Genomic DNA, 53,255 nt, shown 5'->3' with positions numbered 1-53,255 from the left:
GACCTTCCCCTCAGCCGCGGCATCTCCTCCTCGGCACGCTAGGGCCCTTGCCCGACCAGCCACACGGATATGCCCATGATCACCGCGACCCGCATTCACCTCACCATCGCCATGCTGATGGGGCTTTCAGGCGTGACGCTGCTTGCGGCAGGCACGCATTCCGGCGCCTCCGACAATGTCCAGATCGCCGGGCAGATGCTGCTCTTCCACGCGCCTGCGGTGATCGCAGCCTGCGCCGCGCGCCGCGCCGAATTGCTCGCCGACTGGCCGGCGCGACTCGCGATCTCGCTGCTGATCCTCGGCGTCGCGCTGTTTTCGGCCGACCTCGCCATGCGCGGCTTCCATGGTGAGCGGCTCTTCCTCGGCGCGGCGCCCGCCGGCGGCTTCATGATGCTCGGCGGCTGGCTCGGCCTGGTCATCGCCGCCTTGTTCTCCAAGCGCGCCTGACCGGCATCGGCACGCTTTCGCAGCCCATCGTCTTCAGTTAGAACGCGGCGCGGCGCGGCTGCCTCCCTGCGCCTTCGCGGAGCCTGCCGATGAACGCCCCTCACAATCTCACGCCCTCGCAAGCCGCCGAACTGCTCGTCCAGGCGCTGCCGCATATGCAGCGCTACGACCAGGAGGTGATCGTCATCAAGTATGGCGGCAACGCCATGGGCGACGCTGCCACCGCCGAGGATTTCGCCGAGGACGTGGTGCTGCTCGAGCAATCTGGCCTGAAGCCGGTGGTCTGCCATGGTGGCGGCCCGCAGATCGCCCGCATGCTCGAAAAGCTCGGCATCAAGTCCGAGTTCAAGCAAGGCCTGCGCGTCACCGATGCGGCAACCGTCGACGTCGTCGAGATGGTCCTGGCCGGCTCGGTCAACAAGGAGATCGTCGGCTACATCTCACGCGAAGGCGGCAAGGCGATCGGTCTCTGCGGCAAGGACGGCAACATGGTGCTCGCCAGGAAGGCGACCCGCACCATCGTCGATCCCGATTCGAAGATCGAGCAGGTGCTCGACCTCGGCTTCGTCGGCGAACCCGAGACGGTCGACACCACCGTGCTCAAGGCGATCCTCAAGGAAGAGCTGATCCCGGTGCTGGCGCCGGTCTGCGCCGCGGCCGACGGCCAGACCTACAATGTCAACGCCGACACCTTCGCCGGCGCGATCGCCGGTGCGCTGGGTGCCAAGCGCCTGCTGCTTCTCACCGACGTCCCGGGCGTGCTCGACAAGGACAAGAATCTGATCCCGGAGCTCACCATCGAGCAGTGCCGGCGCCTGATCGCCGACGGCACCATCTCCGGCGGCATGATCCCGAAGATCGAGACCTGCATCTACGCGCTGGAAAAGGGCGTCGAGGCCGTCGTCATCCTCGACGGCAAGGTCCCGCATGCGGCCCTGATCGAACTCTTCACCGATACGGGTTCGGGCACGATCATCCGGAAGTAAGCGGCGATACCCCCGTCTTTCCGGTACTTCACGCAGCGCCCCGGAAAGACGGAGTACTTCCCCGTCGCAAGGACTTTGCAAGCATCTTGCATGTCATGATGGTCAGCCCCACATGACATGACCCAATGAACCAGAACGCTTCAATCACCGCCGCCGTCCCGCTCCTGCCGGAGCAGGCGGCGTTCGGCCATGTCGACCACTGGATCTTCGACCTCGACAACACGCTCTATTCGCATGAGGCGCAGGTCTGGCCCCAGGTCAATGAGCGGATCACGCTGTACCTCCTCGAGCTCTTCGGTCTCGACGGCCTCTCCTCGCACGAGCTGCGCCGCTATTATTACGAGCGCTATGGCACGACCCTGAACGGGCTGATGTCGGAGCATGGTGTCGATCCCGACGATTTCCTCGCCTTTGCCCACGACATCGACCTGTCGCTGCTCGATCCCGATCCCGATCTCGGCGCGGCGATCGCCGCCCTGCCCGGCCGCAAGCTGATCCTGACCAATGGTTCGCGCGGCCATGCCGAGAACGTCGCCGGCAAGCTTGGGATCCTCCACCATTTCGAGGACATCTTCGATATCGTCGAGGCCGGTTTCCTGCCCAAGCCCGAGCGCGCCACCTACGAGAATTTCCTCGCCAAGCATGCGGTCGATCCAGCCCGCGCGGCGATGTTCGAGGACATCGACAAGAACCTGATCGTGCCGAACGACCTCGGCATGAAGACGGTGCTGATCGTGCCGCGCACGACCGATCCCTTCCGCGACGCCTCGGAGCAGGCCGTAGTCGAAGCCGCCCACGTCCATTTCGTCACGGATGACCTGACTGGGTTCCTGAAGCCGCTGGTCAGATCAGAAGTCGCCCCTCTGCCTATCTCCAAATAGGCAAAGCCATCCCGAGCGATATCGCCGTCGTTCCGGGGCTTCGCGCAGCGAAGAGCCCGGAACCCATGAACACTGGCGATGACGAAAAGAACTCGCCATCGCAGCTCCTTTTCTAGCCGCTTCCGTGTTCATGGATTCCGGGCTCGCTGCTCCGCAGCGCCCCGGAAAGACGGCAGCGGATGTCTCAGAAGGTTCAGGCGTAACGCTCCGCCGCAAGCCCATGCGCCCGGCGCAGACTCGTGAGATCGAGCCCTGGGATCTCGCCATCAATCACCCGCCAGCGCCCGCCGACCATGACGCGATCGGCCCGGTTCGCACCGCACAGCACCAGCGCCGCGATCGGGTCATGCGCGCCCGAGAAACGCAGCTCGTCGAGCCGATAGAAAGCAAGATCGGCCTGCATGCCGGGTGCGATCCGGCCGATATCGGAACGCCCCAGGCAGCGCGCCGAGCCTTCCGTCGCCCAGCGGATCGTATCGCGTGCCGTCACCGCGCTGGCGCTCTTGTAGTGTAGCCGGTTGACCAGCAGCGCGTGGCGCAACTCCTCCATCAGGTTCGAGCCGTCATTGCTGGCTGAGCCGTCGACGCCGAGGCCGACCGGAGCACCCGCTGCCTCCAGCTCGCGCGTCTTGCAGAAGCCCGAGGCGAGCACGCCGTTCGAGGTCGGGCAATGGCAGACGCCGACGCCGGCCTTGCCCAATCGCTCGCATTCCTCGCAGGAGAAGTGGATGCCGTGCGCCAGCCAGGTCTTCGGCCGCAGCCAGCCCGCTTCCTCCAGCAGGTCGAGCGGGCGCTTGCCGTAGATCTCCAGGCAATAGGCGTCCTCGTCCTGCGTCTCGGCGAGATGGGTATGCAGCGGCGCATCGAAGCGCGTCGCAAGCTCGGCCGAAGCCGCCATCAGCGAGGTCGTCACCGAGAAGGGCGAGCACGGCGCGAGCGCGATCTGCACCATACTGCCCGGCTTGGGATCATGGAACAGGCCGAGCACCCGTTCGCAGTCGGCGAGGATGGTGTCCTCGTCCTGCACGACCTCATCGGGCGGCAGGCCGCCATCCTTCTGCGACAGGTTCATCGAGCCACGCGAGATGGTAACGCGGATGCCGAGCACCCGCGCCTCCTCGACGGCGATGTCGACGGCGTTCTCCAACCCGGCCGGATAGAGATAGTGGTGGTCGGCGGCCGTGGTGCAGCCTGACAGCATCAGCTCGACCAGCGCGGCACGCACCGCGAGGCGCAGATCTTCCGGCCGTAAGCGCGCCCAGAGCGGATAGAGCGCCTTCAGCCAGGGGAAGAGCTCGCGATCGATCGCGGCGGGATGGGCGCGCGTAAGCGTCTGGTAGAAATGGTGGTGGGTGTTGATCAGCCCGGGCAATACGACATGGCCGGAGGCATCGAAGCTCTCGGTCACCGGCAGCGCCGGATAGGCGCCGCTCGCGACGAGCTCGACGATCGCCCCGCCCTCGACCACGACCCCGCCTCCGGCATTCTCGGCGAGGATGGCGAGCGGGTTCCTGATCCAGATGCGCATGGCGGGTCCGGCGCTTAATGATTCTCTTGGAATATCATAGGCTTGCCCGGTGACCAAGGCCAGTCCGGCCGGCTGGGTCTTCCGGATGAGGTTTTGCGTGCCCTGGCGCAAAAACACACGCCCAGGGTGAGCCCCGACGGCTGTTCGCGCCCGCCATCTTTCAATAAGCTGTTGGCAAGGCGGCCGGCGGAATTTTCACCGCGAGGCTTCCGGTCCAACAGGGGAAAACGTTCGCCTCGCGAGGCGAAGCGTGGCTCAAGGAGAGATCCCATGAAGAAATTGTTGCTGGCGACGCTGTCGGCCTCGGCGCTGATGGCGGCGCAGCCGCTGGCAGCCAAGACGCTGGTCTATTGCTCGGAAGGCAGCCCGGAGAATTTCGCGCCGAGCGTCAACACCACCGGCACGTCCTTCGACGCCAACACCCAGATCTACGACACCATCGTCCAGTTCGAGCGCGGCGGCGTCAAGGTTCAGCCGGCCCTGGCGGAGAAATGGGACGTCTCGCCGGACGGCCTGACCTACACGCTCCACCTGCGCAAGAACGTGAAGTGGCATTCGAACAAGAACTTCAAGCCGACGCGCGACTTCAATGCCGACGACGTGATGTTCATGTTCGAGCGGCAATGGAAGGAAGCGCACCCCTATTACAAGGTGACCAGCTCGAACCACTCCTACTTCAACGACATGGGCATGCCCAAGCTCCTGAAGTCGGTCGAGAAGGTCGACGACTACACCGTCAAGATCACGCTGAACCAGCCTGAGGCGCCCTTCCTCGCCGACCTTGCCATGCAATATGCCGGCGTGCAGTCGAAGGAATATGCCGATGCGATGCTGAAGGCTGGCACACCCGAGAAGCTCGACCAGGAGCCGGTCGGCACCGGCGCGTTCTATCTGGTGCAGTACCAGAAGGACGCGATCATCCGCTACAAGGCGTTCCCCGAGTACTGGGCCGGCAAGGCCAAGATCGACGACCTCATCTTCGCGATCACGCCTGATGCTTCGGTCCGCTGGGCCAAGCTGCAGAAGGGCGAATGCCATGTCATGCCCTATCCGAACCCGGCCGATCTCGACGCCATCAAGAAGGACGCCAACGTCCAGATCCTGGAGCAGCCGGGCCTGAACATCGGCTACCTCGCCTACAACACCACCAAGAAGCCCTTCGACGACGTCAAGGTCCGCCGCGCCGTCAACAAGGCGATCAACAAGAAGGCGATCATCGACGCCGTCTATCTCTCCAGCGGCGTCGCGGCGACCAACCCGATCCCGCCGACGATGTGGTCCTACAACGAGACCATCAAGGACGACCCCTTCGATCCGGAGGCGGCCAAGAAGGAGCTGGCCGATGCCGGCCATCCGAACGGCCTCGAGATCGACCTCTGGGCGATGCCGGTGCAGCGGCCCTACAACCCCAACGCCAAGCGCATCGCCGAATTGATGCAGGCCGATCTCGCCAAGGTCGGCGTCAAGGCCGAAATCAAGACCTTCGAATGGGGCGAATACCGCAAGCGCCTGCAGGCGGGGGAGCACCAGACCGGCATGTTCGGCTGGACCGGCGACAATGGCGATCCGGACAACTTCCTGCACACGCTGCTCGGCTGCGACGCCTCCAAGAACAATGGCGGCAACGTCGCCAAGTTCTGCTACCAGCCCTTCGACGAGCTGGTGACGAAGGCCAAGACGATCACCGACCAGGCCGAGCGCGAGAAGCTCTATCGGCAGGCGCAGGTGATCTTCAAGGAGCAGGCTCCCTGGTTCACCATCGCCCATGCGGTCCAGCTCAAGCCGGTCCGCAAGGAAGTCATCGACTTCAAGCTCTCGCCGTTCAGCCGTCACGTCTTCTACGGCGTCGACATCAAGTAAGCTCGGCAAACGAGCCTACCCGTCATCCGCGCCGGCCACCGGCACGGATGATGCTTGCCAACCGGCGCGGCCTGCACGGGCCGCGCCCCTCCCGGGCCGGAAGACGACGGGGCATGAGGCTTCGCGCCCGATCCGGCCGCTGCCTGCCCCTGAGAGATCGCCATGACCCGATCCGCCCGTCCTCTCGCTCTGGCCCTCGGCCTCGGCGCCCTGCTGCTGCCCGCCATCGCCAGCGCCCAGGCGCTCGTCGTCTGCTCGGAAGCCAGTCCCGACTTCCTCAACCCGCAGTTCAGCAGCCAGAACACCGCCTATGACGTGGCGGCGCAGATCTATGAGCGCCTGACGGCGACTGAGCGCGGCGGCTCGCAGATCATCCCGAGCCTGGCCGAGTCCTGGACGATCTCGCAGGACGCGCTGAGCTACACCTTCAAGCTGCGCAAGGGCGTGAAATGGCACGCCAGCAAGAGTTTCACGCCGACGCGCGAGTTCAACGCCGATGACGTGCTGTTCTCGTTCAACCGCATGCTCGATCCCAGCCACCCCTACGCCAAGGTCGGCAGCGGCAATTACCAGTTCTTCGGCGAGATCGTGAAGCCGAGCCTGAAGGCGGTCGAGAAGGTCGACGACTACACCGTCCGGATCGTCCTGACCAAGCCGAACGCGCCGCTGCTCTCGGCACTCTCGGTCGAGCCCATGTCGATCCTCTCGGCCGAATACGCGGCAGCGATGAGCAAGGCCAGCACGCCCGAGCAGATCGACTTCGCTCCGATCGGCACCGGCCCGTTCTCGCTGCTCTCCTATCAGAAGGACGCGGTGATCCGCTTCAAGGCGGTGCCGGACCACTGGACCAAGGCCGCCGGCGACCGCGACCGCATGGCGCTGGTCAACGACCTGATCTTCGTGATCACCCCCGATGCCGCCGTCCGCTTCGCCAAGGTCCGCTCCGGCGAATGCCAGATCGCGCGCTATCCCAATCCCGGCGACCTGGCCGCGATGAAAACCGAACCGACCATCAACGTGCTGCAGGGCAGCATCGCCGATCAGAGCTTCCTCGCCTTCAACCAGCAGAAGAAGCCCTTCGGCGACAAGCGCGTGCGCGAGGCATTGGCCTATGCTGTCAACATCCCGGCGATCATCGACGCCGTCTACCAGGGCACCGGCAAGCCGACCGCCTCAGCGGTTCCACCCTCGCTCTGGTCGCATGACGCCGACCTCAAGCCGCGGCCCTATGATCCTGAGAAGGCCAAGGCTCTGCTCAAGGAGGCCGGCTATCCCGACGGCTTCGAGACGACGCTCTGGGCCATCCCCGTCGTGCGCGCCTACATGCCGAACGGCCGCCGCGCCGCAGAATTGATCCAGGCCGACTGGGCCAGGATCGGCGTCAAGGCGACGATCCTGACCTTCGAATGGGGCGAATACCTCAAGCGCGGCCGCGCCGGCGAGCACGAGGTCGGCATGTTCGGCTACACCTGGGACTATCCCGATCCGAGCCAGATCCTGCTCACCGGCTGGACCTGCGAAGGCGTGGCGACCGGCGCCAACCGGGCGCGCTGGTGCAACAAGGAGGCTTCGGACGCTCTCGCCAAGGCCAGCACCATCACCGACCAGGCCGAGCGCGGCAAACTCTACAAGCGCTTCCAGGAAATCTTCCATGAAGATGTCGCTGGCCTGCTCTTCGCCAACGCCCAGGCTTTCACGCCGGTGCGTAAGGAGGTGAAGGACTACAAGATCCATTTCTTCGGTGGGCAGCCATTCGTCGGCGTCTCGATCGGCAAATAAATCTCTGCGCCGAATAATCCTGGCGCCGGCATGGCAATCATTGCTTTGCCGGCGCCAGGTCTGTCCCTAATATTGCGCTGTATGACGCGAGTGTTTTTCGAGTCTTGCGTCGAGCGCAGGCGCCAATCTGTTTCCTGACCCCAGCGATCCACCGATTTTGTGGCCGCGTTCTTGATCTTTGCGGCGTTCTGGTGTTTGCGCTGCGCCTGAATTCGAACTTGAATAAGATCACAAGATGGGCCGCCGCGCGACGAGACGCCCGGCCAATAAGACTGGCGCAACCATGCTTCGCTTCATCCTGACCAGGGTCAGCCTCGTCATCCCGACCTTCATCGGCATCACGCTGCTGGCCTTCTTCCTGGTCCGCCTCGTGCCGGGCGATCCGATTGAGACCATGGCCGGCGAGCGCGGCATCGACCCCGCCCGCCATGCGCAATTGCTGAAGGAGTACGGCCTCGACCAGCCGCTCTTCGTCCAGTATGGCCGCTATATCGAGCGTGTCGTGCAGGGCGATCTCGGCAAGTCGATCGTGACGCGCGACAGCGTCCTCTCCGAGTTCGGCCAGCTCTTCCCTGCCACCATCGAGCTTGCGCTCTGCGCCATCCTGCTCGCGCTGCTCATCGGCCTGCCGGCCGGCATCATCGCCGCGGTGAAACGAAATTCGATCTTCGACCATGGCGTGATGGGCATCTCGCTCACCGGCTATTCGATGCCGATCTTCTGGTGGGGCCTGCTGCTGATCCTGCTGTTCTCGGTCCAGCTCGGCATCACCCCGGTCTCCGGGCGCATCGCGGTGCAGTACTTCATCGAGCCGGTCACCGGCTTCCTCACCATCGACAGCCTGATCGCCGGCGATGTCGACGCCTTCTGGTCGGCTCTGTCGCATCTGGTTCTGCCGGCGATCGTGCTCGGCACCGTGCCGCTCGCCGTCATCGCCCGAATGACCCGCTCGGCCATGCTGGAGGTGCTCGGCGAGGACTACATCCGCACCGCCCGCGCCAAGGGCATGGCCCCCTTGCGGGTCGTCGCCCTGCACGCGCTGCGCAATGCCCTGATCCCGGTCGTCACCGTGATCGGGCTGCAGGTCGGCACGCTCTTCACCGGCGCGATCCTGACCGAGACGATCTTCTCCTGGCCGGGCGTCGGCAAATGGCTGATCGAGGCGATCAGCCGGCGCGACTACCCCGTCCTCCAGGGTGGCACGCTGCTGCTCGGCATCGTCGTGATGAGCGTCAACCTCTTGGTCGATCTGCTCTACGGCGTGATCAACCCGCGCATCAGGCACGCACGATGATCCGCTTCTCGTCCCTTCGCTCCCATCGGAGCCTTCGCCCATGAGCACCGAGACCTTGCAAGCTCCCGCCGCCAGCGTCGCGCCGCCGCATCCCGTTCGCGAGTTCTGGACCTATTTCAGCGCCAATCGCGGCGCCGTCGCCGGGCTCATCGTCATCGCCCTCGTGCTGTTCTGCGCGCTGTTCGCGCCGCTGATCGCCCCGCACGATCCGAACCTGACCAACAACACGGTCTTCCTGAAGCCGCCATTCTGGCAGGAAGGCGGCTCGCTCTCCTATCCGCTCGGCACCGACGCGATCGGCCGCGACATCCTCTCGCGGCTGCTCTATGGCGCGCGGCTCTCGCTGGTGATCGGCATCGCCGTCGTTGCGCTGGCCATCGTCGTCGGCATCGTGCTCGGCCTGGTCGCCGGCTTCTTCAAGGGCATCGCCGACATCGCGATCATGCGCTTGATGGACATCCTGATGACGATGCCGAGCCTGCTGCTCGCCATCGTCATTGTCGCCATCCTCGGCCCCGGCCTGATGAACGCGATGCTCGCCGTCGCCATCGTCGTGCTGCCGCACTATGTCCGCATCACCCGCGCCGCCGTCATCGCCGAATCCTCGAAGGACTATGTCGTCGCCGCCCAGGTCAGCGGCGCGCAGACGGCAAGGCTGATGTTCTCGGAGATCCTGCCGAACTGCGCTGCGCCGCTGATCGTGCAGGCGACGCTCGGCGTCTCCACCGCGATCCTCGATGCCGCCGCGCTCGGCTTCCTCGGTCTCGGCGCCCAGCCACCGACGCCGGAATGGGGCACCATGCTCGCCGACGCCCGCGAATTCGTGCTGCGCGCCTGGTGGGTCGTCACCTTCCCGGGCCTTGCCATCCTGATCACCGTGCTCGCCTTCAACCTGCTCGGCGACGGGCTGCGCGACGCCCTCGATCCCAAATTGAAGCGCTGATCCCATGCCCCTGCTCGAGATCGAAAACCTCAGCGTCGAGTTCCCGACATCCCAGGGAACTCTGCGCGCGGTCGACCGCATCGACCTCACCCTCGACGAGGGCGAGGTGCTCGGCGTCGTCGGCGAATCCGGCTCCGGCAAATCAGTCACCATGCTCGCGCTGATGGGCCTCGTCGGCTATCCCGGCCGCGTCCGCGCCGACAAGCTGCGCTTCGACGGCCGCGACCTCCTGACTATGTCCGCCCGCGAGCGCCGCCAGCTCACCGGCAAGGACGTGGCGATGATCTTCCAGGAGCCGAGCACCAGCCTGAACCCGTGCTTCACCATCGGCTTCCAGCTCGCCGAGACGCTGCGCAAGCATGAGGGCATGGACCGCAAGGCAGCCAAGCGCCGGGCGATCGAATTGCTGGAGCAGGTCGGCATCCCCGCCCCGGAAAGCCGCCTCAAGGCTTATCCGCACCAACTTTCGGGCGGCATGAACCAGCGCGTCATGATCGCCATGGCGATCGCCTGCAATCCGCGCCTGCTGATTGCTGATGAGCCGACGACCGCGCTCGACGTCACCATCCAAGCGCAGATCCTCGACCTCCTGATGTCGCTGCAGAAGGAGCGCGACATGGCGCTCGTCCTGATCACCCATAACATGGGCGTCGTCGCCGAGACCGCGCAGCGCATCATGGTGATGTATGCCGGGCAGATCATGGAGGAGCGCAAGGTCGACGCGCTGTTCTCCGCCCCGCAGCATCCCTACTCCGCTGCGCTGCTCGCCGCTTTGCCCGAGCGCAGCGAAGGGGAGAGCCGGCTCGCCACCATCCCCGGCATGGTGCCCGGCCTGAACGACCGGCCGAAGGGCTGCCTGTTCAGCCCGCGCTGCGCCTACGCCACCCAGCATTCGCGCAGCGTCCAGCCCGAGCTCCGGCCTTGGGCTGACGGGCATGTGCGCTGCCATTACCCGCTCGGCGATCTCCAGCGCGAGGCGGAGCGCGCCCGCGACGAAACCGGCGCGACGACGGAGGCGGCCCGATGAGCAATCCCGTCATCGAAGCCCGCGACCTCGTCCAGACCTATCAGGTCAGGCAGGGGCTGTTCCGCCCGCCGGCGCAATTGCAGGCGGTGAACAAGGTCTCCTTTGCGGTCGAGGCCGGGCGCACTCTGGCCGTGGTCGGCGAATCCGGCTGCGGGAAATCGACGCTGGCCCGCATGGCGACGCTGATCGAGAAGCCGACCTCCGGGTCGCTGACGCTCGACGGGCTCGACGCTGTCTCACCGCCGGCGAGCGAGCAGCGCCGCCTGCGCCGCACCGTCCAGTTCGTCTTCCAGAACCCCTATGGCTCGCTCAACCCGCGCAAGAAGATCGGCACGATCCTCGAGGAGCCACTGCTGATCAACACCGACCTCTCCAAGGCCGAGCGCACCGAGAAGGCCCGCGCTATGATGGCCAAGGTCGGCCTGCGGCCGGAGCACTATGCCCGCTACCCGCACATGTTCTCAGGCGGCCAGCGCCAGCGCATCGCGATTGCCCGCGCGCTGATCCTCTCGCCGAAGGTGGTGGTCGCAGACGAGCCGGTCTCGGCGCTCGACATCTCGATCCAGGCGCAGGTCCTCAACCTGCTGGCCGATCTGCAGGACGAGCTCAAGCTCGCCTACCTCTTCATCTCGCATGATCTCAGCGTCGTCCGCCACATCGCCCATGATGTGATGGTGATGTATCTCGGCAATGCCATCGAGCACGGGCCGAAAGAGCGCATCTACGCCCGCCCGCTGCATCCCTACACGCAGGCGCTGCTCGCCTCGACGCCGCGCGTCGGCGGCGACAAGCGCGAGAAGATCGTGCTGCGCGGCGAACTGCCCTCGCCGCTCAACCCGCCGACGGGCTGCGTCTTCTCGACCCGCTGCCCCTTCGTCGCCGATCGCTGCCGGACCGAGCGCCCGCAGAAGCGCGAGGTCGACGGACGGGAAGTCGCCTGCCACTACGCCGAGACGTTTTTGGCGAAGGCGGCGGCCTGAGCCCGGAAACGGCTATCGATTGAAGGTTCTCGCCGGGCAGGCCATGTCGTCATTGCCAGCGAAAGCAAAACAGTCCGGGAGCTGCCGCTCCCGGGCTGTTTTGTCATTAAGCTCCTCGCAATGACGAGGCGGGTCACGCCACCTTGGCGATGACCGGCTTGGCTTCCCACTCCTCGCCCCAGATCATCACGGCGTGGCCAGGCGAGACCTCGCGATACTGGCGCACCGGCGGGACGTAATCGGCCGGCCGGATCGGGCTCTTGATCTCGTCGTTCGAGACCGGGCGCTTCTGCAGGCGCCGGGCCGGATCGGCGATCGGCACCGCTGACAGCAGCCGCTTGGTGTAGGGGTGCTGCGGATTGCCGAAGATCGCCTCGCGCGGGCCGATCTCGACGATCTCGCCGAGATACATCACCGCGACGCGGTGGCTGACGCGCTCGACCACCGCCATGTCGTGCGAGATGAAGAGATAGCCCAGCCCCATCCTCGCCTGCAGGTCGAGCATCAGGTTGACCACCTGTGCCTTGACGGAGACGTCGAGCGCCGAGACCGCCTCGTCCGCCACGATCAGGCGCGGCTCGACCGCGAGTGCGCGGGCGATGCAGATGCGCTGGCGCTGGCCGCCGGAGAATTCGTGCGGGAAGCGGCTCGCCATGTCGGGCAGCAGGCCGACGCGCTTCAGGAGGTCGGCGACCTTGTCGCGCGCTTCCGAGCGGTTGGCGAGGTTGTTGATCAGCAGCGGCTCGGCGATCGCGGCGCCAACATTCATGCGCGGGTTGAGCGAGGCGAACGGATCCTGGAAGATCATCTGCATGCGCTTGCGCTGCTCGCGCAGCTCGCCCTGGCTGAGCTTGAGCACGTCGACGCCATCGAGCAGAACCGAGCCGGAGAGCGGCTCGACCAGTCGCAGAACCGAACGGCCCGTCGTCGACTTGCCGCAGCCGGATTCGCCGACCAGCGCCAGGGTCTCGCCCGCCTTCAGGCTGAAGGAGACGTTCTCGACCGCGTGCACCCGGCCCTTGACCGAGGAGAGCAGGCCCGAGCGGATCTCGAAACGGGTCGTCAGCCCCGCCACCTCCAGCACCGGGCGCTCGGCCGCCTGGACGGTGTCAGGAGTTTCGGTCGGGACATCGGATTCGCCGGTCGCGCGGTCGACCACCGGGAAGCGCATCGGACGCCCACGGCCGATCATTGAGCCCAGCCGCGGCACGGCCGAGAGCAGCGCCTTGGTGTAGGGCTTCTGCGGGCTGGCGAAGATATCCTCGGTCGCGCCGGTCTCGACCTCGTCGCCATTGTACATGACGACGGTGCGGTCGGCGATCTCGGCGACGACACCCATGTCATGCGTGATGAAGAGGACCGACATGCCCTCTTCCTGCTGCAGCTGCTTGATCAGCTCCAGAATCTGCGCCTGGATCGTCACGTCGAGCGCGGTGGTCGGCTCGTCGGCGATCAGGAGCTTGGGCTTGCAGGCCAGCGCCATCGCGATCATCACGCGCTGACGCATGCCGCCGGAGAAGCGGTGCGGATATTCGTGGAAGCGCGACTTCGCCGAGGGGATCTTGACCTTCTCCAACAGGCGCACCGTTTCGGCTTCTGCCTCCGAGCGCGACAGGCCGCGATGCAGGATCAGCGCCTCGGCGATCTGGAAGCCGATGGTCAGCACTGGGTTCAGCGACGTCATCGGCTCCTGGAAGATCATCGCGATGTCGTTGCCGCGGATCTGACGCATCTGCGCATCCGGCAGGGTCAGCAGCTCCTTGCCGTTGAGCTTGATCGAGCCCTCGATCTTGCTGGAGCTCGGCGGGGTCAGCCGCATGATCGACAGCGCCGTGACGCTCTTGCCCGAGCCGGATTCGCCGACCACCGCCAGCGTTTCCTGCGGCTTGATGTCGAAGGAGATGTTGCGCACGACCGGCTTCCAGAGTCCTTCGACCCGGAACGAGGTCGTCAGATTCGAGACCGAGAGGATCGGAGAGGTCATGCCAGGTCCTTCTTAGCGATCTGATTGGGCTGCGTAGCGGACACAAGCGCCCACCCCGCGGCCGGTGAGCCGGGTTCAAAGTCGGTTCAGAATACCCAGAGCGCGGCGGATGTCAGCAGCCGACGTCATAAAAGATTCAGCACCCTGCCTGCTTTTTGCGCCGCCACGCTACCGACCTACACGATTTGCGTGCGATTACTCAGGCCGCTCTCGCCTACATTGTCCGGGTAAAAATCAGGCAAGGAGAACGGCGCCCTGCGCAACCGGCGCAAGGTCCTGCGCACGGGGCTCGCTCCCATGCGTGACCCGCGCCACACAATCCTGGGATGATCCGGTCGTTCCACTCCCCGACGATCCCCCTATTTCAGCCCGCTCGTGACGAAGTTGCGGATGTAGAACTTCTGGAAGAGCAGGAACGGCACCAGCGCGACGAGGCCGGCAAGCGTGGTCGAGGAGAACAATCGCCCCCATTCCGTGCCCTCCAGGCTGATATTGCGCGCGATCGCCACCTGCACGAGCGTGTGCTCCGGCGACGGCGCCGCCACCAGCGGCCAGAAGAACGCCTCGAACTGGTGCATGAACAGCATGATGCCGCCGGTCAGCACCACCGGCCACGAGATCGGCAGCGCGATCTTCAGCCAGATATGCCCCCAGGAGGCGCCATCGACCCGCGCCGCCTCGTAGAGCTCGCGCGGCAGGCCGGCGAAGAACTGGCGGAACATGAAGATGACGAAGCCGTTGGCGAGGTCCGGCAGGATCAGCGCGGCATAGGTGTCGATCAGGCCAAGGCTCTGCACGAGGATGTAGAGCGGAATGACGATCGCCTCGAACGGCATCATCGCCGCTGCCAGAACGAAGACGAAGATCACGTTCTTGAAGCGGAAGTCGAAGACCGCGAAGGCAAAGCCCGCAGCGGCATTGATGACGACGCCGACCACCATCGTGGTCAGCGCGACGAAGAGCGAATTGCCGACGGCGCGCGGGAAGCCGGTGCCGATGAGCGAGGTGTAGTTCTCCAGCGTCAGCCGGTCCGGGATCAGCATGCTCCAGCCGAGCCGGCTGCCATGGGCGAAGATGTCCGCCGGCGGCCGCAGCGAGGAGACCACGAGCCAGATCAGCGGCAGCAGCAGCACGAGCGCGATCAGCGACATCGTGACGTAGCGCGCGACTCCGAAGGCCAGCGCGGTCGAGCGGCGATCGACGCTCATGTCTCGGCTCCTTCCTTGTCGCGGAACAGCCTGAGCTCGATCGCGGCGATCACGCCGATGATGACGAGGATGATCGTCGACAGCGCCAGCGAGCGCCCCCAGTTGATGAAGGTGAAGGCGTTCTCATAGGCGCGGAACATCAGGAGATCGGTCGCGCCGTTCGGCCCGCCCTTGGTGATGATGTAGACCGGCGCGAAGAACAGGAAGTTGATCGCTGTGTCGGCGACGAAGACGAAGGCGAGCGGCCGGCGCATCTGCGGTAGGGTGATGTGGACGAGCTGGTGCCAGCGACTGGCGCCGTCAATGCGGGCGGCCTCGTAGAGCTCGCCGGGAATGCGGTAGAGCCCGGCCAGCAGGAAGATCATCCAGTAGCCGCAGCCCTTCCAGGTCGCGATGGCGATCATCGTGCCGAGCGCCTGATGTTCCGACAGAAAGAAGGGCTGGCGGCCGATGCCGATGCCTTCGAGGATGGCGTTCACGGGCCCCAGATTGGAGTCCAGCATGATGTTCCACAGCACGGCGGTAAGGCCGGTGGAGAGCGTCATCGGCAGGAAGAAGGCGGCGCGGAAGAAGGTGACGCCCTTGCCCGGCGCCATCACCAGCAGCGCGTAGCAGAAGGCGATGGCGATCTGCAGCGGGTTGATGATGATGTTGAAGATCAGCGTGACCTTGAGCGAATTCCAGAAGCGCTCGTCGCCGAAGAGCTGAGCGAAATTCGTCAGGCCGTCGAACGAGGTCTCGCCCGCGAGGTTCTGGGTGAACAGGCTGCCACCGATGGCGATCACGATCGGCGTCAGCCGGAACAGGACGAGGAAGGCCAGCGCCGGCAGCAAAAAGGCGAGCAGCACCAGCGTGCGCGGCTGCATCGGATCGGACGAGCGGCGCCGCGCGATACGCGGCGCCTCCGAAGCGGCGACAGGGGCAGAGGCCCGGTCGGTCAAGGCGGTCATCTCCGGTCAGCCGCGATACTTGGCGAATTCGCGGTCGATGTCGCGGGCGGCCTTCTTCAGCCGCTGCTCGACATTGGCGCCGCCCTGGATCTCGCGGAAAGTGCCGCGCAGGATGTCCTCATATTCGAGCCAGCCCGGCGTCGCCGGCCGCGGCACGGCAGTGTTCTCCATCTCGGAGCGGACGATGCGCCAGCCGGGCGTGTCGAGCTCGGCGCCCATCGAATCCCAGACCGATTTCAGCACCGGCGGGTTCGGCCGCAGGCGCGCCTGCGCCTCAACATACTCAGGCTGGGCGAAGGCCTTGATGAAGGTCTCGGCCGCGGCGCGCTGCTTGGTGCGCGGGTTCATGCCGATATGCCAGCTGCCGGTCGGCGTCACCGCCTTGCCACCCTCGAAATAGGGCTGCGGCGCCACCGCCCAGTCGAGGTCCTTGCGCGCCGAGATCGAGGCGAGGCTCGGCGTGGTCGCGAGGTACATCGAAGCCCGGCCGGTCGCGAACATTTCGAGCGCGAGATTGGTGTCGAACACGCCGGTCGGCGTCACCTTATGCTTGTTGAACAGGTCTGCGTAGAACTGCATCGCGTCGATGAAGGGCTGGGAATCGACATAGCCGGTCGCGGTCAGACCGTCCTCGCTCAGCACCTGCGCGCCCTTCGACTGCGGCAGGGTCAGCGCCTGATAAGGCCGGTCGGCCATCTCGAAGACGAGGCCCCACTGGTTCTTGGCGGGGTCGGTCAGCTTCTTGGCAGCTTCGAGCGTCTGTTCCCAGGTCCAGCGCTTGACGACGTCGGGCTCGGGCAGGGCGACGCCGGCGTCCGCGAAGTGCTTGCGGTTGAGGAACAGCACCATGCCGCTGCTGATATAGGGCAGCGTCATCAGCTTGCCCTTGTAGGTGCCCTGCGCCAGCGCCGCCTTGCTGTAGCGACTGAGGTCGTTGCCGAGGATGCCGTCGAGTTCGGCGAGATGCTTACGGATCGAGTAGGAGGCGGTCAGCGGGCCGTCGGCGAAGAAGATGTCGGGCAGTGGCGAGCGCGCCTGCAGCCGCACTTCGAGCGCCGGGAAGAGCTCGTTGAACGGGATGCGCTCGAGCTTCAGGCCGATCGTCGGATTGTTCTTCATGAACATCTCCGCCATCGGCGTGATGTGGCCCTCCGGCCAGCCGACCCAGATCACGTTGAGCTCGGTCTTGGCCTGGGCGCGCAGCAAGTGCGGCGCGGCGAGCATGCCGCCAGCAGCGGTCATGCCCTTCAGAACGGTGCGGCGCGTCGTCATCCAATCCTCCTGATCAGTCTTGTTCGTTGTAGGCAGCAGGCCAGTCGCAGCCGGGCGGGCTCAGCCGCGCCCATAGCTCGCGATCGTCTCGATCACATGCCGGGTCGCGGCCGGCCCATCCATGCGGATGCCGGCCATGACGTTGGCGCGCGGCGGCTCCGGCTCGTCCGGGCGGCGCGTGACATTGCGCTGGTCGGCCACGGTCATGCCGCGCAGCAGCGGGCTCGCCAGCTCGACCTGGATGTGGAAGGGCCTGTGCTCGACGAGATCCGGCCGCACGAAGGGCAGGAAGGCGCTGGGGTCGTGCATCGGCGAGATCGGCTTGCCGTAGCGGGCTTCGTTGCGGGTCAGATAGAAGTCGAGCATGCCAGCGACGGTCTCCGGCACCGCCCCGCCCGCCCGCCGCAGCAGCTCGGCATGGCTTCGGTCGAGGATCGCCTGGCGGGTGAAGTTGAGGCCGGCGAGATAGATCTCGGCGTCGCTGGAGAAGACGGCCGCCGCCGCTTCCGGATCCTTCAGGATGTTCGCTTCGGCATAAGGGGCGGCGTTGCCGATATCGAGGCTGCCGCCCATGATGGTGATGCATTTCAGCCAGCGCGCCAGCCGTGGCTCGGTCCGAAGCGCCACCGCGACATTGGTCAGCGGACCGATGGCGGCGAGCACGAGCTCTCCTTGAGCCTTCTTCGCCTGCTCGATGATCATCGTCACCGCATGCATGTCGACCGGCCGGCGCTTCGGCTCAGGCAGGTCGGCGCCATCGAGGCCGCTGGCGCCATGGATCATCGACGGCGCGAAGCTGCCGACCAGGGGCGCGCCCACGCCGCCGGCGACGGGGATGTCGAGCCCCGCAAGCTCGCAGATCTTCAGCGCATTGCGCGTGGTGTTCTCGACGATCGAGTTGCCGAACACCGTGGTCAGGCCGCGCAGCTCGAAATGCTTGGCGGCATAGAGGATGGCCATGGAGTCGTCATGGCCGGGATCGCAGTCGATGAGCAGCGGGATCATGGGCGGTCATATCCGAGGATGGTGTCGATGACGGCGTCGACGCAGGCCTCGCCGTCCACCGCGACCGCGACGTCGCAATTCGCCGGCCGGCTGGCGCCAGGCTGGTCGTGGTCGCGGCGCATCGGCCGGGAATCGCAGGCGGTCATGCCGCGCAGCGGCCCCTCGCCGAGCTCGATATGCACCGGCAGCGCCTGGAAGGTGATCAGCCCCGGCCTGACCAGCGGGATGACGGCGCAGGGATCGTGCATCGCCGCGGTCGGCGTGCCATAGCGCTCCTGCATCTTGGCGAGATAGAAGGCGAGCAGATCGGCCATCACCGAAGAGACGCGGCCGCCGCCCTGGCGCAGCCTGGCGATATGGCGCTCGGCGATCCCCGCCTGGCGGGTGACGTTGAGCCCGACCATGCTGAGCGGCACGCCGGCATCGAAGACGATCGCCGCCGCCTCGGGATCGCAGACGATGTTGAACTCGGCATAGGGCGTGCGGTTGCCGCTGGTGGTCGAGCCGCCCATGATCGCTATCGACTTGAGCCAGCCGGCGAGCCGCGGCTCCAGGCGCAGCGCCAGCGCGACATTGCTGAGCGGGCCGATCGCGATCAGGCTGAGCTCGCCCGGCGCGGCCTTGGCGGTCTCGATGATGAAGTCGACGGCGTGGCGGTTCAACGGGTCATAACCGGGAGCCGGCAATTCAGCGCCGTCGATGCCGGTCGCGCCATGGACATAGGCGCCGTCGAGCGGCGGCTCGATCAAGGCGCGGTCGAGGCCGGGCACGACGGGCAGCTTCAGGCCCGCCAGCTTGCAGATCGCCAACGCGTTGCGGGTCGAGTTCTCCAGCGAGGAATTGCCGGCGACCGTCGTCAGCCCGACAACGTCGAGATGCGCGGCGGCGTAGAGGATCGCCATCGCATCGTCATGCCCGGGATCGCAATCGATGATGTAGCGGGTCATGCGGACCTTCCAGGGTTCGTCGCGGATGTCACAGACAGGCGCTCGACCAGCACCGGCTCCAGCGCCAGCGTGTGCGGCAGCGGCCGGCCATGATCGAGCAGGCCGACCAGCAATTCGGCCGCCTTGACGCCGATGTCGTAGGCTGGCTGGCGGATGGTGGTCAGCGGCGGCGAGGTGAAGGCAGCGATGTCGATGTCGTCATAACCGATGACCGCAAGGTCTTCCGGCACGCGCAAACCGCGTTGCTGCGCCGCGCACATTGCGCCGATGGCGACGAGGTCGTTGAAGCAGAAGATCGCATCCGGCCGCGTCGCACCGCGACGATCGAGCAGTTCGGCCATTGCCGCATGGCCGCCGCCGACCGTGAGATCGGATTCGATCATCAGCGCCGGATCAAGCGGCCTTCCCGCCTCCGCCAGCGCGGCGGTGAAGCCGGCGAGGCGCTCCATGCTGCGCGGATGCTCGGCCGGCCCGGTGATGCAGCCGATGCGGCGGAAGCCCTTGCTGGCCAGATGCGCACCGGCGAGCCGGCCACCCAACAGGGAATCGTCGTTGATCAGGCAGTCGACGCGCGGGATCGTCGTATCGAGCGCGATGATCGGCACCGCCTTGATCTGCTCGAGCCGCCGAAAGAAGTCCGAGCTGGCATTGCTGGTCATCACCAGCAGCGCGTCGATGCGCTTCATCATCAGCGTGCGCAGATAGGCGGTGAGCTTCTGCGCGACGTCGCCGGAATTGCACAGCATCAGACTGTAGCCACGATCGAAGCAGCCGGTCTCGACGCCGCGGATCACCTCGGCGAAGAACGGGTTCGTCGAGCTGGTGACGATCATGCCGACGGTGTGGGTGCGATTGCTCTTCAGCGCCCGCGCCACGCCGCTCGGCTGATAGCCGAGCTGCTCGATCGTCGCCTGGACCTTCTCGATCGTACCCGGATTCACATGGCGCGTGCGGTTGACCGCATGGGACACCGTGGTCACCGAAACCCCGGCGGCGCGGGCGACATCCTTGATCGTCACCATCGGCTGCGTCCAGAGCCGGCAAGGATGCCGCGCCGGCGCAGAACGACTTCCACCATGGTGTGACGACACACGCTGGAAAACCGGCAATGGCGCGCCAACAGAGCCTCCCGCTGCGGCTCAACGGCCACTCTATGGGGAGGATAATCATACAAAACGTTTGCGCAAACGTTTTGTATCGCTGAAAAAGCAAGGATTCAGCAACCTCCGCGTGCCGAACACCCCTCGCCTCAAGCGATGATAATGATCAGGAGAGCGCCGGCAGGCGCGATCTCAATCGTGCGCCTGCGCCTTCTCGTCGGCGACGATGTGATCGGCAAGATGGAGGGCCTGCTTCGCCCCCCGGGCAAGCCGCCGCATGATGCCGCTCAGCATCTCGAAATCCGCGCGGTCGAGCGAGGCGAACAGCGCATCGTTCACCGGGCGCTGCAAAGCCGCCAGGCGCTCCAGCATCGTTGACCCGAGCGGCGTCACCGAGAGATTGACCCGGCGCTTGTCGCTGGCATGCGGCTGCTTGGCGACAAGCCCGCCCTTCACCAGCTTGTTCACCTCGATGGTGACGAAGGCGCCGCTGAGATGCAGCCGCTCGGCGACCTGCGCCACGCCGACCTCGCCGACGGCAGCGGCGCGGCTGATTGCAATCATGATCAGATATTGCGGCGGGGTGAGCCCGATATAGGCGGCGAAGCGCGCCCTCGCCTCCTCCAGCCGGCCGCCGAAGGCGAAGAAATCGTAGAGCAGGTCGCGGAAGCGCGTATCGCTGCCGCCATCCAGCAAATCCGGCTTCGCCACGGTCATGCGCCGGTTCTCGCTCGACATGGTTTGGTCGTCCTCAAGGGCTGTTGACTCACTCTAATAGCTTTGTTACAAAGCTATCTTAACAAGGATATATCGCAAAAGCAACCGGAGAGGAGGGGACGATGGACGCCAAGGCCTTCAGGCAATCCCTGGGCGAGTTCGCCACCGGCGTCGCGGTGATCACCGCGCAGGGCAGCGGCGAGGAGCTCATCGGCATGACCATGAGTTCATTCAACTCCGTTTCGATCGATCCGCCGCTCGTCCTGTTCAGCGTCGACAGGCGGGCGAACAGCCTGCCGGCCATGCTTGAGGCCAAGGGCTTCGCGGTCAATGTGCTGGCGCGCGAGCAGGAGCACATATCCAACCGTTTCGCCCGCGCGCTCGGCGACAAATGGTCCGAGACCAAGCGCAGCGTCGGTCACGCCCAGGCGCCGCTGATCACCGGATCGCTCGCCCATTTCGAGTGCGAGCCCTACGCCAATCATGACGGCGGCGACCACGTCATCTTCCTGGTGCGGGTGCTGCGCCACACCGTGCGCCCCGGCACTCCGGCGCCCCTGATCTTTTTCCGCGGCCGCTATCGCGACCTCGTCGACGAGACCCAGCGCGAGCCGTCCTGGCCGCTGCCCATCCACTACTGACAGCCAAAAGAGCGAGGAGAGACCCATGACCAAGACCGGACAGCAGCATCTGGCCAGCATCCGCGACGGCCGCTCGATCTATATCGACGGCGCCAAAGTCGAGGACGTCACTAGCCATCGCGCCTTCCGCAATGTGGCGCAGTCGGTCGCCGGCCTGTTCGACTTCGCCGGCGATGCCTCGCGGCGCGACCTCATGACCTTCGAGACCGAGACCGGCGGCCGCGCCAACCGGATCTGGCAGCTGCCGACTTCCTATGCCGACCTGGTCGAGCGCCGCCGGGCGCTGGAAGCCTGGACCGCGATCCATGGCGGCTTCCTCGGCCGCGCGCCCGACCACGTCGCCTCCTGCATCTCCGGCATGCGCATGGGCCTGCCGGTGTTCGAGGGCTATGATCCGGCCCGCGCCGCGGCGCTCGAAGCCTATTATCGCTATGCCCGCGATAACGATCTCTATTTGACCTACGTCATCATCAATCCGCAGGCCGACCGCTCCAAGAATGCGGCCGAGCAGGCCGACCCCTTCCTGACCGCCGGCGTGGTCGATCGTGACGCCGAGGGCATCACCATCCGCGGCGCCAAGATGCTGGCGACCGGCGGCGTCGTCGCCAACGAGGTCTTCGTCACCACGATCCAGCCGATGCAGCCGGGCGAGGAGCGCTACGCCGTCTCCTTCGCCATCCCGATGAACACCAAGGGCCTGAAGATGCTCTCGCGCAAGTCGTACGAGGCGCAGGCGGGCTCGATTTTCGACAATCCGCTGGCCAGCCGCTACGACGAGAACGATGCGGTGCTGTTCTTCGACGACGTCAAGGTTCCGTGGGACCGCGTCTTCATCGATGGCAGCGTCGAGATGTGCCAGAAGCAGTTCCACGCGACGCCGGCGCATGTCTACCAGAACTACCAGGCGATGATCCGCCTCAAGGTGAAGCTGCAGTTCCTGATGGGCATCGCCCATCGCACCACCCAGACCAACGGCATCACCCAGTTCCCGCAGGTGCGCGAGACCCTCGGCCAGCTCGCTGCCGAGGCGGCGATGGTCGACGCCTTCGTCAACGCCATGGAGGCCAAGGGCACGCAGGCCGGCCCCTACTTCGTGCCCGACCGGCACATGCTCTATTCGGCGCAGGTGCTGACCCAGCAGATGTATCCGAAGATCCTGAACTCGCTGCGCGAGCTCGCCGGCGGCGGCATGATCATGCTGCCCTCCTCGATCGCCGACTTCGCCAATCCCGAGATCGCGGCGATGATCGAGAAGACCCAGCAGTCGCCGGCGGCGAATTCGCATGACCGGGTCAAGTTCTACAAGCTCGCCTGGGACGCGGTCGGCTCCGAGTTCGGCTCGCGCCACCACCAGTACGAGATGTTCTATGCCGGCGCGACCTTCGTGACGAAGGGCCACTCCTTCCGCACCTATGACTGGGGCAAGGCCGGCGGCATCGTCCAGTCGATGCTGGACTCCTACGACCTCGACACCAAATCGGCCGCCTGAGCCGGCAAAAGGATCCCGTCATGCCCGTCAACAAGAGCCACGACGAATTCTACACCCTCGACATGTCCAAGGGCTGGGAGGTACCGGCCGGCTATCCCGCCGGCATCCAGCAGAAGATCCTGTCGGGCGCCCTCGACGAGGTGAACAATCGCGGCACCCGCACCCGCCTGCTGCGCTTCCAGCCCGGCGTCTACACCACCGCGCCGTTCTCCCATGACTATTGGGAGGAGGTCTATCTGATGGAGGGCGACCTCACCGTCGGCAACGACGCCAATGGCAATGGCGGCGAGAGCTTCCCGCCGCATACCTATGCGGTGCGCCCGCCGCATGCCCCGCACGGGCCGTTCAAATCCGAAAAGGGCTGCATCCTGCTCGAAATCCATTATTTCGACCCGGTCTGACCCAGCCATGATGCCGACCTTCGCCACACTCGCCGACGATCTCGCCTCGGGACGGACACGCTCGCTCACCCTCGTGCGCGAAGCGCTCGAGCGGATCGAGACACCGGATGGCGAGGGTCGGCTCGCCTTCGTCAAGGTCCATCGCGAGGCCGCGCTCGCCGCCGCAGAAGCGATGGACCGCCTGCGGGCCGCAGGGCTCGCCCCCTCGCCCTTCGCCGGCATCCCGATCTCGGTGAAGGACCTGTTCGACCTCGCCGGCGAGCCGACGCCGGCAGGCTCCACCGTGCTCGCCGACGCGCCATCTGCCGAGCGCGACGCGCCCGCGATCGCGCGGCTGCGACGCGCCGGGCTCATTGTGATGGGCCGCACCAATATGAGCGAGTTCGCCTTTTCCGGACTCGGCCTCAACCCACATCACGGCACGCCCGCCTCGCCTTATGACCGCGCGAACCGCCGCATCCCCGGTGGCTCGTCTTCGGGCGCAGCGGTCTCGGTCGCGGACGGCATGGCGGCCGCCGGCATCGGCTCCGATACCGGCGGCTCCTGCCGCATCCCCGCCGCGCTCTGCGGCATCACCGGCTACAAGCCGACCGCGGCGAGCGTGCCGCTCGAGGGCGCATTTCCCCTGTCGCAGAGCCTCGATTCGATCGGCTCGCTCGCCCGGAGTGTCGCCTGCTGCCGCGCCCTGCACGAGATCATAAGCGGCGCCGAATTGCCGAAGCACGCGATCGGCCTTGCCGGCCTGCGCATCGCCGTACCGCAGACGGTCGCGCTCGATGGGCTCGACGCGACTGTCGCGACCCACTTCGCGCGGGCACTCACCATCTTGTCCAAGGCCGGCGCGCAGATCATCGAGCAGCCCTTCGCGCGCTTTGCCGAGGTCGCCCGGATCAACGCCAAGGGTGGCTTCGCCGCAGCCGAATCCTATGCGCATCACCGCGCGCTGATCGCGGCGAAGGGCGAGGGCTACGATCCGCGCGTGCGCCAGCGCATCCTGCGCGGCGCCAACCAGGATTGTGCCGACTATATCGAGCTGCTGCGCGCCCGTGCCGCCTTCGTCGCCGCCATGCGCGAGGAGGTCGGCGCCTTCGACGTGCTGGCGCTGCCGACTGTCCCCACGATGGCGCCGACGATCGCCGAGTGCGATGCCGACGACGAGGCCTTCACCCGCCTCAACCTGCTGATGCTGCGCAACCCGACCCTGATCAACATGATGGACGGCTGCGCCATCTCGCTGCCGATGCACCGTGCCGGCGAGGCGCCGACCGGGCTGATGCTGGCCAGGGCCGGTGGCGAGGATGCCGCCCTGTTCGCGATCGCAGCTGCGGCCGAGGCGGCGCTGGCGGGCTGAGCCCGCGAAAGCTCAGCCTTGCCGGGTGATGTTGGCGCGGAAGGATTCGATATGCGCCCGCATCGCCCGCTCGGCCTCGTCCGGGTCCTGCCGGGCGATGCCGTCGACGATGGCGGCGTGCTCGGCGCAGATGCGCAAATGCTGCTCGTTGGTGCTGAGCGAGATGAACCACATCCGTGCCGAGCGCTCGTGCAGGTTCCGCAGCAGGTCGCTCATCACCGGGTTGCGGGCCGAGCCGGCGATGATCGCATGAAACTCCTGGTCGAGATCGGCGATCGTCTCGATGTCGCGCGCCTGCGCCGCCTCGCGCATCGCCTCGAGATTGCGCCGGAGCTGGGCCGGCACCTCGGTGCTGGCCCGCTCGGCCGCGACGCGCACGCAGAAGGTCTCGTTGACGATGCGCGCATCGATGATGTTGAGGATCTCGTCCAGGCTGACCGGCTTCACGATCGTGCCTTTGCGCGGCATCACCTCGACCAGCCCGTCATTGAGCAGGCGGTCGATCGCCTGGCGGATCGGCGTGCGGCCGATGTCGAGCTGCGTGCTCAACGCGGGCTCGCTCAGGATCTCGCCCGGGCGCAGCCCGGTGGTGATGATCAGGCGCTTGATCGCAGTGTAGGCCTGGTCACGCAGCGAGACATGCCGCTGCGCATCCTTGGGCTTGTCGAGAAGAGTCACGTTTGCTCGCACCGCGGTCTGAGGTCGCAGCCATCGTCCTTCCGGGGGCCGCGACGTCAACCCCGGATCGGTAGAATCTTCAGGTCGTAGCCAAAGCGAATGCTGCGGCGCAGGACCGGATCCTCGAGCTCGCCTTCGAAGCGGCTGGCCATCTGGATGCCCCCGATCGCCGGCATGGTGCCACCGAAGATCGCCGTGCCGTCGGGCAGCGCGCCCGTGCCGTTGAAGCCGCGGATCAGGTCGTCCGGTGCGAGCAGGCCCGAGATCGGCCCCTCCTGATAGAGCCGGCGCTCGCCGTCAATCACCGCGAAGCTGCGCAGGATCAGCTCGTCCCAATGGCCGGCGACCTCCTCATAGGGCCAGACGGTCGCGGCGACCGGCTTGTCGCAGATCTGCTTGGAGACGCTGATGCCATAGGTCTCGACCTGGCGGTCGGTATGGTCGGAGCCGACGCCGACATAAGTCTTGCCGCCGCACGAGAGCAGCACGGCCTCGACCTCGCCGCTGCTGTTGGCGCCGACGTCCTCGATGACGGGGTCGGTGGTCAGCCGGGCGGCGGCGACGCGATAATAGACCGGCGTCGAGGTCGGCCGCTTCACGCCAAGCGCCTCCAGCTCGGCGATGTGGTGCTCCATCGCCGCCTTGTCGCGTCCGGCCCAGCCACCGATCACCAGTTCGTCGATTGCCGCGGTCAGCGGGCTGGAGCCGGTTCGGCTCTCCACCGTCAGTGCCAGGGTCTTCATCGCCTCTCGCCTTCCCGAAATCGCGCTGCCCGTTCGCCGGGCAGCCTGCCCAAAAAAACTTCGCGATGCCTCTATAAAAATCCTTGTGAAGTTTCACAAGGATTTTTATAGAGGACTTCAAGCGCCGCAGTTGCGCAGGGACGGCGACGGCGCCCGGACAGGACGCCGATCGGAAACGGAGAGGAAAACCATGATCAGATCAGCTTGGATGGCCGCTCTGGCGGTCTCGTTCGGCGCAGTTGCGGCCCCGGCCGTCGCGCAGGAGAAGCCGGCATCCCTTGGTGTCGGCGTCATGACCTTCACCTCGGGCCCGGCAGCCGCCTATGGCGTCCCCGGCAAGAACGCCGCCGAGCTGATGATCGACATGATCAATGCCAGGGGCGGGATCGGCGGCGTGCCGCTGAAGGCGACCTATGTCGACGAGGCGCAGGGCACGCAGGGCGTCATCGCCGAATATCGCCGCCTCGCCGAGGACAAGTCCAACCAGGTGATGATCGCGGCGCTGTCGAGCGCCAACTGCCTGGCGCTGGCCCCGCTCGCCGAGCAGCTGCAGGCGCCGACGATCGGCTGGAACTGCGACACGCACCAGCTCCTGCTCGACGGCAAGAGCCGCTATTATTTCCGCCCGAACGGCAACACGATTCCCGAATTCGTCGCCTATGCGCTCTATCTCCTGCAGCGCAAGCCGGATGTGAAGCGGATCGCCATCGTCAATCCCGACTACGCCTTCGGCCATGACGCGGCGCTGATCTTCAAGACCGCGATGAAGGCGCTGAAGCCCGATGTCGAGGTCGTGGCGGAGCTGTTCCCCAAGCTCGGCTCGGCCAATTTCCAGACTGAGATCTCGAAGCTCTCGGCCTCGCGGCCGGATGTGGTGTTCTCCAATCTCTGGGGCGCCGATCTCGAGAATTTCGTGCGCCAGGCCCAGCCGCGCGGGCTGTTCACCTCGAGCCAGGTGGTGCTGGCGCTGGGCGAGACCGTGCTCCAGCGCGCCAACCTGCCCGAAGGCGTCATCGTCGGCGTGCTCGGCGACGGCTGGTGGATGTCTCCCGATGCCAGGGCCAATCCCGTGACCAAGGCCTTCGTCGAGGCCTATGAGAAGCGTTATGGCGAGTACCCGGTCTTCCCGTCGGTCAAGATGGCCAACGCGATCATCTACATGAAGGCCGCCTATGAGGCCGCGCTGAAGAAGACCGGCGGCAAATGGCCGAGCCGCGACGAGCTCGCCGAGGCGATGCGCGGCAGCACGGTCAAGACGCTGACCGGCACCACCGTGACCCGCAAGGACAATGACGGCCTCGTCGATCAGGTCGTCGGCGTCACCGCGAAGTCGCCCGACTACAAATTCCCCGTGATCGGCGGCATGGTCCGCTACAAGGGCGACACGCTGATGCCGCCCCAGGGCGACGACGCGATCAAGTGGGTTGGAACGCTGACCCCGGCCTTCCTCGCCGCCCAGCCCAAGCCCGGCAGCTACCAGTAAACGCGCCGGCGGGAGGAGCCATTTCGGCCCTCCCGCCCCTTTTCCCAATCATCAATCCCAGGTGCCGCTCATGCTCGACACCCTGATTCCGCTCGCTGTCGACGGCCTTGCCAGCGCGGCGCTGATCTTCTTCGTCGCTGTCGGGCTGACGCTCGTCTTCAGCGTTTTGCGCGTGCTCAACGTCGCGCATGGCAGCTTCTACGCGATCGGCGCCTATGTCGCCGCCTCGATCGGTTTGTGGGTCGCCAGCGCGGGCCTGAACCCCTGGCTCTCCTTCCCAGCCCTGGTGTTCAGCGCAGCGATCGTCGCGGTGCTGTTCGGCCCGCTGGTCGAGCGCTGCCTGATGCGCTGGACCTATGGCAAGTCGGAAGCGATCCAGATCCTCGTCACCTTCGGCCTGTTCCTGATCCTGGAGGACCTGCAGCGCATCGTCTTCGGCGTGCGCTCGCTCGCCGAGGACACGCCGATGCAATTGCTCGGTTCGACCGAGATCGGCGGCGTCGTCTACCTCAACTACCAGCTCCTGCTGATCGCGCTGGCCGTGATCGTGGTCGTCGGCCTGCGTGTCCTGCTGACGAAGACCCGGATCGGCCGACTCGTCACCGCCGTCGTCGCCGATCGCGAGATGGCGCAGAGCATCGGCATCAACACCAACCGCGTCTTCATCCTCTCCTTCACGCTCGGCGTCTTCCTGGCGGCGCTTGGCGGGGCGCTGGCGACGCCGACCGCGGGCGCAGCGCCCGGGCTCGGCGCTGAGACCATGGTGCTCGCCTTCGCCGTCGCCGCCATCGGCGGGCTCGGCCAGATCGAGGGCGCGGCACTGGCAGCGATCATCGTCGGCCTCGCCCGCGTGCTCGCGATCTATTTCGCGCCATCGCTCGATGCGGTCGCCCCCTACATCGTCATGCTCGTCGTGCTGCTGGTCCGCCCCTACGGGCTGTTCGGCCAGGCGGCGACCCGGAGGATCTGACCGCCATGCGCGCCGCTCTCTTCCTCATCGCGCTTGCCGCACTGGCGCTCGCACCGATCGCCGCGCCCTGGCTGCAATTCGTGCTGACGCTCGCCGTCGCCAAAGGCTTCGCCGCGCTCGGCGTCGCCGTGCTGCTGCGCGGCGGGCTGATCTCGATCGGGCACGCCATGTTCTACGCCGTCAGCGCCTATGCCATCGCCTTCCTGGCGCGGGCGGGCCTGAACGAGTTCGTCGTGCTGCTCCTGCTCGGCACGCTCGCCTCGGCGCTGGCCGGCCTCCTCATCGGCGCCTTCCTGGTGCGCTACCGCGCGATCTTCTTCGCCATGCTCAACCTTGCCATGTCGATGGTGCTCTACGCGCTGCTCTCCAAGCTCTATGGCATCACCGGCGGCACGGACGGCCTCCGGCTGGCGGTGCCGCGCTTCTTCGGCCTGGCGCTCGACAAGGCGAGCTTCGACACCGCGCTCTATTATGCCGGCCTCGTGCTGATGGTGGGCGTCGGCTACGGCGTGCAGCGCTATCTCGCGAGCCCGCTCGGCCATGCACTGGCTGCCGTTCACACCAACGAGCTCAGGCTCGAATATCTCGGCGTTCCCGTCCGTGTCGTGCTGCTGATTGCCTATACCATCTCGGCCGCGCTCGCCGGCATCGGCGGGGCGATCGCAGCGATGGCGATCGGCCATATCCTGCCCGAATTCGCCTTCTGGACGGCGTCCGGCCATCTCGTCCTGGTCGCGGTGCTTGGCGGCATCGGCGGCGTCGCCGGTCCCTTCATCGGCTCGCTCTTCCTCGAAGTGCTGCACACGCTCGCGGTCGGCGTCACCGATGCCTGGAACCTGATCATCGGCGTCGCGCTGATCGGCGTCATCTTCTTCCTGCCGAGCGGGCTCTACGGCCTGCTCCGGCGCCGCAGGGGAGAGCCGGCATGACGACGCCCCTCCTCCAGGCCAAGGACCTGCGCATCTCCTTCTACGGGGTGCAGGCCGCCGACGGCGTCAATCTCGAGATCCGCGAGGGCGAGTTCCTCGCCATCATCGGCCCGAACGGCTCCGGCAAGACGACCTTCCTCAACCTCTGCACCGGCTATCTCAGGCCGAGCTCGGGCGAGGTCTATCTCGACGGCAAGCCGATCACCGCCATGGCTCCGCGCACTATTGCGAGACGCGGCATCGCACGCGCCTTCCAGATCCCGCAGCTCTTCCTCGACCAGAGCGTGGTCGAGAACCTGATGATCGCGGTCGCGGCCAAGCGCGGCATCTGGGTGCCGTTCAAAGCGCTCGGCGCCGATGGCCGCCGCCGCGAGGCGGAGGAATTGCTGGCCCTTGTCGGACTCGACGGCGAGGCCGAACAGCTCGCCGGCGCGTTGCCGGAGGGGCGGCGCAAGCTCCTCGACATCGCGCTTGCGCTGGCACTGAAGCCGCGCCTCGTCCTGCTCGACGAGCCGACCAGCGGCGTCAGCACGATCGAGCGCTTCACTTTGATGGAGACGCTGATGAAAACGCTGCGCCGCGCCAAGGTCACGGCACTGTTCGTCGAGCACGACATGGATGTGGTTCAGCGCTACGCCGACCGCGTCGTCGTCTGGGATTCCGGCTCGGTGATGGCGGAAGGGCCGCCCTCCGAGGTCTTCAAGGATGAGCGCGTGCTGCGCAATGTCGTGGGGGTGGCGTGATGCTGCGCATGGAAGGCGTGACCGTCGCGATCGCTGGCGTGCAGGTGCTGCGGTCGGTGTCGCTGGGGCTGACCTCCGGCAAGACCACAATCCTGATCGGCCGCAACGGCGCCGGCAAGACGACGACGCTGCGGGCGATCATGGGGCTTTTGCCGGTCGAGGCCGGCGCAGTCCATCTCGACGGGCAGGAAATCGGCGCGACGCCGGCCTATCAGCGCGCCGCGCAGGGCATCGGCTATGCGCCGGAGGACCGCCGGCTCGTGCCGGAGTTCACCGTCGAGGACAACATCCTGCTGCCGGCGCTGGCGCTCGCCTTGCCGGCGGCGGAGCGAGCACGGCGGCTCGACGAGGTCTATGCGCTGCTGCCGCAGCTCCACACCATGCGCAAGCGCCCGGGCGGCGGCGTCTCCGGCGGCCAGGGCAAGATGGTGGCGCTCGGGCGGGCCCTGATGGTCGCCCGCACCGCGCTGCTGCTGGACGAGCCCTTCCAGGGCCTCGCCCCGGCGCTGGCGCTCGACTATGCGCGCACGCTCGGCGAACTCCGGCGCGGCCGCCCGGACCTTGCCATCCTCATCACGGAATCGACGCCGGCCCTGCTCGACGCGATCGCCGACGAGACGCTGCAGATCGAGCGCGGGGCGATCAACTAGAGCATCTTCGAGCGAAGTGGCCACCGGTTCGCGTGAAGAAAATACGACAAAACAAGAGACTATAGCAATTCTGCGATTCGAAGAAACGCAGAATTGCTATAAAGCCGACTCACATCTTCTTGCCGTCCTTTCCGAACTGCTTGAGGAAGGCGGTGAGGTCGGCGATTTCCTTGTCGTTCTTGATGCCGGCGAAGATCATCTTGGTGCCGGGGATCTTGGCCTTCGGGTCTTTGATGTATTCGGCGAAGACCGCCTCGTCCCAGGTGATGTTGGCACCCTTGTTGGCGGTCGAATAGCTGTAGCCCTCGACCTCGCCGGTATGGCGCCCGAACAGCCCGTTGAGATGAGGGCCGACCAGGTTCTTGGCGCCTTCGCCGGTCTGGTGGCAGGCCCGGCACTTGTTCCACGAACGCTCGCCGGCCGAGACGTCCTGCGCCCGGGCGCTGGTCGTGAGGAAGGCGGCGGCGAAGGCAGCGGCGACGACAGGCAGTTTCATACGGGAGACCTTGATCTGTGGAGGGTTGGCACCGCCACGCGAAGCGGCAGCGCGGTGAGCTGGGATCAGCTGAACATGTCGGCGGTGATCGCCGCGTACCAGGAGATGTTCTCGGCCTGGTTCTCCTTGCGCAGTTCGGCGCTTTCGCGCGGCTGCGAGACGAAGGTCTCAGCTGCCGCGATCTTGCCGTCCTTGGGCTCGTAGCGACCGCCGACCTTGATGGTGTCGTCGGTCTCGATCAGCGACCAGCAGGTGTTGATGTAACGCGCCGGGAAGGTGCGGCCGCCCGCGAGCTCGCCGCGGATCACCATCGCCGCGACCTTGGCCTGGCTGTTGGCCGAGAAGGCGGATTTCGGCATGTCGCCGCCGATGCAGGCGTCGCCGAGCACGAAGATGTTGGGATCGACGGCCGACTTCATCGAGGCGGGGTCGATCGTGCAATAGCCGCCGGCCGGCGCTAAGCCCGCCGAGCGGGCGATCTCGCCGGCCATCTGCGCCGGGACGACGTTGACGAAGGCGCAGTCCTTATAGGTCTCGAAGCCGGTGACGACGGTGTTGGTCTTGGGATCGACCGATTTGATGCCGTCATGCACCTTCGGCCCGAGCCATTCGATCATCGCGCCATAGTGCTTCTCCCAGCCTTCCTGGAAGACGCCCTGCTTCGAGAAGCTGTCCTTGGGGTCGAGGATGAAGATCTTGCAATCGCGCTTGCCGCTGGCCTTGAGGACATGGGCGAACATCGAGGCGCGCTCATAGGGGCCGGGCGGGCAGCGATAGGGGTTGGGCGGGGCGATCATCACGATCGTGCCGCCATTTGGCACCGCGTCGAGCTTCTGCCTGATCAATTGCGTCTGCCGGCCGGGCTTCCAGCCATGCGGCATGGCCTCCTCGACCTCCTTCGACCAGCCCGGGACGGAATCGTATTTCAGGTCGATGCCGGGCGAGACGACGAGGCGATCATAGGGCAGGCGGTCGCCGGTCGAGAGCACGACCTCCTTCTTGTCGCGGTCGATCTGGGTGGCGCGGGCGCGGGCCAGCGTGATGCCATGGTTCTTCGCCAGCGCGTCGTAGCGATGGCTGATATCATCGTAGCTCTTGAAGCCGCCGATGAAGAGGTTGGAGTGGAAGCAGGTCTGGTAGACCTCATTCTCCTCGATCAGCGTCACCGCGATGGCACCGTTCGAGTCCTTGGCGATGTACCTCGCTGCGGTCGCGCCGCCGGCTCCGCCGCCGATCACCACGACGCGCGGCTTCGCCTGGCCGAGCACGGCGGGCGAGGCGATGGCGAAGCTGCCTGCAGCAGCAAGGCCGGTCAGGAATGTGCGGCGATTGGTCGACATGGTTCCCTCTCCCCTTCCAATGATTGGCGGCGAGCCTCTTGAGGGCCCTATCCGACCTTCAAATAAGCGAAGCCCTTGGCCTGCATCGCCGCGACGGCGGCGACGCCCGAGGGCACGAAGCCGACGAATTCGGCCTTGCGCGCCTTGCTCTTGTCGATCTTGAGGCGGGAGAAGGTGATCTCGCAGAGATGAACCTTCAGCCCGATCTTGGCGACATCCTCGACCCGCTCGAAGATCTTCGAGACCGTGGCGGCTTCCTCGCTCCAGCTCGTGCCGTCGAGGTTCTCCAGGAAGAACTTCACGCCGGCGCCATGCGCGACGATGGCGAGCTGCAGCGCGAACGGGTCGGCGCCATAGGCGGAATAGTGGTTGGCGATGTTCTGCAGCATCTGGATGAAGCGCTGGGGATCGCCGAAATCGCAATGATAGAGGCAGGCGACGTCGGCCTCCTTCTTGAGGTCGGCGAGCGCCGTCTGCCTGGGCGCTGCGAGCACCGGCGTAGCAGCGGCGACAACCCCGCTGGCCGCCGCCAGCATCAACGCCCGGCGCGAGGCCTGCTGCGTTTCCTCCGACATCATGTCCTCCTCCGCTGCCCAGGCCATATGCCCGGCTAAGGATTGGGCTTCAGGCTCTCGTAATAGGCCGCCAGCGCCGCGATCTCCTCGCTGGAGAGCTTGGCGGCGACCGCCTGCATCACCTGATTGTCACGCTGACGCTGCCGATAGGCGTTCATCAGCGCAACGAACTGCTCGGCCGGATGGCCGACTATGGCCGGAATGCCGCCGACCTGCTTGCCGCTGCTCTGATGGCAGCTTGTGCATTCCGACGAGAGATATTCCCCCAGCGCCCGGTCGCCGGCGGCGTTCGCCGATGCGCAGGCCAGCATCAGCCCGAGCACCGCGAGACGGACGGCGCCGGCTCCTCGCATCAGTCGACCTTCGGGGCCGTTTTGGAATCCGGGGTGACGTCGAGGATCACCGCCCGTCCGGTGATCTTCGCCTCCGGCTTGCAGTTGGTCATGCAGGGTTCCTTGCCCCAGAAGGCCTTCTCCGTGGTCTCGCGGTCGTCATCGTAGAAGGCGGCCGCGTTCGGCAGCTTCACACTGGTAAAGTTCTTATCGGACAGTTCGAAGTCCTCGTCCTTCACGATGTCGTTCAGATAGAGCAGATAGGCCGTGACCGCGTAGAGCTCGTCCGGCGACAGCGACTGGGCGTTGCCATAGGGCATGGCGCGGCGGACATAGTCGAACACGGTCGAGAGATCGGGCCAGAACGAGCCGATCGTCTTCTCCGGCCGGTCGGATTTCAGCGAGCCCATGCCGCCGGCCAGCACCGGCCAGCGGTTGTTGCCCTGGCCGAATTCGCCATGGCAGCTAGCGCACTGCGCCTGGAAGATCTCGTCGCCCTGCTTGACCGTGCCCTTGCCGGGCGGCAGGCCCTTGCCGTCTGGCCGCACCGCGATGTCCCAGGCCTTGATCTCCTCCGGCAGCGCCTCGCGGCCGAGGCCGAGCTTGGCAGCCGGGGCGGAAACCGGGGCAGCCTTGGCCGGTGGATGCGTCTGGGCCTGCTTCGCCGCCGGCTTGGTCTGCGCGATCAACGGCGCGGCGGCCAGAACGGCGATCGCCGCGAGGCCTGCGAGCAGGACGGGATTAACCGATCTCGACATTTTCGGTCTCCCCGTTCGCCTTCACATGCCAGGTCTGGATGCCGTTATTGTGGTAGATCGAGTTGGTGCCGCGGATCTTGCGCAGCTCCTCCTTGGTCGGCTGGAGATAGCCGGTCGAATCCATGGCGCGCGACTGGATCAGGAGGTCCTGCCCGTTCCAGTCGAAATCGACATAGAAGCGGGTCAGCGACTTATCGAGCACCGGCCCGTCGATCCTCGCGTGCTGCCAGTTCTTGCCGCCGTCGAGTGTGACGTCGACACGTTTGATCGTGCCGCGTCCCGACCAGGCCAGGCCGGAAAGGACGTTGCGGCCCTTCTGCTTGAGCGGCGCCTGCGGGGACGGGTTGGTCACCACCGACTTGGCATCCATGAAGAAGGTGAAGCGGCGCGAGCGGCCATCGGCCAGGAGATCGGTGTATTTCGAGGTCTCCTCGCGCGCCTGCCAGGGCTGGTCGCCGACCTCGATGCGCCTGAGCCACTTGACCCAGAGGTTGCCTTCCCAGCCGGGGATCACGGCGCGCAAGGGATAGCCCTGCTCGGGGCGCAGCGCCTCGCCGTTCATGGCGAAGGCGATCAGCACGTCGTCGAGCGCCTTCTCGATCGGCAGCGAGCGGTTCATCCCGGAGGAATCGGCGCCTTCGAGCAGCAGCCATTTGGCGTTGGCCTTCACGCCCGCTTCGGCCAGCAGCACCTTCAGCGGCACGCCGGTGTACATGACGTTGTGGACCATGCCGTGGGTGAACTGGCAGCCATTGAGCTGCGCGCCACGCCACTCCATGCCGGAATTGGCAGCGCATTCGAGGAAGTGGATGCGGTTCTGCCGCGGCATCCGCTTGATGTCTTCCATGGTGAAGACCAGCGGCTTGTCGACGAGGCCGTGGATCATCAGGCGGTGATTGGCCGGGTCGATGTCGGCGATGCCGCCATGATGGCGCTCGAAGCAGAGGCCGGACGGGGTGATGATCCCATCGAGCTCGTGCAGCGGCGTGAAGTTGACCGAGGATTCAGGGGACGCCGTCAGCCAGGATACGTCGCGGCGGATCACGTTCTTCTCGAAGCGCGACGGCGTGCCATAGGGCCGCTTGTCGACGCCCTCGCCGAGATAGCGGCTCCAGTCCTGGACCTCGGTGATCAGCGGGTCGGGCTTGGCCGCTTCGGCGCGGGCGGAACCTGCGCCGGCAAGGCCGGCTCCGGCAACCGCGGCCCCGCCGAGGAAGCGGCGGCGGCTGAGCGCATCGGGTTTTGCGGGAGAGGTCATGCCTCGTCTCCTTGTCCTGTGACGAGCGTGATGGCGGAGGCGCTCATGCCCCGCTCACCTTCACGGCGTCGTTCGGCTTGATGGTGATGGTCTTGGTCGCGGCGACGTGGTCGCGCACCACATCCCAGATCGGGGGCCCCTGCGTGCCCTCGTTGACGCTGGCCCAGCCGGCGACGACGTATTTGCGGGAGGCATCGATCGGCTGGCCGGATTTGAGATGGGTGAGGCCGGAGATGCGGCTGCCCATCGGCTTGCCGACATCGATGGCGTAGCCCATGCCGCCGAGACGGACCATGTCGCCACCACCCTGGAAATAGGGGTCGGGGTGGAAGATGTTGTCGGCGACGTCCTCGAGGATCTCCTTGAGCTGCGCGCCGGTCATCTCCATCCGGTAGCAGTTCGGATAGGTGATCGCGGTCGCGTTGCTGATCGCCTCCCAGGTGATCGCCTCGCCGGGCAGGAGCGAGCCGCCCCAGCGGAAGCCGGGCGAGAGCGCGATCTCGGCGTCGCGCTGCGAGAGCATCGCGTCGCAGATCAGGTCGTCGAAGCTGCCGTTGAAATTGCCGCGCCGATAGAGCAGCGACTCCGTGCGACCGATCTCCTTGGCGAGCTCGGCGGCATAGGGCGCGCGCAGCTTGGTGACGAGCGCTGCCATCTCCGGATCGGGCGCGATCGCATCGGCGAAGACCGGCATCAGCTTGAAGCGGATATCGGCGACCTTGCCGTTCTTCACCGCAATGTCGAGGCGCGAGACGAACTTGCCATGCGAGCCGGAGGCGACGAGCGCGGTCTCGCCGACGCGGATCAGCCCGGGCATTGCGTCATGGGTATGGGCGGTCAGGATGACGTCGATGCCCTTGACCCGGCTCGCGAGCTTGCGGTCGACGTCGAAACCATCATGCGAGAGCAGCACGACGATCGCAGCGCCCTCGGCTCGGGCTTCCTCGACCTGCTTCTGCAGCTCGTCCTCGCGGATGCCGAATTCCCACTCCGGGAACATCCAGCGCGGATTGGCGACCGCCGTGCGTGGCAGGGCCTGGCCGATCACCGCGACCTTGACGCCGCCCTTCTCGAACACTTTTCGCGGCGGGAAGACCGGCTCGTTCCATTCCTTGTCGCGGATGTTCTGGGCGAGGAAGGCAAAGGGTGCGGCCTCGACGATCTCCTTGACCCGCTCAGCGCCGAGCGTGAACTCCCAATGCGAGGTCATCGCGTCGAGCTTCAGCGCCGACATCACGTCGACCATGTCCTGGCCCTTGGTCTGGAGCGCGCTCCAGCTGCCCTGCCAGGTGTCGCCGCCGTCGAGCAGCAGCACCTTGTCGTCGCCGCGCTCGGCCCGCACTGCCTTGACCAGGGTCGCAATCCGGTCGAGCCCACCCATCCGGCCATAGTTGCGGGCGAGCGAGACGAAGTCGTCCGAAGTCAGCGCGAAGGCATCGGCCGAGCCGGCGGCGATCCTGAAATGCTCGCGGAAGGCGGCGTCGGTCAGGTGCGGCGGCAGGCCCTTGACCTCACCGACGCCGAGATTGACCGCCGGCTCGCGGAACTGCAGTGGCATCAGCTGGGCGTGGATATCGGCCACATGCAGGATGGTGACCTGCCCCTGCGGCTCGAAGCGAAGGATATCGGCCTGCGACAGCTTCTGCTGGGCGGCGGCGCGCCCGAGCGGGCCGAGGCCGGAACCGGCAGTCAGAGCCGCGGCGACCGCCGTCGCCTGCAGGAAGTCTCGTCTCGAGATCATGACTCATCCTTTGGATGCGCGCACATCGCGATCCAGGGGATCCAAAGCGGAGGCGCCGCCGAAACCGGCGGCGATGTGATCCTAAGGGCTCAGCCGACCGTCAGCTTGTTCTTCGACGTGTATTCCGAGCCGTCGTCATCCTTCCAGGTGAAGGTGAACTCACCGGATTCCGTCGCCTTGAAGAAGAAGGATTGGTAGGGATTGGCCGAGATCGCCGAGAACCAATCGGCGGAGAAGACCGGCTTGCCGTTGAAGCTCGCGGAGAACTTGTTGATGATCTTGCGCGGGATGGTCTCGCCTTTGGCGTCCTTGCGCTGGCCGGATTCCATCTCGTGCGAGATCAGCGTCTTGATCTCGATGATCTCGCCGGCGGTGGCCTTGGCCGGAACGCGCACGCGGGGCGTGGGCTTGGTCGTCATGGGTGTTTCCTCGCCTTGTTCTGGTCGATGACGATGAGCAGCTTCAGCCGCCGCAGCCGCCGATCGTGACCTTGATGTTGGCCTTGGCCGTGTGCAGCGTGCCGTTCGACATCTCGGCGACGCAGATGATGTCCTGCGTCTGTGCGAGCCGCATGCGCGTCGCGGCCGAGGCCTTTCCGCAGGCCGGGGTGAACTGGTAGCTGACGACGCCCGGCAGCGGGTTGCCCTCGGCGAAGACGTGCACGGCCTTGACATAGTCGGCCTCCGTCATCGGGCTCTCGACCTCGACATTGATCGGAACGACCAGACCGTTCTCGGCGATCTCGGGTACGTCGAGCTTGATCTTGCCCGAGGTCATCGGCTTGTCGCCGTAGAGTTTCTTGATCTCGGCGGCGACGGCCTTCTCGTCGGCGAAGGCGAGCTTCGGCGCGATCGCGGCGGCGGCAAGAGCCCAGGCGGCGGCCTTCACCGCATCACGGCGCGACAGCGTCGGCAGGTGGGTCAGCATACGAGGGCTCCTCCTTCACATTCGTCTTGTTTTAACTCTTGACGGCGCCGTGGCGGGTCGCCAATCATTTGCACGTATCGTGATATTGTTTTTTGTGAATGTAAAGCCCCCGAGAGGGTCGGCGACGAGATCGCAGGATAAGCGGTCCCGATCAAAAGATGGAGACCGTTTTGCCGATCAGCTTGCGTGGCAAGCGATCGGGACGGGCTCCGGGAAACGAAAGGGCGAGGGATGAAGCTTCCGATCCTCGGAGCGGCTGCGTTGGCGGCCGTGATGATCATGGCCGCCGGGCCGCTGACCGCGCAGTCACCGCCGCAGGACGACAGCGAGAAGGAGATCGAGCGCTATCGCCAGATGCTCTCGGATCCGTTCTCGAACCCGGGCTTCCTCGCGGTCGATCGCGGCGAGGGGCTGTGGGCGGAGAAACGCGGCACCAGGAACGTCTCGCTGGAAGGCTGCGATCTTGGCGAAGGGGCGGGCAAGTTAGAGGGCGCCTTTGCCAAGCTGCCGCGCTACTTCGCCGACGCCGACAAGGTGATGGACACCGAGCAGCGCCTGCTCTGGTGCATGGACAAGCTGCAGGGGCTCGACACCAAGGATGTCGTTCTGCGCCGCTTCTCCGGCCCGGCACGGGCGTCCGACATGGAGGACCTCGTTGCCTTCATCGCCAACAAGTCGAGCGAGATGAGGATCGAGCCGCAGCTCTCCCATCCCAAGGAGAAGGAGATGGCGGCGGTCGGCGAAGCGCTGTTCTACACGCGCGGCGGCGTCAATGATTTCTCCTGCGCCACCTGCCATGCCGAGGAAGGCAAGCGCATCCGCTTGCAGGGCCTGCCCAACCTCTCGGTCAAGGGCAAGACCGCGCAGGAGACGATGGGCTCATGGCCGACCTATCGCGTCTCGCAGAGCGCGCTCAGGACCATGCAGCATCGCCTCTGGGACTGCTACCGCCAGCAGCGCTGGCCGGTGCCGGAATACGGTTCGGAAGCCCTGACCGCGCTCACCGTCTTCCTGCAGAAGCAGGCTGAAGGCGGCGAGATCAAAGTTCCGTCGATCAAGCGCTGAGGGGAAACGTGATGATCAGGACATTCATTCCCTTGGCGGCCCTGCTGGCTGTCGCGGGTTCGGCCACCGCCCAGGAGCGCCCGGCCCAGGCCGTGATCGACGCCTATCTGAAGTCGACCTTCGGCAAAGCCTCGGCCGAATGGCAGGCCAGGATCAAGCCGGACGACTCGCTTTCGGTCTGCAACACCACCCGCAACAACCCGTCCTCGGCCGACTCCGAGGCGATGCTGAAGCGCGAGAGCGCCCGCGTGGTCTATCCCGCCGACGGAAAATTCCTCGGCGACTGGAAGAAGGGCTATCAGGTCGCCAATAACGGCCGCGGCGGCCAGTTCTCCGACCCGCCCGGCACCGTCGCCGGCGGCAACTGCTTCGCCTGCCACCAGCTCGACCCGAAGGAGGTCAGCTACGGCACGCTGGGCCCGAGCCTCGCCGCCTATGGCAAGGACCGCAAATACGATCCCGAGACGATCAAGGACGCCTACACCAAGATCTACAATTCGATGGCGGTGGTGCCCTGCTCGAACATGCCGCGCTTCGGCGTCAACAAGGTGCTGGATGAACAGCAGATCAAGGACGTGATGGCCTATCTCTTCGATCCGGAATCGCCGGTGAACAAGTAGGCCCTGCCGGAGCAGACCATGCTGACGCGTCGCCTGTTCGTCACCGCCGGCGCCTGCGCCCTGGCTTCACCGGCCCTGGCGCAGGTCGCTGCGACGCTCGGCTCCAGCGAGGAGACGCTAACCGTCCTCAGCGACGGCAGCTTCGAATTGCCTTTGTCGATGCTGGCACGTGACGTGCCCCAGGCCGAGCTCGCCGCCGAGGCGAAGCAGAGCGGGCCGACGCGCTCGGTCCTCAACATCACCTGCCTGAAGCGCGGCAAGGACGTCATCCTGTTCGATTGCGGCTCGGGCGCGAACTTCCTGGCTGGCTCCGGCAAGCTCGCCGAGAGCCTGAAGACGGCGGGAATCGAGCCCGATGCGGTAACGCAAGTGCTGTTCACCCATCTCCATCCCGATCATTTCTGGGGCGCGCTCGACGAGTTCGACAGCCCGCTCTTTCCCAATGCGCGCTGGCTGGTGGCCGCGCCCGAGATCGGGTTCTGGAGCGATCCCAAGGTCTATGAGCGCCTGCCCGAGGATCGCCACGCCTTTGCGGCCGGCGCGCAGCGCATCGCCAAGGAGTTGGGCGACAAGCTCGAACGGGTCGAGCCCGGCCGCGAATGGCTGCCGGGGATCGAGGCGGTGGCGACGCCCGGCCACACGCCCGGCCATGTCTCGTTCGCGTTCAACGCAGCCGGCGGGCCGGTCATGGTGCTGGGCGATGCGCTGACGCACCCGCTGATCTCGTTCGCGCGACCGGACTGGCGCCCGGCTTCCGATCATGACGCCGATCTCGCCGTCGCGACGCGACGCAAGCTGCTCGACCGGCTCAGCCAGGACAAGGGGCAGATCATCGGCTACCACCTGCCCGGCGCGGTCGGGCGCGTCGAGCGGCAGGGCGCGGCCTACCGCTTCGTCGCGACGTCCTGATCACCCCCGCAGGTAGAACTTCGCCTTGTCGGGCTTGAAGGTCCAGGGCAGCCCGGCATTGCGCCAGCCGTTGACGCTGCGCCGGCCTTCGGATGAGAGATCGCCCTCGAAGCCCTCATACTGATTGTAGACCTGGGTGAAGCCGGCTTCGGCCAGCTTCTCGACCGCGCGCGCCGAGCGATCGCCCGAGCGGCACATCACGATGACCCGGTCGGTCTTGGCGAGACCCTTCGCCGTCAGCAGCCGGCCGACATCCTGCGAGAAGGTCGCATTCGCTTCGAGCTTGTAGCGGCCTTCCTTGTCGTCCCAATCCCAGAACTCGGTGATATCGACGAAGGGCACATTGCCGTCGATCGCCGGAGCCCAGCCGGTGAACATCATCTCGGCGCGGGTGCGGACATCGACGAACAGGGTTTTCGCGCCTTCGCGCGCCATCACGTCCGCTGCGTCCCGCGGAGTCATGTAAAGGCCGAGCGAGGTCTGCTTGGCCTTGGCGATGCCGGCATGCGGGCCGGTTCCCGATGCGGCCGGCTGCGCCTCGGCGTGAAGGGCGGTGCCGGCGATGGCCGCTCCGGCTGCGAGCGTCAGGACGTCCCTGCGGTTCATCATGCTGTCCTCATCGATCGAGATTCGTCATCTGATTTCGAGCAAGCGCCATCCTCGGCTGGATTGGCCGACACGGTGGCAGCGAGTGCTCGTTACAAGGTGTTCAGCGGAATCCTGAGGAAGCGCTTTCCACTCTCGTCCGGCTGCGGCAGCTCGCCGGCTTTCATGTTCACCTGCAGCGAGGGGATGATCAGCCTGGGCATGGCGAGTGTCGCGTCGCGCGCCTCGCGCATCGCAACGAACGTGTCCTCGCCGATGCCGTCGCGGACATGGATGTTGTGCTCGTGCTGCTCGGCAACCGTCGTCTCCCAACGGATCTCGCGGCCATTGGGACCATAGTCATGGCACATGAACAGACGGGTCTGCGGCGGCAGCGACAGCACCCGCTGGATCGAACGGTAGAGCGTGCGCGCGTCGCCGCCCGGAAAATCGGCCCGGGCCGAGCCGCCATCCGGCATGAACAGCGTGTCGCCGACGAAGGCGGCATTACCGATCACATGGGTCATGCAGGCCGGGGTATGGCCGGGCGTATGCATGGCGAAGGCCTTCATGCCGCCGATCGAATAGCTGTCGCCGTCGGCGAAGAGGTGGTCGAACTGGCTGCCGTCGCGCTGGAACGCGGTGCCTTCGTTGAAGATCTTGCCGAAGGTCTCCTGGACGACGGTGATGCGCTCGCCGATGCCGATCCTGCCGCCGAGCTTGCCCTGGAGATAGGGTGCGCCGGAGAGATGGTCGGCGTGGACATGGGTCTCGATCAGCCATTCGACCGCGAGGCCATGCTCGCGGACGAAAGCGATGATCTCATCCGCCGAATCATAGGTAATGCGGCCGGCGGCGTAGTCGATGTCCATCACGGAATCGATGATGGCACAGGCTTTCGAGCCAGGGTCCTTGACGACGTAGCTGACCGTGTTCGTCTGCTCGTCGAAGAAGGCGGTGACATCGGGCTTGGTCGACAGATCGACCGGGCGTGGTATCGCGGCCATGTTTCCCTCCTCAGGCCCGGCTCTGCTCGGCCGGTCAAATGGAAGCGCCGGTGGCCCTCGCGAGCCCGCGGGCGAGGATCATGCCGGCGAGCATCGCTGCGAGGAAGATCAGCGCCGGCACGCCGCCGGTCAGCGCCGCGACCAGGGCAGGGCCGGGACAGAAGCCCGCGAGCCCCCAGCCGATGCCGAACAGGACGGCGCCGGTGACCAGCCTCGCATCCGGTCGGCTGGCGACCGGCAGGGCGAAGCGCTCCGCGAGCAGCGGGCGGCCTCTAGCGAAAGCGAGCCGATAGCCAAGCATGGTGACGGCGATGCCGCCGGCCATGACGAAGAGGAGGCTGGCGTCCCAGTGTCCAGCCGGGATGGCGGCAAGGTCGAGGAAGTTCAGCACCTTGGCTGGATTCGCCATGCCGGCGAGGATCAGCCCAAGGCCGAAGATCAGGCCGGCGGTGAACTGGACGAGGATCGACATGGCCAGCCTCACAGCAGGTACCGAACGACGAAAACGGTCGCAATCGCGCTCGTCATGAAGGTCGCGACGGCGATCAGCGAGCGCAGAGACAGGCGCGACAGACCGCAGACGCCATGGCCCGAGGTACAACCATTGCCCCAGACCGAGCCGAAGCCGACCAGCAGGCCGGCGATGACGAGGACCGGGATCGTCGCCGCGATCTGCGGCACCGGCCATGCCGACACGGCCGCATAGGCGACGAGCGGCGCCAGCACGAGGCCGGCGACGAAGGCGAGCCGGCCAGTCGTCTCACCGTCCGCTGCGGGCGACAGCAGGCGTGAGAGGATTCCACTGATGCCGGCGATCTGTCCCTGGAACAGCATCAGCAGCACGGCGGCGAGGCCGATCAAGGCGCCGCCAGCAAGGGAAGCGACCGGAGTGAAGGCGGTTTCGATCATTTCGGCGTCGTTTCGACGAGCGGACTCTGATTGACCATGATCCCCTCTTCCGATATCAAATTGCTTATCTCATATATATAGAAAATATTATATGTTAATCATACCCTTCACCGAAGCTAGAGCGCAGGCCACTCCTCCGATCGAAGAGGCGGTCGCGCTTCTCGCCGCTATGGCGAGCCCGCGCCGGCTCGCCATCCTTTGCCGGCTGGTCGAGGGCGAGGCGGGGGCCGCCGAGCTCGCCGAGGTCACCGGGTTGAGCCCGGCTGGCGTCGCTTCGCATCTGGCACAGTTGCGCCGGCTCGAGCTGATCGCCGCACGGCGGCGCGGCATCGCGGTTTTCTTCTCGCTTGCCAGCGACGAAGCGAAGGCCGTGCTGGAGACGTTGCACGCCCTTTATTGCGCGCCGGCACAGGCCGTCAGCCGCGCTGCCACAGCCCCCTGATCGAGCCTTCCACCAGGAAGGCGATGCCGATCCGTGCGCCGATCATCATGCCGGCGATCGCCAGCGGCCAGGACAGCGCCAGCATCGAGCCGGCCGAGATGCCCTGCCCGATGGTGCAGCCGCCGGCGAGCACGCCGCCGCCGCCCATCAGCACGGCGCCAAGGAGATGGCGGCGCATCTCGCGATCGTCGTCGAAGGCTTCCCAGCGGAACTCCCGGTCGTAGAGCGCCGACAGGAAGGAGCCGAGCGTCACGCCCGCAAGCGTGCCGATGCCGAATTCGAGCAGAGCGGAGGGCGCGCTCAGCACGGCATAGAGCGCGCGGCCAACCGGCGAGACGAAGGTCAGGCTCTGCGCCCGCGGCACGGTGTCGAAGGCATCGACCGCAACGCCCGTCACCCACCAGCCGGCGACGACGGCGAGGCCAAGCGTCGCGCCCGCCAGCAGCAGGCGCGGCGAACGGCGCAAGCGCGGATCGATGGCGACGATGGCGATCAGGGCGAGTGCGCCGGCAGCGGTGATCAGGACACGTGCGGCAGGGGCGCCGAGATAGGTCAGGATACCGGCGAGATCGCCCTTGAGGCCGCCGGGCAGCGGCCAGTAGACCTTCTCCAGCACCTCGATCCTGATCGGGGCGAACATGCCGCGCAGCGTCGCATAGGCGACCGCGCCGAACACCATCATCACGATCAGGCTGCGCAGGTCGCCGGAGCCGAGTCTTACGAGCGAGCCGAAGCCGCAGGTGCCGACCAGCGCCATGCCGAGCCCGAACAAGGTGCTGCCGACGAGGATCGACAGCCAGGGCAGCGCCGGCTGGACATAGGTGGAATTGGCGGGATCGAGCAGATGCAGCCCAATCAGCGCCTGCGTGCCGATCAGCGCGATGGCGAGGGCGAGCCCGAAGATCCTGAGACGGCGGGTGTCGCCGCCCATCCAGGCATCCTCGACCGCGCCGAAGGAGCAGAGCCGGGCCCGGCGGACGGTGAAGCCGCAGGCAGCGCCCACGGCGACACCCGCCAGCGCCGCACCCCAGGCCGGCAGCTCGATCACGGCCGGCGCCGATGAAGGCGGTGGGTGCTCACGATTTTCCGGCTTCGGGTCCGGGCGGATTGCAGAAGATGTCGTAGATCACGGCGATGACGCGCCGGACATCGTCGCTGGCGAGGCTGTAATAGATAGCCTTGCCGTCACGGCGTGTGGTGACGAGCTGGTCGAGGCGCAGGCGCGCGAGCTGCTGCGAGACCATGGGCTGGCGCAGCGAGAGCAGGTTCTCGAGTTCGGTGACCGTCCGCTCGCGCTCGGCCAGCAGGCAGAGCAGCAGCAGCCGGTTCTCATGCGAGAGGGCTTTGAGGAAATCGCTGGCCTTGCGAGCCTTGCGCATCAGCTGGTCGAGCTCGGGCGAGAACTCGGCGCCGTCGCGCAGTTCGGTTTCGAGCGCTTTCGAGACGATCGCGGTCATTGGGTCTGCGTGCCTGATCGTTGAACCTGAGGAATCTCAATGACAGCAACCAGCCGCCCGAGCAAACCCCAGAACATGTCGTCGTTGAGATAGCCGGTGATACGGCCGACCTCCTGGCCGTCCTCCACCAGCACGAAGGTCGGCGTCGCGATCACCGGCTCGCGCAGCCCCTCGCCCCGCACGCCGCCGGCTGGCAGATCGATCCGCCGCAGCGGCGCCGCTTTGCCCTCACGCGTCTTCGCGTAGACCGGCGCGACCTCGCGCTCGAAGCGCAGGCAGAACGGGCAGCCATTGCGCGTGTACATGACGAGCTCGGCCGCGAAGGCTGGCAGCGACAGAACCGGCAGCAATACCGACAACGTGAACGCTGCCGCCGCCCCTGCGCGATATCGCCTGCTTGCAATCATCCCCAGAACATAGTCGTATTCATATGTTTATACCAGAGTCCCGTAGAGGCTCTTGCGGAGGCGACGCCATGATCACACGACGCAGCCTGCTGGCAAGCACGGTGGTGGCGATGGCAGCGGCGCCGGCTTTGGCCAAGGCGCGGCTCGGCGAGGACGGGCTCTACCAGGAAGACTGGTATCTGGAGAGCTTCCTCGATCTCGCCGAGGACCTGACCAATGCGAGCCAAAGCGGCAAGCGCTTCGTCATCCTCTGGGGCCTGCGCAACTGCCCGGCCTGCCGGCGCATGCACGAGGTCCATCTCGCCGACCCCGCAATCGAGAGCTATATCCGCAACAATTTCGCGGTGCTGCATCTCAACATCCTCGGCGCGCGCGAGGTCACCGATTTCGACGGCGGCAAGCTGAGCGAGAAAGCGCTGGCGAAGCATTACGGGATCGAGGGCACCCCGGCGATCCAGTTCTTCCCGACCAACGCCGCGGGGTTGGCGGCAAAAGCGCCCAGGGAGCGCGAGGTCGCGCGCATGGCCTCGCTGCCCGAGCCTCAGGCCTTCATCGCCCAGTTCCGCGCCGTCAGGAACGGCGTGTGAGGGTGGGGTCGATGCGCACGACCTGCTAGATCAGCGCCAGCATGTGCAAGCCGACGAAGCAGCCGGCCCCGGCTCCGATCAGCAGGAGCGGGTTGACCGGCGTCAGCATCAAGAGCGCGGTCGAGAGCAGCGCGAGGCCGCGCGCGAACCAGCCGCCGTCAAGCGCCTGGATCAGGACATAGCTCGCCGCCAGGATCATCCCGGCCGCGACGGGTCGCAGGCCGGTTTCCAGCGCAGTGAGGATGCGGGCGCCCTGATAGCGCGACCACAGGCTGGTCACCGCATAGATCAGCACCGCGGTCGGGCCGAAGATGCCAACCGTCGCGGCGAGCGCGCCCCAGAAGCCGGCGATCTGCCAGCCGATCAGCGTCGCCAGCAGCGAGCCCGGCCCGGGCGCCAGCCGGGCGATGGCGAAGGCATCGACGAATTGCGAAGCGCTCAGCCAGTGGTTCACGTCGACGATCTGGCGATGCATGTCGGCGATCGCGCTCTGGCCGCCGCCGATCGTGACCAGCGATAGCGGCAGGAAGACGATGAGGAGGCTGAAGGCGGTAGGCGGCATCGCTGGCGTCCTCAGGCCTGATGGTAGGCGACTGCGACGCTGAGCGAGCCGATGCCCAGCACGGTCCAGAGTAACGGCCAATGCAGCACCACGACCGCAATGAAGGTCGCGACCATCACCGCGAGCGGGAAGATCCGCCGCGGCACGCGCCGCGCCGCCGTCAGCCCCATCGCCAGCGAGAGGCCGATCGCCGCGGCGGCCGCGCCGTCGAGCGCGACATGGCTGAGCTCGTAGCCGGAGATCGAAGCGAAGGCGCTGCCGATCAGGACGATCACGATCGCGGCCGGGACGATGATGCCGAGCCAGGAGGCGGTGGCGCCGGCCCGCCCCGCGAGCCGGTAGCCGATCCAGATCGCCATGTTGGCGACGTTGACGCCCGGCAGAGCCTGCGCGATCGAAAGGCCATTGAGGAAATCCTCCTCGCTCAGCAAGCGGCGCCGCTGCACGAACTCCCGCAGCATCCAGCCGCTGAGGCCGCCGCCGAAGCTGGTCAGGCCGATGCGGGCAAAGATCAGGAAGAGCTGCAGCGGCGTCGGCCGCGAGGCTGGTGAATCTGACATGGGCGTTCGTGGCTGCGGCGTCTGCGAGCGAACAATGCAGGCTTTGCGCTGCCGGGCCAGCGCGATGCCGCATATCCGGCATGGCGCCAGGGCGTGGTCGGCGCTGCCGGCAAGATAATCACAAAAGGAGCTTGACCTTACCATCGTTGGAAGGTGCAGGGTGCGGCAATCGTCATTCGAAGGACCTTGCCGCCATGTGCTCCTGCCAGCAGCATTCGACCACCACCTCGGCCGCCACGCCCGCTCCCGGTGGGACGATCAGCTTTCGCGTCGAGGACATGACCTGCGGCCATTGCGCCGGCACGATCAAGCAGGCCATCGAAGGCAAGGTCCCCGGCACCGCCGTCACCGCCGATCCCGGCTCGAAGCTGGTCAGCGTGCAGGGCAGCGTCGATGCCGTTGCGATCAAGTCAGCCATCACTGCGGCCGGCTATACGCCGAGCCCGGAACTGGTCGGTTGAGGCGGGACATGGCGAACGAACTCACCCTCTCCCGCCGCGGCCTGCTGCTCGGCGCTGCCGCATTCGGGCTGTCGCGTCCTGCGGGCGCCGCCGAGACCTTGCCGAGGATGGTCGTCACGCGCGATCCGAACTGCGGCTGCTGCGGCAACTGGGTCAAGCATGTGAAGGCCGCCGGGTTCCCAGTCGAGGTGGTCGAGGTCGCGGACGTCGCGCCGCTAAAGCTCAAGCTCGGCGTGCCCGATGCGCTCGCCTCCTGCCACACCGCCGAGGTCGGCGGCTATGTGCTGGAGGGCCATGTCCCGGCCGATACGATCAAGCGGCTGCTCGCCGAGAAGCCGAAGGTGACCGGCCTCGCCGTCGCCGGCATGCCGGTCGGCTCGCCCGGCATGGAAGTGCTTGGCCAGGCACCCGACACTTATGACGTCGTCGTCTTCTCCGCGGACAGGCAGAACGTCTTCGCCCGCTATCGCGGGGCGCAGCCGATCTGACGGACCGCGCCCCTGGAGTGACCGGCGATCCTAGCCGCCGGCCGTCGCTGCAGGCCCGGATCGGTGGCCGCTGCGGAACAGCTCCAGGATGACCTCCCGCGCCCAGCGCAGCATGGCATTCTGCGCGTGACGCCGGCTCCAGTGCAGCGCGACGCTGAAATCGCGCTGCGGCAACGCCGGCTCGAGCAGCGCGAAGGCGCCGATCGGCTCGAGATGCAAGCCGATCTGGCGCGGCATCAGCACGGCGAGGTCGGTGGCGCGGATGATCGGCGGCAGCGCCATGAAGCTGGAGACGACCAGCCGGATGCGCGGATCGAGATGCAACATCTCGAGCATGCGCTGCGTCTGGGCGTGCGACCTGACGGCGACGAAATCCAGCTTCGCGATCGCCTCGGCGCTCAGAGCGCCATCGACCACCAAGCGCGTCACCGGATGGTCGGCGCGGACGAAGACCTGGTAGCGATCGCTCAGCATTTCCGCATGGGCGCTGCCACCCACGGTCGGCAGGAAGCCGAGCGCGAAATGCAGCTGGCCATTGTCGAGCGCCTCGGAAATCGCCTCATGCGGCCAGGCGCGTGCGGTGATACGCAGGTTCGGCGCGATCTCGCGGAAGGTGGTCATCAGCGGCGGCAGGAAGCGGCCTTCGCCGATATCGCTGAGATGCAGGCGCAGCTCGGCATCCGTCGTGGCGGGGTCGAAGCGCTCGCCCTCATTGAGGCCCGCTTCCAGCAGGGCCAGCCCCGCCTGGACGGAATGCGCGAGACGCTCGGAGCGCGCGGTCGGCCTGACGCCGCCGGCCACGCGCTCGAACAGCGGGTCGCGCAACAGCAGGCGCAGCCGCGTCAGGGCCTGGCTGGTCGCGGGTTGCGAGAGGCCGAGCTCTTCGGCGGCACGGCTGACATTGCGGGTGCGGTACACCGCGTCGAACAGCCTCAGCAGGTTCAGGTCGATCGTATCAATATTCGCCATACGAATAATACTTAGTCGCTTCATCTAATTGAGCAATGACCGCTGCGCCGCCACAGTGCCTCCGATCCGAGGGACGCGCATGCCAGCCGACAGCACATCCTCCTCCGCCCGCCCGAGCGTCCGCGAAGCCGTGCTCGACCTGCTGCGCCAGCTCAGGATCGACACCGTCTTCGGCAATCCCGGCTCGACCGAACTGCCGATGTTCCGGGAGTATCCCGAGGATTTCCGCTATGTACTCGGCCTGCAGGAAGCGGTCGTGGTCGGGATGGCCGACGGCTATGCCCAGGCGACGCGCAATGCGGCGCTGGTCAACCTGCATTCGGCGGCCGGTGTCGGCCATGCCATGGGCAACATCTTCACGGCGTTCAAGAACCAGACGCCGCTCTTGATCACCGCCGGCCAGCAGGCGCGCTCGATCCTGCCCTTCGACCCGTTCCTCGCCTCTGTGCAGGCGACGGAGCTGCCGAAGCCCTACGTCAAATGGGCGATCGAGCCGGCGCGCGGCGCCGACCTGCCGCTGGCTCTGGCGCGGGCCTATCACATTGCGATGCAGCCGCCGCGCGGCCCGGTCTTCATCTCGATCCCGGCCGATGACTGGGACCAGCCGGGCGAGTTCGTCGTGCCGCGCCGGGTCAGCCAGGCGGTTGCACCTGCCCCGGACGCGATCGCAGCGATCGCAGAACGCCTCAACGCCAGCAAACGGCCGGCCTTCGTCGTCGGCGCGGGCGTCGCCCGCGACCAGGCCGTCGCCGATGTCGTCGCGCTGGCCGAACGCCATCAGGCCTCGGTCTATGTCCCGCCTATGTCAGCGCGCTGCGGCTTCCCCGAGCGCCATCCCCAGTTCTGCGGCTTCCTGCCGGCGATGCGCGAGAAGATTGTCGAACGCCTGGCACCGCACGACTTCATCCTGGTGCTCGGCGCGCCGGCCTTCACCTATCATGTCGAGGGCAACGGGCCGCATGTCCCGCCGGGTGCGCAGCTCGCGCAGATCGTCGACGATCCGCAGCAGGCGGCCTGGGCGCCGGTCGGCGACAGCGTCGTCGCCAGCCTCGATCTCGGGGTGCGTGCGCTGCTCGCCGCGAGTGCGCCCGGCGCCGGGCGCGAGGCGGCGCGGTCCCGCCCCGCCCCGCCGGTTCCGTCGCCCGGCGTGCCGATGTCGGCTGCCTATGCGCTGTCGGTGATCGACCGGGAGCGCCATGCCGACGACGTCGTGGTCGAGGAAGCGCCGAGCACGCGCTCGACCATCCAGACCTATCTGCCGATGAGCGGCGCCGACAGCTTCTACACCATGGCGAGCGGGGGCCTCGGCCACAGCATGCCGGCGGCGGTCGGCATCGCTCTGGCACGCCAGCGCCTGAGGCTGCCGGGGCGGGTGATCGCGCTGATCGGCGACGGCTCCAGCCTCTATTCGATCCAGGCGCTCTACAGCGCGGCGCAGCTCGACCTGCCGATCACCTTCCTGATCCTCAACAACCGCCGCTATGCGGCGCTGCAGGATTTCGCGCCGGTGTTCGGCTATGCGCCGAACGACAAGCCGGCCGGGACCGAACTGCCGGGCATCGATTTCGCGCAACTGGCGGGTGGGCAGGGCGTGCCGGGCGAGCGGGTCGAGCGGCCCGAGGATCTCGCCCCGCACCTGCGCGCCGCCTTCGCCGCGCCCGGCCCGAACCTGATCGACATCATGATCGCCTGAGCTTCGAGGATCGAGAGATGACCGACACCATCAACCTCCTGATCGGCGGCAAGGCGGTCGCCGCGGCCGGCGGGCGCGTCTTCGAGCGCCGCAATCCGCTCGACGGCTCCGTCGCCAGCCGTGCCGCCGCGGCGACGCCCGACGATGCCCGCGCTGCGGTCGATGCCGCCGCCCGCGCCTTTCCGGCCTGGTCGCAGACACCGCCGGCGAAGCGCCGCGAACTGTTGGTCAAGGGCGCGCATGCGCTGGAGGCCCGCGCTGCTGACTTCATCGCCGCGATGTCGGCCGAGACCGGCGCCTCCGCCATCTGGGCCGGCTTCAACGTCCATCTCGCCGCCGACATGCTGATCGAGGCTGCCGCGCTGACGACGCAGATCAGCGGCGAGGTCATCCCCTCCAATGTGCCGGGCAGCCTCGCCATGGCGGTGCGCCAGCCGGCCGGCGTCGTGCTCGGCATGGCGCCGTGGAATGCGCCGGTCATCCTCGCCACGCGCGCCGTCGCGGTGCCGCTCGCCTGCGGCAACACCGTCGTGCTGAAGGGCTCGGAGCTCTGCCCGCGCACGCATGGGCTGATCATCGCGGCGTTGCAGGAAGCCGGTCTTCCGGAAGGCGTCGTCAACTTCGTCACCAATGCGCCGGAGGACGCCGCCGAGGTCGTCGCGGCGATGGTCGGCCATCCCGCGGTCAGGCGGGTCAACTTCACCGGCTCGACCCATGTTGGGCGCATCATCGCCAAGCTCTGCGCCGAGCATCTGAAGCCGGTCGTGCTGGAGCTCGGCGGCAAGGCCCCTGCCCTCGTCCTCGACGACGCCGATCTCGATGCGGCCGTCGCCGGCATCGCCTTCGGCGCCTTCGCCAATTCCGGCCAGATCTGCATGTCGACGGAACGCATCGTAGTCGACAGCACGATCGCCGACGATTTCGTCGCGAGGCTCGCCGCGAAGGCAACGAGCCTGCCGCTCGGCGATCCCCGCAAGGAGCCGGTGGTGCTCGGCTCCGTCGTGGACATGAAAGCGGTCGAGCGCTGCAACGCCCTGATCGACGACGCGCTCGCCAAGGGCGCGACGCTCGTCTGCGGCGGCAAGGCTGAGACGACTTTGTTCCCGGCGACGCTGCTCGACCATGTCACCCCGGCGATGCGGATCTATGGCGAGGAGAGCTTCGGCCCGGTCAAGGCGATCGTGCGCGTCGACGGCGAGGAGGCGGCGATCGCCTGCGCAAACGACAATTCTTATGGGCTCTCGGCCGCCGTCTTTACCGGCGACACGGCGCGCGGCTGGCGCGTGGCCTCGCGGATCGAATCCGGCATCTGCCATGTCAACGGCCCGACCGTGCATGACGAGGCACAGATGCCGTTCGGCGGCGTCAAGAACAGCGGCTATGGCCGCTTCGGCGGACGCGCCGGCATCGAGGCCTTCACCGAACTGCGCTGGCTGACGCTGCAGACCGCGCCGCGTCACTACCCGTTCTAGGCGTGCAGATGGGCCCGATCCGGATCTCGATCCTCGGCGCCGGCGCGATGGGCTCGCTGTTCGGCGGGCTCCTCGCCGAGGCTGGCCATGAGGTCGAGCTTCTCGACATCAATCCGGCCCAGATCGCCGCGATACGCGAGCATGACCTGCTGATCCGCAACGATGCCGGCGAGCGGCGCGTCGCGATCGCGATCATGCTGCCGCAGGAGGCAACGACACAGCCAGACTGGCTCATCGTCTTCACCAAGGCGATGCATACGCAAGGCGCGCTCGCGGCTGCCAGGCATCTCATTGGCCCGCAGACCCGCCTGCTCAGCCTGCAGAATGGGCTCGGCAATGCCGAGAAGCTGGTGGGTTTCGCCGACGCATCGCGCGTCGCGATCGGCATGACCACTGTCCCGGCCGACCTCGTCGCGCCCGGCGAGGTGCGTTCGCATGGTGAGAGCAAGACCCGTGTGGTCATGGTCGAAGGCGGCAAGGATGCCTCGCTCGCTGCGCTGGCGGCGGCGCTGGACGCGGCTGGATTGCCTTGCGCGGTCGATCCCGATGCGGTCGTCGCGATCTGGGAGAAGGTCGCCTTCAATGTCGCCTTGAACAGCCTGTGCGCGGTGACGCAGCGCACGGTCGGCGGCCTTGGCGCTGCGGCCGA

58 protein-coding genes (1 of these 58 running past the window's edge) are annotated in these 53,255 nt (G+C 66.5%); 28 read left to right on the top strand and 30 right to left on the bottom strand.

Annotation, left to right across the window (positions count from 1 at the left end; translation table 11 throughout):
- Positions 1–75 precede the first annotated feature (75 nt).
- From AC1DS0_RS07300 to AC1DS0_RS07290, 3 genes are all read left to right on the top strand, one after another.
- Positions 76–447 carry a DUF423 domain-containing protein gene (locus AC1DS0_RS07300; protein WP_476813711.1) on the top strand — a complete coding sequence of 124 codons (372 nt, stop codon included), beginning with the start codon at positions 76–78 and terminating at the stop codon, positions 445–447.
- Between the two features lie 89 nt (positions 448–536).
- Entirely contained in the window at positions 537–1,433 is an 897-nt protein-coding gene (argB, locus tag AC1DS0_RS07295) for an acetylglutamate kinase (RefSeq protein WP_476813710.1), read from the top strand.
- A gap of 125 nt (positions 1,434–1,558) precedes the next feature.
- On the top strand, positions 1,559–2,314 hold the full coding sequence (locus AC1DS0_RS07290) for a pyrimidine 5'-nucleotidase (protein WP_476813709.1): 756 nt from the start codon (positions 1,559–1,561) through the stop codon (positions 2,312–2,314).
- A gap of 193 nt (positions 2,315–2,507) precedes the next feature.
- Here AC1DS0_RS07290 and AC1DS0_RS07285 read toward each other — a convergent pair whose 3' ends face one another.
- Positions 2,508–3,842: an 8-oxoguanine deaminase gene (locus tag AC1DS0_RS07285; protein WP_476813708.1), complete on the bottom strand. Its 1,335-nt coding sequence runs from the start codon at positions 3,840–3,842 to the stop codon at positions 2,508–2,510.
- 270 nt (positions 3,843–4,112) lie between these two features.
- On the opposite strand from AC1DS0_RS07285, the gene AC1DS0_RS07280 reads away from it, so the two are divergent.
- The 6 genes from AC1DS0_RS07280 (at position 4,113) to AC1DS0_RS07255 (ending at position 11,725) form a co-directional block, all read left to right on the top strand.
- Positions 4,113–5,702 carry an ABC transporter substrate-binding protein gene (locus AC1DS0_RS07280; protein ID WP_476813707.1) on the top strand — a complete coding sequence of 530 codons (1,590 nt, stop codon included), beginning with the start codon at positions 4,113–4,115 and terminating at the stop codon, positions 5,700–5,702.
- Between the two features lie 162 nt (positions 5,703–5,864).
- A complete protein-coding gene (locus tag AC1DS0_RS07275; RefSeq protein ID WP_476813706.1) occupies positions 5,865–7,481 on the top strand; it encodes an ABC transporter substrate-binding protein in 1,617 nt (538 codons plus the stop codon).
- Between the two features lie 283 nt (positions 7,482–7,764).
- Entirely contained in the window at positions 7,765–8,775 is a 1,011-nt protein-coding gene (locus tag AC1DS0_RS07270; protein WP_476813705.1) for an ABC transporter permease subunit, read from the top strand.
- Positions 8,776–8,815: 40 nt separating this feature from the next.
- Positions 8,816–9,718 carry an ABC transporter permease subunit gene (locus AC1DS0_RS07265; RefSeq protein WP_476813704.1) on the top strand — a complete coding sequence of 301 codons (903 nt, stop codon included), beginning with the start codon at positions 8,816–8,818 and terminating at the stop codon, positions 9,716–9,718.
- A gap of 4 nt (positions 9,719–9,722) precedes the next feature.
- Complete coding sequence (locus AC1DS0_RS07260) at positions 9,723–10,745, top strand: ABC transporter ATP-binding protein (protein WP_476813703.1); 1,023 nt, start codon at positions 9,723–9,725, stop codon at positions 10,743–10,745.
- Positions 10,742–11,725, top strand: a complete 984-nt coding sequence (locus tag AC1DS0_RS07255; protein ID WP_476813702.1) for a peptide ABC transporter ATP-binding protein — start codon at positions 10,742–10,744, stop codon at positions 11,723–11,725. The genes AC1DS0_RS07260 and AC1DS0_RS07255 overlap by 4 nt, the downstream gene beginning before the upstream one ends.
- 133 nt (positions 11,726–11,858) lie before the next feature.
- Here the strand turns inward: AC1DS0_RS07255 and AC1DS0_RS07250 are convergent, their stop codons facing one another.
- The 8 genes from AC1DS0_RS07250 to AC1DS0_RS07215 all read right to left on the bottom strand — a co-directional run bounded on the left by AC1DS0_RS07250 (position 11,859) and on the right by AC1DS0_RS07215 (position 20,929).
- Positions 11,859–13,709: an ABC transporter ATP-binding protein gene (locus AC1DS0_RS07250; RefSeq protein ID WP_476813701.1), complete on the bottom strand. Its 1,851-nt coding sequence runs from the start codon at positions 13,707–13,709 to the stop codon at positions 11,859–11,861.
- A 359-nt stretch (positions 13,710–14,068) separates the two neighbouring features.
- On the bottom strand, positions 14,069–14,917 hold the full coding sequence (locus AC1DS0_RS07245; RefSeq protein ID WP_476813700.1) for a carbohydrate ABC transporter permease: 849 nt from the start codon (positions 14,915–14,917) through the stop codon (positions 14,069–14,071).
- Positions 14,914–15,867 carry a carbohydrate ABC transporter permease gene (locus tag AC1DS0_RS07240; protein ID WP_476813699.1) on the bottom strand — a complete coding sequence of 318 codons (954 nt, stop codon included), beginning with the start codon at positions 15,865–15,867 and terminating at the stop codon, positions 14,914–14,916. The genes AC1DS0_RS07245 and AC1DS0_RS07240 overlap by 4 nt, the downstream gene beginning before the upstream one ends.
- A 6-nt stretch (positions 15,868–15,873) precedes the next feature.
- Complete coding sequence (locus AC1DS0_RS07235; protein ID WP_476813698.1) at positions 15,874–17,139, bottom strand: ABC transporter substrate-binding protein; 1,266 nt, start codon at positions 17,137–17,139, stop codon at positions 15,874–15,876.
- Positions 17,140–17,199: 60 nt separating this feature from the next.
- Positions 17,200–18,144: a nucleoside hydrolase gene (locus AC1DS0_RS07230; RefSeq protein WP_476813697.1), complete on the bottom strand. Its 945-nt coding sequence runs from the start codon at positions 18,142–18,144 to the stop codon at positions 17,200–17,202.
- The gene (locus tag AC1DS0_RS07225; protein ID WP_476813696.1) at positions 18,141–19,091 is read right to left on the bottom strand and encodes a nucleoside hydrolase; all 951 of its coding nucleotides are present in this window, start codon (positions 19,089–19,091) and stop codon (positions 18,141–18,143) included. The genes AC1DS0_RS07230 and AC1DS0_RS07225 overlap by 4 nt, the downstream gene beginning before the upstream one ends.
- Positions 19,088–20,113: a LacI family DNA-binding transcriptional regulator gene (locus AC1DS0_RS07220; protein WP_476813695.1), complete on the bottom strand. Its 1,026-nt coding sequence runs from the start codon at positions 20,111–20,113 to the stop codon at positions 19,088–19,090. The genes AC1DS0_RS07225 and AC1DS0_RS07220 overlap by 4 nt, the downstream gene beginning before the upstream one ends.
- Positions 20,114–20,383: 270 nt before the next feature.
- Positions 20,384–20,929: a MarR family winged helix-turn-helix transcriptional regulator gene (locus AC1DS0_RS07215; RefSeq protein WP_476813694.1), complete on the bottom strand. Its 546-nt coding sequence runs from the start codon at positions 20,927–20,929 to the stop codon at positions 20,384–20,386.
- A gap of 101 nt (positions 20,930–21,030) precedes the next feature.
- On the opposite strand from AC1DS0_RS07215, the gene AC1DS0_RS07210 reads away from it, so the two are divergent.
- From AC1DS0_RS07210 to AC1DS0_RS07195, 4 genes are read left to right on the top strand one after another with little or no spacing between them, the layout of a single operon-like run.
- The gene (locus AC1DS0_RS07210) at positions 21,031–21,549 is read left to right on the top strand and encodes a flavin reductase family protein (RefSeq protein WP_476813693.1); all 519 of its coding nucleotides are present in this window, start codon (positions 21,031–21,033) and stop codon (positions 21,547–21,549) included.
- Positions 21,550–21,574: 25 nt separating this feature from the next.
- Positions 21,575–23,038, top strand: coding sequence for a 4-hydroxyphenylacetate 3-hydroxylase family protein (locus tag AC1DS0_RS07205; protein ID WP_476813692.1), 1,464 nt, complete (start codon positions 21,575–21,577; stop codon positions 23,036–23,038).
- A 20-nt stretch (positions 23,039–23,058) separates the two neighbouring features.
- Complete coding sequence (locus AC1DS0_RS07200) at positions 23,059–23,439, top strand: cupin (RefSeq protein WP_476813691.1); 381 nt, start codon at positions 23,059–23,061, stop codon at positions 23,437–23,439.
- Between the two features lie 7 nt (positions 23,440–23,446).
- On the top strand, positions 23,447–24,790 hold the full coding sequence (locus AC1DS0_RS07195; RefSeq protein WP_476813690.1) for an amidase: 1,344 nt from the start codon (positions 23,447–23,449) through the stop codon (positions 24,788–24,790).
- 12 nt (positions 24,791–24,802) lie between these two features.
- Here the strand turns inward: AC1DS0_RS07195 and AC1DS0_RS07190 are convergent, their stop codons facing one another.
- Together AC1DS0_RS07190 and AC1DS0_RS07185 are read right to left on the bottom strand one after the other, a co-directional pair.
- Positions 24,803–25,468 (bottom strand): GntR family transcriptional regulator, encoded by a 666-nt coding sequence (locus AC1DS0_RS07190; RefSeq protein WP_476813689.1) that lies wholly within the window; start codon positions 25,466–25,468, stop codon positions 24,803–24,805.
- 56 nt (positions 25,469–25,524) lie between these two features.
- Positions 25,525–26,211 carry a DUF2848 domain-containing protein gene (locus AC1DS0_RS07185; protein ID WP_476813688.1) on the bottom strand — a complete coding sequence of 229 codons (687 nt, stop codon included), beginning with the start codon at positions 26,209–26,211 and terminating at the stop codon, positions 25,525–25,527.
- A 190-nt stretch (positions 26,212–26,401) separates the two neighbouring features.
- Between AC1DS0_RS07185 and AC1DS0_RS07180 the strand changes: the two genes are divergently transcribed.
- From AC1DS0_RS07180 to AC1DS0_RS07160, 5 genes are all read left to right on the top strand, one after another.
- Positions 26,402–27,694, top strand: a complete 1,293-nt coding sequence (locus AC1DS0_RS07180; protein ID WP_476813687.1) for an ABC transporter substrate-binding protein — start codon at positions 26,402–26,404, stop codon at positions 27,692–27,694.
- 70 nt (positions 27,695–27,764) lie between these two features.
- Positions 27,765–28,664, top strand: a complete 900-nt coding sequence (locus AC1DS0_RS07175; RefSeq protein WP_476813686.1) for a branched-chain amino acid ABC transporter permease — start codon at positions 27,765–27,767, stop codon at positions 28,662–28,664.
- A gap of 5 nt (positions 28,665–28,669) precedes the next feature.
- Entirely contained in the window at positions 28,670–29,593 is a 924-nt protein-coding gene (locus AC1DS0_RS07170; protein WP_476813685.1) for a branched-chain amino acid ABC transporter permease, read from the top strand.
- Positions 29,590–30,336 carry an ABC transporter ATP-binding protein gene (locus tag AC1DS0_RS07165; RefSeq protein ID WP_476813684.1) on the top strand — a complete coding sequence of 249 codons (747 nt, stop codon included), beginning with the start codon at positions 29,590–29,592 and terminating at the stop codon, positions 30,334–30,336. Before AC1DS0_RS07170 ends, AC1DS0_RS07165 begins: the two co-directional genes overlap by 4 nt.
- Positions 30,336–30,986, top strand: a complete 651-nt coding sequence (locus AC1DS0_RS07160; protein WP_476813683.1) for an ATP-binding cassette domain-containing protein — start codon at positions 30,336–30,338, stop codon at positions 30,984–30,986. The genes AC1DS0_RS07165 and AC1DS0_RS07160 overlap by 1 nt, the downstream gene beginning before the upstream one ends.
- 109 nt (positions 30,987–31,095) lie before the next feature.
- On the opposite strand, the gene AC1DS0_RS07155 is transcribed toward AC1DS0_RS07160, so the two are convergent.
- From AC1DS0_RS07155 to soxY, 9 genes are all read right to left on the bottom strand, one after another.
- Entirely contained in the window at positions 31,096–31,482 is a 387-nt protein-coding gene (locus AC1DS0_RS07155; RefSeq protein WP_476813682.1) for a c-type cytochrome, read from the bottom strand.
- Positions 31,483–31,547: 65 nt separating this feature from the next.
- Positions 31,548–32,822 carry an FCSD flavin-binding domain-containing protein gene (locus AC1DS0_RS07150; protein ID WP_476813681.1) on the bottom strand — a complete coding sequence of 425 codons (1,275 nt, stop codon included), beginning with the start codon at positions 32,820–32,822 and terminating at the stop codon, positions 31,548–31,550.
- Positions 32,823–32,869: 47 nt separating this feature from the next.
- Positions 32,870–33,397 (bottom strand): DsrE family protein, encoded by a 528-nt coding sequence (locus AC1DS0_RS07145; RefSeq protein ID WP_476813680.1) that lies wholly within the window; start codon positions 33,395–33,397, stop codon positions 32,870–32,872.
- A gap of 35 nt (positions 33,398–33,432) precedes the next feature.
- On the bottom strand, positions 33,433–33,750 hold the full coding sequence (locus tag AC1DS0_RS07140; RefSeq protein WP_476813679.1) for a c-type cytochrome: 318 nt from the start codon (positions 33,748–33,750) through the stop codon (positions 33,433–33,435).
- A complete protein-coding gene (locus tag AC1DS0_RS07135; RefSeq protein ID WP_476813678.1) occupies positions 33,750–34,487 on the bottom strand; it encodes a c-type cytochrome in 738 nt (245 codons plus the stop codon). Before AC1DS0_RS07135 ends, AC1DS0_RS07140 begins: the two co-directional genes overlap by 1 nt.
- Positions 34,471–35,745: a sulfite dehydrogenase gene (gene soxC / locus AC1DS0_RS07130; protein ID WP_476813677.1), complete on the bottom strand. Its 1,275-nt coding sequence runs from the start codon at positions 35,743–35,745 to the stop codon at positions 34,471–34,473. Before soxC ends, AC1DS0_RS07135 begins: the two co-directional genes overlap by 17 nt.
- A 43-nt stretch (positions 35,746–35,788) precedes the next feature.
- Entirely contained in the window at positions 35,789–37,486 is a 1,698-nt protein-coding gene (soxB, locus tag AC1DS0_RS07125) for a thiosulfohydrolase SoxB (protein WP_476813676.1), read from the bottom strand.
- Positions 37,487–37,575: 89 nt separating this feature from the next.
- Positions 37,576–37,905: a thiosulfate oxidation carrier complex protein SoxZ gene (soxZ, locus tag AC1DS0_RS07120; RefSeq protein WP_091837539.1), complete on the bottom strand. Its 330-nt coding sequence runs from the start codon at positions 37,903–37,905 to the stop codon at positions 37,576–37,578.
- A gap of 43 nt (positions 37,906–37,948) precedes the next feature.
- Positions 37,949–38,413 (bottom strand): thiosulfate oxidation carrier protein SoxY, encoded by a 465-nt coding sequence (gene soxY / locus AC1DS0_RS07115; RefSeq protein WP_476813675.1) that lies wholly within the window; start codon positions 38,411–38,413, stop codon positions 37,949–37,951.
- Positions 38,414–38,686: 273 nt separating this feature from the next.
- Between soxY and soxA the strand changes: the two genes are divergently transcribed.
- The 3 genes from soxA to AC1DS0_RS07100 are packed head-to-tail and all read left to right on the top strand — an operon-like array spanning position 38,687 to position 41,007.
- Positions 38,687–39,478 carry a sulfur oxidation c-type cytochrome SoxA gene (gene soxA, locus AC1DS0_RS07110; RefSeq protein WP_476814018.1) on the top strand — a complete coding sequence of 264 codons (792 nt, stop codon included), beginning with the start codon at positions 38,687–38,689 and terminating at the stop codon, positions 39,476–39,478.
- A gap of 11 nt (positions 39,479–39,489) precedes the next feature.
- Positions 39,490–40,098: a sulfur oxidation c-type cytochrome SoxX gene (gene soxX / locus AC1DS0_RS07105; RefSeq protein WP_476813674.1), complete on the top strand. Its 609-nt coding sequence runs from the start codon at positions 39,490–39,492 to the stop codon at positions 40,096–40,098.
- Positions 40,099–40,116: 18 nt separating this feature from the next.
- Positions 40,117–41,007: an MBL fold metallo-hydrolase gene (locus tag AC1DS0_RS07100; protein ID WP_476813673.1), complete on the top strand. Its 891-nt coding sequence runs from the start codon at positions 40,117–40,119 to the stop codon at positions 41,005–41,007.
- Here AC1DS0_RS07100 and AC1DS0_RS07095 read toward each other — a convergent pair whose 3' ends face one another.
- The 4 genes from AC1DS0_RS07095 to AC1DS0_RS07080 form a co-directional block, all read right to left on the bottom strand.
- Positions 41,008–41,613, bottom strand: coding sequence for a rhodanese-like domain-containing protein (locus AC1DS0_RS07095; protein WP_476813672.1), 606 nt, complete (start codon positions 41,611–41,613; stop codon positions 41,008–41,010).
- A gap of 92 nt (positions 41,614–41,705) precedes the next feature.
- Positions 41,706–42,599 carry an MBL fold metallo-hydrolase gene (locus tag AC1DS0_RS07090; RefSeq protein ID WP_476813671.1) on the bottom strand — a complete coding sequence of 298 codons (894 nt, stop codon included), beginning with the start codon at positions 42,597–42,599 and terminating at the stop codon, positions 41,706–41,708.
- A 34-nt stretch (positions 42,600–42,633) separates the two neighbouring features.
- Positions 42,634–43,071 (bottom strand): DUF6691 family protein, encoded by a 438-nt coding sequence (locus tag AC1DS0_RS07085; protein WP_476813670.1) that lies wholly within the window; start codon positions 43,069–43,071, stop codon positions 42,634–42,636.
- A gap of 8 nt (positions 43,072–43,079) precedes the next feature.
- On the bottom strand, positions 43,080–43,508 hold the full coding sequence (locus tag AC1DS0_RS07080; protein WP_476813669.1) for a YeeE/YedE family protein: 429 nt from the start codon (positions 43,506–43,508) through the stop codon (positions 43,080–43,082).
- Positions 43,509–43,599: 91 nt separating this feature from the next.
- Here AC1DS0_RS07080 and AC1DS0_RS07075 point away from each other — a divergent pair, with 91 nt between their 5' ends.
- Positions 43,600–43,950, top strand: a complete 351-nt coding sequence (locus tag AC1DS0_RS07075; RefSeq protein WP_476813668.1) for an ArsR/SmtB family transcription factor — start codon at positions 43,600–43,602, stop codon at positions 43,948–43,950.
- On the opposite strand, the gene AC1DS0_RS07070 is transcribed toward AC1DS0_RS07075, so the two are convergent.
- The 3 genes from AC1DS0_RS07070 to AC1DS0_RS07060 are packed head-to-tail and all read right to left on the bottom strand — an operon-like array spanning position 43,925 to position 45,766.
- Entirely contained in the window at positions 43,925–44,998 is a 1,074-nt protein-coding gene (locus tag AC1DS0_RS07070) for a YeeE/YedE family protein (protein ID WP_476813667.1), read from the bottom strand. The two genes, AC1DS0_RS07075 and AC1DS0_RS07070, sit on opposite strands and share 26 nt — an antisense overlap.
- Before the next feature lie 28 nt (positions 44,999–45,026).
- Positions 45,027–45,407, bottom strand: a complete 381-nt coding sequence (locus AC1DS0_RS07065; RefSeq protein ID WP_091837552.1) for an ArsR/SmtB family transcription factor — start codon at positions 45,405–45,407, stop codon at positions 45,027–45,029.
- A complete protein-coding gene (locus tag AC1DS0_RS07060; protein ID WP_476813666.1) occupies positions 45,404–45,766 on the bottom strand; it encodes a thioredoxin fold domain-containing protein in 363 nt (120 codons plus the stop codon). The genes AC1DS0_RS07065 and AC1DS0_RS07060 overlap by 4 nt, the downstream gene beginning before the upstream one ends.
- A 116-nt stretch (positions 45,767–45,882) precedes the next feature.
- On the opposite strand from AC1DS0_RS07060, the gene AC1DS0_RS07055 reads away from it, so the two are divergent.
- A complete protein-coding gene (locus tag AC1DS0_RS07055; protein WP_476813665.1) occupies positions 45,883–46,401 on the top strand; it encodes a thioredoxin family protein in 519 nt (172 codons plus the stop codon).
- Positions 46,402–46,426: 25 nt separating this feature from the next.
- Here the strand turns inward: AC1DS0_RS07055 and AC1DS0_RS07050 are convergent, their stop codons facing one another.
- A complete protein-coding gene (locus AC1DS0_RS07050) occupies positions 46,427–46,963 on the bottom strand; it encodes a chromate transporter (protein WP_476813664.1) in 537 nt (178 codons plus the stop codon).
- 11 nt (positions 46,964–46,974) lie between these two features.
- Positions 46,975–47,523, bottom strand: coding sequence for a chromate transporter (locus tag AC1DS0_RS07045; protein WP_476813663.1), 549 nt, complete (start codon positions 47,521–47,523; stop codon positions 46,975–46,977).
- Between the two features lie 194 nt (positions 47,524–47,717).
- On the opposite strand from AC1DS0_RS07045, the gene AC1DS0_RS07040 reads away from it, so the two are divergent.
- Complete coding sequence (locus AC1DS0_RS07040; protein ID WP_476813662.1) at positions 47,718–47,984, top strand: heavy-metal-associated domain-containing protein; 267 nt, start codon at positions 47,718–47,720, stop codon at positions 47,982–47,984.
- Between the two features lie 8 nt (positions 47,985–47,992).
- Positions 47,993–48,472 carry a DUF411 domain-containing protein gene (locus AC1DS0_RS07035; RefSeq protein WP_476813661.1) on the top strand — a complete coding sequence of 160 codons (480 nt, stop codon included), beginning with the start codon at positions 47,993–47,995 and terminating at the stop codon, positions 48,470–48,472.
- Between the two features lie 30 nt (positions 48,473–48,502).
- Here AC1DS0_RS07035 and AC1DS0_RS07030 read toward each other — a convergent pair whose 3' ends face one another.
- The gene (locus AC1DS0_RS07030) at positions 48,503–49,441 is read right to left on the bottom strand and encodes a LysR substrate-binding domain-containing protein (RefSeq protein WP_476813660.1); all 939 of its coding nucleotides are present in this window, start codon (positions 49,439–49,441) and stop codon (positions 48,503–48,505) included.
- A gap of 79 nt (positions 49,442–49,520) precedes the next feature.
- Between AC1DS0_RS07030 and mdlC the strand changes: the two genes are divergently transcribed.
- The 3 genes in view from mdlC to AC1DS0_RS07015 are tightly spaced (at most 17 nt apart) and all read left to right on the top strand, a layout consistent with a single transcriptional unit that may run on beyond the window.
- Positions 49,521–51,134 (top strand): benzoylformate decarboxylase, encoded by a 1,614-nt coding sequence (gene mdlC, locus AC1DS0_RS07025; RefSeq protein WP_476813659.1) that lies wholly within the window; start codon positions 49,521–49,523, stop codon positions 51,132–51,134.
- A 17-nt stretch (positions 51,135–51,151) separates the two neighbouring features.
- Positions 51,152–52,606: an aldehyde dehydrogenase gene (locus AC1DS0_RS07020; RefSeq protein WP_476813658.1), complete on the top strand. Its 1,455-nt coding sequence runs from the start codon at positions 51,152–51,154 to the stop codon at positions 52,604–52,606.
- An 8-nt stretch (positions 52,607–52,614) separates the two neighbouring features.
- Positions 52,615–53,255, top strand: partial view of a ketopantoate reductase family protein gene (locus tag AC1DS0_RS07015; protein WP_476813657.1) — the 5' portion only. 283 nt of this gene lie beyond the right edge of the window; 641 of the gene's 924 nt are visible here — the first part of the coding sequence; its start codon is at positions 52,615–52,617; its stop codon lies off the right edge, out of view.

This window comes from Allobosea sp. P4_H5, assembly GCF_056400825.1.
This window is presented reverse-complemented; position numbering and strand designations above follow the sequence as displayed.

Bases quoted from the DNA above. Each gene is read 5' to 3' on its own strand.
- AC1DS0_RS07095 (WP_476813672.1), bottom strand. From the start codon at position 41,613: ATGAACCGCAGGGACGTCCTGACGCTCGCAGCCGGAGCGGCCATCGCC.
- AC1DS0_RS07200 (WP_476813691.1), top strand. From the start codon at position 23,059: ATGCCCGTCAACAAGAGCCACGACGAATTCTACACCCTCGACATGTCC.
- AC1DS0_RS07100 (WP_476813673.1), top strand. From the start codon at position 40,117: ATGCTGACGCGTCGCCTGTTCGTCACCGCCGGCGCCTGCGCCCTGGCT.
- AC1DS0_RS07245 (WP_476813700.1), bottom strand. From the start codon at position 14,917: ATGAGCGTCGATCGCCGCTCGACCGCGCTGGCCTTCGGAGTCGCGCGC.
- AC1DS0_RS07210 (WP_476813693.1), top strand. From the start codon at position 21,031: ATGGACGCCAAGGCCTTCAGGCAATCCCTGGGCGAGTTCGCCACCGGC.
- AC1DS0_RS07195 (WP_476813690.1), top strand. From the start codon at position 23,447: ATGATGCCGACCTTCGCCACACTCGCCGACGATCTCGCCTCGGGACGG.
- AC1DS0_RS07300 (WP_476813711.1), top strand. From the start codon at position 76: ATGATCACCGCGACCCGCATTCACCTCACCATCGCCATGCTGATGGGG.
- AC1DS0_RS07285 (WP_476813708.1), bottom strand. From the start codon at position 3,842: ATGCGCATCTGGATCAGGAACCCGCTCGCCATCCTCGCCGAGAATGCC.
- AC1DS0_RS07215 (WP_476813694.1), bottom strand. From the start codon at position 20,929: ATGTCGAGCGAGAACCGGCGCATGACCGTGGCGAAGCCGGATTTGCTG.
- AC1DS0_RS07235 (WP_476813698.1), bottom strand. From the start codon at position 17,139: ATGACGACGCGCCGCACCGTTCTGAAGGGCATGACCGCTGCTGGCGGC.
- AC1DS0_RS07085 (WP_476813670.1), bottom strand. From the start codon at position 43,071: ATGTCGATCCTCGTCCAGTTCACCGCCGGCCTGATCTTCGGCCTTGGG.
- AC1DS0_RS07020 (WP_476813658.1), top strand. From the start codon at position 51,152: ATGACCGACACCATCAACCTCCTGATCGGCGGCAAGGCGGTCGCCGCG.
- AC1DS0_RS07165 (WP_476813684.1), top strand. From the start codon at position 29,590: ATGACGACGCCCCTCCTCCAGGCCAAGGACCTGCGCATCTCCTTCTAC.
- mdlC (WP_476813659.1), top strand. From the start codon at position 49,521: ATGCCAGCCGACAGCACATCCTCCTCCGCCCGCCCGAGCGTCCGCGAA.
- AC1DS0_RS07175 (WP_476813686.1), top strand. From the start codon at position 27,765: ATGCTCGACACCCTGATTCCGCTCGCTGTCGACGGCCTTGCCAGCGCG.
- AC1DS0_RS07140 (WP_476813679.1), bottom strand. From the start codon at position 33,750: ATGCGAGGAGCCGGCGCCGTCCGTCTCGCGGTGCTCGGGCTGATGCTG.
- AC1DS0_RS07090 (WP_476813671.1), bottom strand. From the start codon at position 42,599: ATGGCCGCGATACCACGCCCGGTCGATCTGTCGACCAAGCCCGATGTC.
- AC1DS0_RS07160 (WP_476813683.1), top strand. From the start codon at position 30,336: ATGCTGCGCATGGAAGGCGTGACCGTCGCGATCGCTGGCGTGCAGGTG.
- AC1DS0_RS07180 (WP_476813687.1), top strand. From the start codon at position 26,402: ATGATCAGATCAGCTTGGATGGCCGCTCTGGCGGTCTCGTTCGGCGCA.
- AC1DS0_RS07045 (WP_476813663.1), bottom strand. From the start codon at position 47,523: ATGTCAGATTCACCAGCCTCGCGGCCGACGCCGCTGCAGCTCTTCCTG.
- soxY (WP_476813675.1), bottom strand. From the start codon at position 38,413: ATGCTGACCCACCTGCCGACGCTGTCGCGCCGTGATGCGGTGAAGGCC.
- AC1DS0_RS07050 (WP_476813664.1), bottom strand. From the start codon at position 46,963: ATGCCGCCTACCGCCTTCAGCCTCCTCATCGTCTTCCTGCCGCTATCG.
- AC1DS0_RS07080 (WP_476813669.1), bottom strand. From the start codon at position 43,508: ATGATCGAAACCGCCTTCACTCCGGTCGCTTCCCTTGCTGGCGGCGCC.
- soxX (WP_476813674.1), top strand. From the start codon at position 39,490: ATGATCAGGACATTCATTCCCTTGGCGGCCCTGCTGGCTGTCGCGGGT.
- AC1DS0_RS07275 (WP_476813706.1), top strand. From the start codon at position 5,865: ATGACCCGATCCGCCCGTCCTCTCGCTCTGGCCCTCGGCCTCGGCGCC.
- AC1DS0_RS07230 (WP_476813697.1), bottom strand. From the start codon at position 18,144: ATGATCCCGCTGCTCATCGACTGCGATCCCGGCCATGACGACTCCATG.
- AC1DS0_RS07290 (WP_476813709.1), top strand. From the start codon at position 1,559: ATGAACCAGAACGCTTCAATCACCGCCGCCGTCCCGCTCCTGCCGGAG.
- AC1DS0_RS07135 (WP_476813678.1), bottom strand. From the start codon at position 34,487: ATGTCGAGATCGGTTAATCCCGTCCTGCTCGCAGGCCTCGCGGCGATC.
- AC1DS0_RS07065 (WP_091837552.1), bottom strand. From the start codon at position 45,407: ATGACCGCGATCGTCTCGAAAGCGCTCGAAACCGAACTGCGCGACGGC.
- AC1DS0_RS07155 (WP_476813682.1), bottom strand. From the start codon at position 31,482: ATGAAACTGCCTGTCGTCGCCGCTGCCTTCGCCGCCGCCTTCCTCACG.
- AC1DS0_RS07270 (WP_476813705.1), top strand. From the start codon at position 7,765: ATGCTTCGCTTCATCCTGACCAGGGTCAGCCTCGTCATCCCGACCTTC.
- AC1DS0_RS07170 (WP_476813685.1), top strand. From the start codon at position 28,670: ATGCGCGCCGCTCTCTTCCTCATCGCGCTTGCCGCACTGGCGCTCGCA.
- AC1DS0_RS07280 (WP_476813707.1), top strand. From the start codon at position 4,113: ATGAAGAAATTGTTGCTGGCGACGCTGTCGGCCTCGGCGCTGATGGCG.
- soxC (WP_476813677.1), bottom strand. From the start codon at position 35,745: ATGACCTCTCCCGCAAAACCCGATGCGCTCAGCCGCCGCCGCTTCCTC.
- soxB (WP_476813676.1), bottom strand. From the start codon at position 37,486: ATGATCTCGAGACGAGACTTCCTGCAGGCGACGGCGGTCGCCGCGGCT.
- soxA (WP_476814018.1), top strand. From the start codon at position 38,687: ATGATCATGGCCGCCGGGCCGCTGACCGCGCAGTCACCGCCGCAGGAC.
- AC1DS0_RS07225 (WP_476813696.1), bottom strand. From the start codon at position 19,091: ATGACCCGCTACATCATCGATTGCGATCCCGGGCATGACGATGCGATG.
- AC1DS0_RS07185 (WP_476813688.1), bottom strand. From the start codon at position 26,211: ATGAAGACCCTGGCACTGACGGTGGAGAGCCGAACCGGCTCCAGCCCG.
- AC1DS0_RS07250 (WP_476813701.1), bottom strand. From the start codon at position 13,709: ATGACCTCTCCGATCCTCTCGGTCTCGAATCTGACGACCTCGTTCCGG.
- AC1DS0_RS07040 (WP_476813662.1), top strand. From the start codon at position 47,718: ATGTGCTCCTGCCAGCAGCATTCGACCACCACCTCGGCCGCCACGCCC.
- AC1DS0_RS07220 (WP_476813695.1), bottom strand. From the start codon at position 20,113: ATGGTGACGATCAAGGATGTCGCCCGCGCCGCCGGGGTTTCGGTGACC.
- AC1DS0_RS07075 (WP_476813668.1), top strand. From the start codon at position 43,600: ATGTTAATCATACCCTTCACCGAAGCTAGAGCGCAGGCCACTCCTCCG.
- AC1DS0_RS07145 (WP_476813680.1), bottom strand. From the start codon at position 33,397: ATGTCGGAGGAAACGCAGCAGGCCTCGCGCCGGGCGTTGATGCTGGCG.
- argB (WP_476813710.1), top strand. From the start codon at position 537: ATGAACGCCCCTCACAATCTCACGCCCTCGCAAGCCGCCGAACTGCTC.
- AC1DS0_RS07240 (WP_476813699.1), bottom strand. From the start codon at position 15,867: ATGACCGCCTTGACCGACCGGGCCTCTGCCCCTGTCGCCGCTTCGGAG.
- AC1DS0_RS07035 (WP_476813661.1), top strand. From the start codon at position 47,993: ATGGCGAACGAACTCACCCTCTCCCGCCGCGGCCTGCTGCTCGGCGCT.
- AC1DS0_RS07055 (WP_476813665.1), top strand. From the start codon at position 45,883: ATGATCACACGACGCAGCCTGCTGGCAAGCACGGTGGTGGCGATGGCA.
- AC1DS0_RS07265 (WP_476813704.1), top strand. From the start codon at position 8,816: ATGAGCACCGAGACCTTGCAAGCTCCCGCCGCCAGCGTCGCGCCGCCG.
- AC1DS0_RS07150 (WP_476813681.1), bottom strand. From the start codon at position 32,822: ATGTCGACCAATCGCCGCACATTCCTGACCGGCCTTGCTGCTGCAGGC.
- soxZ (WP_091837539.1), bottom strand. From the start codon at position 37,905: ATGACGACCAAGCCCACGCCCCGCGTGCGCGTTCCGGCCAAGGCCACC.
- AC1DS0_RS07205 (WP_476813692.1), top strand. From the start codon at position 21,575: ATGACCAAGACCGGACAGCAGCATCTGGCCAGCATCCGCGACGGCCGC.
- AC1DS0_RS07030 (WP_476813660.1), bottom strand. From the start codon at position 49,441: ATGGCGAATATTGATACGATCGACCTGAACCTGCTGAGGCTGTTCGAC.
- AC1DS0_RS07260 (WP_476813703.1), top strand. From the start codon at position 9,723: ATGCCCCTGCTCGAGATCGAAAACCTCAGCGTCGAGTTCCCGACATCC.
- AC1DS0_RS07255 (WP_476813702.1), top strand. From the start codon at position 10,742: ATGAGCAATCCCGTCATCGAAGCCCGCGACCTCGTCCAGACCTATCAG.